This window comes from Bacteroides sp. AM44-19, from assembly GCF_003603395.1.
Lineage (GTDB): Bacteria > Bacteroidota > Bacteroidia > Bacteroidales > Bacteroidaceae > Bacteroides > Bacteroides uniformis.
In genome coordinates this window covers 57,672-115,342 of record NZ_QTNB01000010.1, presented here as the reverse complement: position 1 = coordinate 115,342, position 57,671 = coordinate 57,672, and the positions used below count along the sequence as shown (strand labels likewise).

38 protein-coding genes and 2 tRNA genes (2 of these 40 cut by a window edge) are annotated in these 57,671 nt (G+C 47.5%); 26 read left to right on the top strand and 14 right to left on the bottom strand.

Features of this window, described 5'->3' with window-relative positions:
• The 6 genes from DW947_RS14810 to DW947_RS14785 form a co-directional block, all read left to right on the top strand.
• A protein-coding gene (locus DW947_RS14810; RefSeq protein WP_117963063.1) for a rhamnulokinase crosses the window boundary here: on the top strand, positions 1–1,325 show its 3' portion. It extends 148 nt beyond the left edge of the window; only the last 1,325 of its 1,473 coding nucleotides appear in the window; the start codon falls outside the window, past its left edge; the stop codon is at positions 1,323–1,325.
• A 41-nt stretch (positions 1,326–1,366) separates the two neighbouring features.
• Positions 1,367–2,620: an L-rhamnose isomerase gene (locus DW947_RS14805; RefSeq protein ID WP_005834780.1), complete on the top strand. Its 1,254-nt coding sequence runs from the start codon at positions 1,367–1,369 to the stop codon at positions 2,618–2,620.
• 22 nt (positions 2,621–2,642) lie between these two features.
• On the top strand, positions 2,643–3,653 hold the full coding sequence (locus DW947_RS14800; protein ID WP_016274087.1) for an L-rhamnose/proton symporter RhaT: 1,011 nt from the start codon (positions 2,643–2,645) through the stop codon (positions 3,651–3,653).
• Positions 3,654–3,700: 47 nt separating this feature from the next.
• Entirely contained in the window at positions 3,701–4,510 is an 810-nt protein-coding gene (rhaD, locus tag DW947_RS14795; RefSeq protein WP_117963065.1) for a rhamnulose-1-phosphate aldolase, read from the top strand.
• Positions 4,511–4,535: 25 nt separating this feature from the next.
• Positions 4,536–5,690: a lactaldehyde reductase gene (gene fucO / locus DW947_RS14790; RefSeq protein WP_008662885.1), complete on the top strand. Its 1,155-nt coding sequence runs from the start codon at positions 4,536–4,538 to the stop codon at positions 5,688–5,690.
• Positions 5,691–5,812: 122 nt separating this feature from the next.
• Complete coding sequence (locus DW947_RS14785) at positions 5,813–6,730, top strand: AraC family transcriptional regulator (RefSeq protein ID WP_005834782.1); 918 nt, start codon at positions 5,813–5,815, stop codon at positions 6,728–6,730.
• Between the two features lie 41 nt (positions 6,731–6,771).
• On the opposite strand, the gene DW947_RS14780 is transcribed toward DW947_RS14785, so the two are convergent.
• The 3 genes from DW947_RS14780 to DW947_RS14770 all read right to left on the bottom strand — a co-directional run bounded on the left by DW947_RS14780 (position 6,772) and on the right by DW947_RS14770 (position 8,071).
• Positions 6,772–6,844: transfer RNA gene (locus DW947_RS14780), tRNA-Pro, on the bottom strand.
• 15 nt (positions 6,845–6,859) lie between these two features.
• Positions 6,860–6,932, bottom strand: a tRNA-Phe gene (locus tag DW947_RS14775).
• Positions 6,933–7,069: 137 nt separating this feature from the next.
• Entirely contained in the window at positions 7,070–8,071 is a 1,002-nt protein-coding gene (locus DW947_RS14770) for a malate dehydrogenase (protein WP_117963073.1), read from the bottom strand.
• Between the two features lie 193 nt (positions 8,072–8,264).
• On the opposite strand from DW947_RS14770, the gene DW947_RS14765 reads away from it, so the two are divergent.
• From DW947_RS14765 to DW947_RS14755, 3 genes are all read left to right on the top strand, one after another.
• Complete coding sequence (locus DW947_RS14765) at positions 8,265–9,101, top strand: S1 RNA-binding domain-containing protein (protein ID WP_005834783.1); 837 nt, start codon at positions 8,265–8,267, stop codon at positions 9,099–9,101.
• Positions 9,102–9,201: 100 nt separating this feature from the next.
• Complete coding sequence (locus DW947_RS14760; protein ID WP_117963075.1) at positions 9,202–9,894, top strand: DUF4476 domain-containing protein; 693 nt, start codon at positions 9,202–9,204, stop codon at positions 9,892–9,894.
• 14 nt (positions 9,895–9,908) lie between these two features.
• Positions 9,909–10,826 carry a hypothetical protein gene (locus tag DW947_RS14755; protein ID WP_005834784.1) on the top strand — a complete coding sequence of 306 codons (918 nt, stop codon included), beginning with the start codon at positions 9,909–9,911 and terminating at the stop codon, positions 10,824–10,826.
• A gap of 84 nt (positions 10,827–10,910) precedes the next feature.
• Here DW947_RS14755 and DW947_RS14750 read toward each other — a convergent pair whose 3' ends face one another.
• The 5 genes from DW947_RS14750 to DW947_RS14730 all read right to left on the bottom strand — a co-directional run bounded on the left by DW947_RS14750 (position 10,911) and on the right by DW947_RS14730 (position 16,729).
• Positions 10,911–12,239, bottom strand: a complete 1,329-nt coding sequence (locus DW947_RS14750) for a TolC family protein (protein ID WP_117963077.1) — start codon at positions 12,237–12,239, stop codon at positions 10,911–10,913.
• A gap of 30 nt (positions 12,240–12,269) precedes the next feature.
• A complete protein-coding gene (locus DW947_RS14745; protein WP_005834785.1) occupies positions 12,270–13,373 on the bottom strand; it encodes an efflux RND transporter periplasmic adaptor subunit in 1,104 nt (367 codons plus the stop codon).
• 78 nt (positions 13,374–13,451) lie between these two features.
• Positions 13,452–14,693: an ABC transporter permease gene (locus tag DW947_RS14740; protein ID WP_005825074.1), complete on the bottom strand. Its 1,242-nt coding sequence runs from the start codon at positions 14,691–14,693 to the stop codon at positions 13,452–13,454.
• A 5-nt stretch (positions 14,694–14,698) separates the two neighbouring features.
• Positions 14,699–15,958: an ABC transporter permease gene (locus DW947_RS14735; RefSeq protein ID WP_005825072.1), complete on the bottom strand. Its 1,260-nt coding sequence runs from the start codon at positions 15,956–15,958 to the stop codon at positions 14,699–14,701.
• A gap of 54 nt (positions 15,959–16,012) precedes the next feature.
• Positions 16,013–16,729: an ABC transporter ATP-binding protein gene (locus tag DW947_RS14730; protein WP_005825069.1), complete on the bottom strand. Its 717-nt coding sequence runs from the start codon at positions 16,727–16,729 to the stop codon at positions 16,013–16,015.
• A 176-nt stretch (positions 16,730–16,905) separates the two neighbouring features.
• On the opposite strand from DW947_RS14730, the gene DW947_RS14725 reads away from it, so the two are divergent.
• Positions 16,906–17,886, top strand: a complete 981-nt coding sequence (locus DW947_RS14725; RefSeq protein WP_005825067.1) for an ROK family protein — start codon at positions 16,906–16,908, stop codon at positions 17,884–17,886.
• 760 nt (positions 17,887–18,646) lie between these two features.
• Here DW947_RS14725 and rplS read toward each other — a convergent pair.
• Positions 18,647–19,000: a 50S ribosomal protein L19 gene (gene rplS, locus DW947_RS14720; RefSeq protein WP_004292313.1), complete on the bottom strand. Its 354-nt coding sequence runs from the start codon at positions 18,998–19,000 to the stop codon at positions 18,647–18,649.
• A 259-nt stretch (positions 19,001–19,259) separates the two neighbouring features.
• On the opposite strand from rplS, the gene DW947_RS14715 reads away from it, so the two are divergent.
• The 4 genes from DW947_RS14715 to DW947_RS14700 are packed head-to-tail and all read left to right on the top strand — an operon-like array spanning position 19,260 to position 27,051.
• Positions 19,260–20,030 (top strand): 5'-nucleotidase C-terminal domain-containing protein, encoded by a 771-nt coding sequence (locus DW947_RS14715; RefSeq protein ID WP_016273980.1) that lies wholly within the window; start codon positions 19,260–19,262, stop codon positions 20,028–20,030.
• A 22-nt stretch (positions 20,031–20,052) separates the two neighbouring features.
• Positions 20,053–20,970 (top strand): bifunctional metallophosphatase/5'-nucleotidase, encoded by a 918-nt coding sequence (locus DW947_RS14710; RefSeq protein WP_057281336.1) that lies wholly within the window; start codon positions 20,053–20,055, stop codon positions 20,968–20,970.
• Position 20,971: 1 nt separating this feature from the next.
• Complete coding sequence (locus DW947_RS14705) at positions 20,972–23,986, top strand: glycoside hydrolase family 3 N-terminal domain-containing protein (RefSeq protein ID WP_117963078.1); 3,015 nt, start codon at positions 20,972–20,974, stop codon at positions 23,984–23,986.
• 20 nt (positions 23,987–24,006) lie between these two features.
• On the top strand, positions 24,007–27,051 hold the full coding sequence (locus DW947_RS14700; protein WP_117963080.1) for a glycoside hydrolase family 3 N-terminal domain-containing protein: 3,045 nt from the start codon (positions 24,007–24,009) through the stop codon (positions 27,049–27,051).
• A gap of 107 nt (positions 27,052–27,158) precedes the next feature.
• Here the strand turns inward: DW947_RS14700 and DW947_RS14695 are convergent, their stop codons facing one another.
• From DW947_RS14695 to DW947_RS14675, 5 genes are all read right to left on the bottom strand, one after another.
• The gene (locus tag DW947_RS14695; protein WP_005834794.1) at positions 27,159–27,788 is read right to left on the bottom strand and encodes an outer membrane beta-barrel protein; all 630 of its coding nucleotides are present in this window, start codon (positions 27,786–27,788) and stop codon (positions 27,159–27,161) included.
• Positions 27,789–27,911: 123 nt separating this feature from the next.
• Positions 27,912–28,550: a DUF4136 domain-containing protein gene (locus DW947_RS14690; protein WP_005834796.1), complete on the bottom strand. Its 639-nt coding sequence runs from the start codon at positions 28,548–28,550 to the stop codon at positions 27,912–27,914.
• Positions 28,551–28,741: 191 nt separating this feature from the next.
• On the bottom strand, positions 28,742–30,757 hold the full coding sequence (locus DW947_RS14685) for a glycoside hydrolase family 97 protein (RefSeq protein WP_117963082.1): 2,016 nt from the start codon (positions 30,755–30,757) through the stop codon (positions 28,742–28,744).
• Between the two features lie 6 nt (positions 30,758–30,763).
• Complete coding sequence (locus DW947_RS14680; RefSeq protein WP_005825039.1) at positions 30,764–31,768, bottom strand: aldo/keto reductase; 1,005 nt, start codon at positions 31,766–31,768, stop codon at positions 30,764–30,766.
• Positions 31,769–31,786: 18 nt separating this feature from the next.
• On the bottom strand, positions 31,787–34,273 hold the full coding sequence (locus tag DW947_RS14675) for a GH36-type glycosyl hydrolase domain-containing protein (RefSeq protein WP_119958549.1): 2,487 nt from the start codon (positions 34,271–34,273) through the stop codon (positions 31,787–31,789).
• A gap of 222 nt (positions 34,274–34,495) precedes the next feature.
• On the opposite strand from DW947_RS14675, the gene galA reads away from it, so the two are divergent.
• From galA to DW947_RS14615, 12 genes are all read left to right on the top strand, one after another.
• Entirely contained in the window at positions 34,496–36,940 is a 2,445-nt protein-coding gene (gene galA, locus DW947_RS14670) for a beta-galactosidase GalA (protein ID WP_119958547.1), read from the top strand.
• A gap of 293 nt (positions 36,941–37,233) precedes the next feature.
• The gene (locus tag DW947_RS14665) at positions 37,234–38,121 is read left to right on the top strand and encodes a helix-turn-helix domain-containing protein (RefSeq protein ID WP_057256135.1); all 888 of its coding nucleotides are present in this window, start codon (positions 37,234–37,236) and stop codon (positions 38,119–38,121) included.
• A gap of 72 nt (positions 38,122–38,193) precedes the next feature.
• Entirely contained in the window at positions 38,194–39,477 is a 1,284-nt protein-coding gene (locus DW947_RS14660) for an acetylxylan esterase (RefSeq protein WP_117866553.1), read from the top strand.
• 91 nt (positions 39,478–39,568) lie between these two features.
• Positions 39,569–40,861: a glycoside hydrolase 5 family protein gene (locus DW947_RS14655; RefSeq protein WP_057258816.1), complete on the top strand. Its 1,293-nt coding sequence runs from the start codon at positions 39,569–39,571 to the stop codon at positions 40,859–40,861.
• Positions 40,862–40,973: 112 nt separating this feature from the next.
• On the top strand, positions 40,974–41,945 hold the full coding sequence (locus DW947_RS14650; RefSeq protein ID WP_035449719.1) for a glycoside hydrolase family 5 protein: 972 nt from the start codon (positions 40,974–40,976) through the stop codon (positions 41,943–41,945).
• A gap of 234 nt (positions 41,946–42,179) precedes the next feature.
• Positions 42,180–45,446, top strand: coding sequence for a SusC/RagA family TonB-linked outer membrane protein (locus DW947_RS14645; protein ID WP_057258814.1), 3,267 nt, complete (start codon positions 42,180–42,182; stop codon positions 45,444–45,446).
• 20 nt (positions 45,447–45,466) lie between these two features.
• Positions 45,467–47,188 (top strand): RagB/SusD family nutrient uptake outer membrane protein, encoded by a 1,722-nt coding sequence (locus tag DW947_RS14640; protein WP_005825019.1) that lies wholly within the window; start codon positions 45,467–45,469, stop codon positions 47,186–47,188.
• 16 nt (positions 47,189–47,204) lie between these two features.
• Positions 47,205–48,506: a glycan-binding surface protein gene (locus tag DW947_RS14635; RefSeq protein WP_165859472.1), complete on the top strand. Its 1,302-nt coding sequence runs from the start codon at positions 47,205–47,207 to the stop codon at positions 48,504–48,506.
• A gap of 21 nt (positions 48,507–48,527) precedes the next feature.
• Entirely contained in the window at positions 48,528–50,513 is a 1,986-nt protein-coding gene (locus tag DW947_RS14630) for a hypothetical protein (RefSeq protein ID WP_005834817.1), read from the top strand.
• A gap of 67 nt (positions 50,514–50,580) precedes the next feature.
• Positions 50,581–52,278, top strand: a complete 1,698-nt coding sequence (locus DW947_RS14625; protein ID WP_117963088.1) for a glycosyl hydrolase — start codon at positions 50,581–50,583, stop codon at positions 52,276–52,278.
• A gap of 405 nt (positions 52,279–52,683) precedes the next feature.
• On the top strand, positions 52,684–55,932 hold the full coding sequence (locus DW947_RS14620) for a SusC/RagA family TonB-linked outer membrane protein (RefSeq protein ID WP_005825009.1): 3,249 nt from the start codon (positions 52,684–52,686) through the stop codon (positions 55,930–55,932).
• A 12-nt stretch (positions 55,933–55,944) separates the two neighbouring features.
• Positions 55,945–57,671, top strand: partial view of a RagB/SusD family nutrient uptake outer membrane protein gene (locus DW947_RS14615; protein WP_005825008.1) — the 5' portion only. It continues 43 nt past the right edge of the window; 1,727 of the gene's 1,770 nt are visible here — the first part of the coding sequence; its start codon is at positions 55,945–55,947; the stop codon falls past the right edge of the window.

The following is a 57,671-nucleotide window of genomic DNA, read 5'->3' as shown; positions in this document are numbered from 1 at the left end:
TTTATGAACTTTACCGTCATATTATTGAAGGGCTAAGGATTGCCGCCCGTAAAGGTGTAGAAATAACTTCCATCGGTATCGACACTTGGGGAGTAGATTTTGTCTGTGTAGGTAAGGATGGGGGATTTCTTCGCCAGCCGTATTCCTATCGTGACCCTCATACGGTGGGTGCTCCGGAAGCGTTCTTCACACGTATACCTCGTAGCCATGTGTATGGATGGACGGGGATTCAGGTGATGAATTTCAACTCCTTGTTCCAACTTGATACATTACGCCGTAATCATGACAGTGCATTGGCAGCTGCAGATAAATTGCTGTTTATGCCTGATGCTTTGAGCTATATGTTGACCGGTCAGATGGTAACGGAGTATACTATTGCCAGTACGGCACAGTTGGTAAATGCCAATACCCGCAGGCTGGAGGATGCCTTGCTGCTGGAGATTGGACTGACACAAGCTCATTTCGGGCGTTTTGTCTATTCTGGTGAAAAAATAGGGGGCTTGACGGAGGAAGTACAACGAATAACCGGACTTGGCGCTGTCCCCGTGATAGCTGTTGCCGGGCATGATACGGCTTCTGCTGTTGCTGCCGTACCTGCCATGGACCGTAATTTTGCTTATCTAAGTAGTGGTACTTGGTCTCTGATGGGAGTGGAGACGGATGCTCCAGTCATTACTGCTGAAACAGAATCCTTGAATTTTACGAATGAAGGCGGTGTGGAAGGAACCATTCGTTTGTTAAAAAATATTTGTGGTATGTGGCTGCTTGAACGTTGCCGTACCGAATGGGGGGAAATCCCTTATTCCGAACTCATCGTTGAGGCTGGTACTTGTGAACCATTCCGTAGTCTAATTAATCCGGATGATGCTTTGTTTACCAATCCGGCGAATATGGAGCAAGCCATCAAGACCTATTGTTCCGATTATCGTCAGCCTATTCCCATGACACATGGACAGATAGTACGCTGTATCTTTGAGAGTCTTGCTTTGAGATACCGTCAGGTGCTGGATAGCCTGCGAAATCTTTCACCACGTCCGGTGGAGGCTTTACATGTTATCGGTGGCGGTAGCCGTAACGAACTGCTTAACCAGTGGACAGCCAATGCTGTCGGTATTCCCGTGATTGCCGGACCTTCCGAAGCTACTGCTATCGGTAACGTTATGGTTCAGGCATTGGCTGCCGGAGCAGCTAGAAACATTGCTTCCATGAGACAGCTCATCAACCGTTCCATACCATTAAAGACTTTCTATCCGCAGGATATGGAGGATTGGAATACCGCTTACCTGCACTTCAAGCAATTGACGATGACTAATTATAATGGATAATGATTACCAATAACTTATAACTCATAATCAAATCACGTATCATGAAAGAAGAATTGATAAACAAAGCGTATGAAATTGCTAAAGAGCGTTACGCAGCTCTCGGATTGGATGTAGAAAAAGTAATGGAGCAACTTCAGAAAGTGTCTATCTCCATGCATTGTTGGCAGGCCGATGATGTTCAGGGATTCGAATCTGCCGGCTCATTGACCGGTGGTATCCAGACAACAGGAAACTATCCCGGTAAAGCCCGTAATATGGAAGAACTGCGTTCCGATATTTTGAAAGCTGCTTCTTATATCCCCGGTAAGCACCGTTTGAATTTGCATGAGATTTACGGTGACTTTGGCGGTACCTTCGTAGATCGCGATCAGGTAGAGGTGAAACATTTCGAAAGCTGGATGCAATGGGCAGCCGAGAATGGTATAAAATTGGATTTTAATTCCACTTCTTTCTCTCATCCGAAGAGCGGTAATCTTTCTCTGGCTCATCCGGACCAAGGTATCCGTGACTTTTGGGTCGAACATACTAAACGTTGTCGTGCCATTGCCGAAGAAATGGGGCGCCGCCAGGGAGATCCCTGCATCATGAATCTTTGGGTGCATGATGGTAGCAAGGATATCACTGTAAACCGTATGAAGTATCGTGTGCTTTTCAAAGATTCTCTCGACCGTATTTTTGCTACGGAATACAAGCATATGAAGGACTGCCTTGAATCGAAGGTGTTTGGCATAGGTTTAGAGAGTTATACAGTAGGCTCCAATGAATTCTGTATGGGCTATAGTGTACAGCATCAGAAACTTATTACCATTGATACCGGGCACTTCCATCCTACGGAAAGTGCTGCAGACAAGGTGTCTTCCATGTTGCTCTTTGTCCCTGAGCTGATGCTCCACGTAAGCCGTCCGGTACGTTGGGATTCTGACCATGTAACTATCATGGATGACCCCACTCTTGAACTTTTCCAAGAAATTGTCCGTTGCGATGCACTGGACCGTGTACACATTGGTCTTGATTATTTTGATGCTTCCATCAACCGTATCGGTGCTTATGTAATCGGTACCCGTGCGGCGCAGAAATGCATGTTGCGTGCGTTACTAGAACCATTGGCAAAGCTTCGCGAATATGAGGCCACCGGTCAAGGTTTCCAGCGCCTTGCTCTGCTCGAAGAGGCTAAGGCTTTGCCTTGGAACGCTGTTTGGGACATGTTCTGTCTGAAAAACAATGTTCCGGTAGGTGAGGAGTTCATCGCTGAAATAGAGAAGTATGAAGTTAATGTAACCTCTAAAAGAGGATAGGAAACCCTTGTAACTGACAGAAATGGAAATAATATTAGGGTTATTGATTATTGCCATCGGAGCATTCTGCCAATCCAGTTGCTATGTACCCATTAACCGCATCAAGGAGTGGAGCTGGGAGTCGTATTGGATTGTACAAGGTGTTTTCGCTTGGCTGGTTTTTCCGTTCTTGGGCGCGTTGCTGGCAGTACCTGCCGACAATTCGCTGTTCGAGATTTATGCAAACAATCCTGCGGATACGCTTTGGACTATGTTCTTCGGAGCTTTATGGGGAGTGGGGGGACTGACGTTTGGTTTGTCTATGCGCTATTTGGGCGTAGCTCTTGGGCAGTCTATCGCTTTGGGTACTTGTGCCGGATTGGGAACGATATTGACTCCGGTATTTACTGGTAAGGCAGGAGATTTGACAACATCGGTTATTGTTGGTGTAGTGGTCACGTTGGTAGGTATTGGCATTATCGGTCTGGCCGGTAGCATGAAGTCTGCCAGCCTGAGCGAAGAAGAGAAGAAGAAGGCCGTAAAGGATTTCAATTTTACTAAAGGTATTATTGTAGCCCTTCTTGCCGGATTTATGAGTGCGTGTTTCAGTATAGGATTGGGTTTTGGAGAGAAACTCTGTTTTGCTGAAAGTGCGGATATATTCAAGACACTGCCTGCTACATTGATGGTGACACTGGGTGGTTTCATTACGAATGCCGTCTATTGTTTCTATCAAAATTCCAGGAACAAAAGTTGGGGCGATTATGGCAAGAAATCCCTTTATGTAAACAATGTCTTGTTTTGTGCTTTGGCCGGTGTGTTGTGGTACAGCCAGTTCTTTGGTCTTAGCTTGGGTAAGGGATTCCTTGCTGCCTCTCCGGTATTGCTCACATTCTCGTGGTGCATCCTGATGTCGTTGAACGTAACGTTCTCCAATGTTTGGGGTATCCTTTTGAAGGAATGGAAAGGGTGTACACCCAAGACAATTACAGTGCTTGTCATAGGCTTGGCAGTCTTGATAATTTCTTCTTTCCTGCCACAGTTGCTGGGGTAAGTTTAAATACCTATCTTTGAATATAAAACTAAAATATATCTGCATATATGAAATCAATTCTAGAAAATCGTCCGGCGCTGGCTGCGGAAGTTAATAAGGTGGCTGAGGTGGCTGGTTATCTCTGGCAGAAAGGTTGGGCAGAACGTAATGGGGGCAATATTACGGTCAACATCACTGAGTTTGTAGACGATGAAATCAAGGCTATGTCCGCCATTAGTGAGGTGAAATCAATCGGTGCTACTTTACCTTATTTGAAAGACTGCTATTTTTATTGCAAAGGCACCAACAAGCGTATGCGCGATTTGGCCCGTTGGCCGATGGAGAACGGTTCGGTCATCCGCATTTTGGATGACTGTGCCAGCTATGTCATTATAGCCGACCAGTCTGTACAGCCTACATCGGAACTTCCTTCCCATCTTAGTGTACACAACAATCTGATAGCGAAAGGTTCTCCCTATAAAGCTTCGGTGCATACGCATCCTATTGAGCTGGTAGCCATGACTCACAACAAGAAGTTTCTGGAAAAAGATGTAGCTTCGAACCTGCTTTGGAGTATGATACCGGAAACAAAGGCTTTCTGTCCCCGCGGTTTGGGCATCATCCCTTATCAACTTCCCAGTTCGGTAGAATTGGCTGAGGCTACCATCCGCGAACTGGATGACTATGATGTAGTGATGTGGGAGAAACATGGTGTGTTTGCTGTGGATGTGGATGTGATGGCTGCTTTCGACCAGGTGGATGTACTCAATAAATCCGCCCTTATTTATATCGCTGCCAAAAATATGGGTTTTGAACCGGATGGTATGAGCCAGCTTCAAATGAAGGAAATGTCCGTAGCGTTTAATTTGCCCAAATAATTGTTTTAACAGATAGTGTGTAATTATGTATAGAATGATATTGAATGAGACCTCTTATTTCGGTGCCGGCTGTCGCGAAACGATTGCCGTGGAGGCTGCCCGCAGAGGTTTCAAAAAGGCTTTCTTTGTAACGGACAGAGATTTGATCCGTTTCAAGGTGGCTGATAAAGTGATTGAAGTTTTCGAGAAGAACAGTATACCTTATGAGCTCTTCAGTGATGTGAAGGCCAATCCTACCATTACCAATGTACAGAATGGTGTGGCTGCTTTCAAGGCATCCGGTGCCGATTTTATCGTGGCTTTGGGTGGCGGCTCTTCCATTGATACGGCAAAAGGTATTGGTATTGTTGTGAATAATCCGGATTTTGCAGATGTGAAGTCTCTGGAAGGTGTGGCGGATACTCGTCAAAAGGCTGTCCCTACTTTTGCTTTACCTACTACGGCGGGAACTGCTGCTGAGGTGACCATCAATTATGTTATCATTGACGAAGAGGTCAAAAAAAAGATGGTTTGTGTAGACCCTAATGATATTCCGGCAGTAGCTATTGTTGACCCGGAGCTGATGTATTCCATGCCGAAAGGATTGACTGCTGCAACCGGTATGGATGCACTGACTCATGCCATAGAAAGCTATATAACGCCGGGTGCATGGGCTATGTCGGATATGTTCGAACTGAAAGCCATTGAAATGATTGCTGTCCATTTGAAAGCTGCCGTAGACAATGGCAGCGATCCGGTTGCCCGCGAGGCCATGTCTCAAGCGCAATACATTGCCGGTATGGGGTTCAGCAATGTCGGTCTGGGCATCGTTCATTCCATGGCCCATCCTTTGGGTGCCCATTATGACACTCCGCATGGGGTGGCCAACGCATTGCTTCTTCCTTACGTAATGGAGTATAATGCAGCGTCCCCGGCTGCTCCTAAATATGTCCATATTGCGAAGGCGATGGGAGTCAATACGGAAGGTATGAGCGTGGAAGAAGGTATATGTGCTGCTATTGCTGCTGTCCGGAAATTGTCTTTAAGTATTGGCATTCCACAGCGGTTGCGTGAAATCAATGTTAGGGAAGAGGATTTGCATCAATTGGCTATCGATGCTTTCAATGATGTCTGCACCGGTGGCAATCCGAGACCTACATCTGTGGAAGATATAGAAGCTCTGTATCATAAAGCTTTTTAAGGCAAGCGCTATTTTAGGTTACATGTCTATTCCCGTCCGTGATGAATAATATTCGCTGCGGACGGGATTTTTCATAAATAATCTCTATTTTTGTTCCGGAGCTATTATGGAAGGCACGTGTTATGACTAAAAATTATAATGATTTAGGAGTAGAGTTTAAGTACCTTATTGTAAATGACATGGACCAAAAATATGGTCTTTGGGTAAATACTGTGGGCTTTCAGTCTATCCAGCCTAATTCTCCTTATCCGTTGAAAGATCATCCTACCGGTTATTTTTTCAATGCGCAGAAAGGACGGATTCTACGCGAGTACCAGTTGGTCTATATCACTAAAGGGAGGGGGGTGTTCTCCTCGGAGACCACGCCAGAGAAGCAAGTGTGCAAAGGACGACTGATGGTGCTGTTTCCTGGTCAGTGGCATACATATTATCCTTATGTGCAGACGGGTTGGAATGAATATTATATTGGTTTCGAGGGAGCTGTGATTGATGATATGGTGAAAGGTGGTTTTCTATCGAAAGAGAATCAAGTGTTGGAGGTGGGGTTGAATGAAGAGCTCGTTTCACTTTTCTCTCGCGCTTTGGAAATTGCGGAAGCTGATAAGATTTCTTCCCAGCAATATCTTGCCGGAATTGTGCTACATATGATAGGGATGATATTGTCCATCTCTAAAAACAAGATTTTCGAAGTGGGTGATGTCGATCAGAAAATAGAGCAGGCTAAAATCATCATGAACGAGAATGTATTCAAGGATGTTGACCCGGAAGAACTGGCAATGAAGTTGAATATCAGTTATTCTTGGTTTCGCAAAGTATTTAAGGATTATACCGGCTATGCTCCTGCAAAATATTTCCAAGAGCTAAAGTTGCGTAAGGCTAAGCAATTGCTGGTGGGTACTTCTTTATCGGTGAAAGAAATCTCTTTTATGCTCGACTATAAGTCTACCGAGCATTTCTTCTCCTCGTTTAAGAAACGTACGGGGTTCACTCCATTGGAGTATCGCTCTTATGGTCGGGAAACCGGAGGAGAGGAGGTATAAAACAAAAAAAGACTTAACTTCTAAAAGTTAAGTCTTTTCTGTCGGAATGAGGCGACTCGAACGCCCGACCCCTACGTCCCGAACGTAGTGCGCTACCAACTGCGCTACATTCCGATTGCTTTTGAAAAGTGGTGCCACCAGGAATCGAACCGGGGACACAAGGATTTTCAGTCCTTTGCTCTACCAACTGAGCTATGGCACCTTTTTCGTTTGCGGGTGCAAAGATAAAGAGTTTTTTTTATACCGCAAGGCTTTTTGAGGAAAAATATCTAAAAAAGGTGCCTCTTGCTCTATGGAGCGAGGCACCTTACTTCTAAAAATCATTTGCTATCGAAGACATCAGTCGATATTCGGATTGATGCTGTGCCAGTCTTTGATGGCAGGCAGTACACCCATTTCTATCACCTCGTCACGAAGTGTGCAGAGATGGGCATAGCTTTCTTTCAGTTTGGCTTCTTCTTCGGGCGTGCCGTTCAGTTCCTTATAGTGTACACCGTCTTTGGTAATTTCAGTTTCCATTGCCATCATGATGTGGTCGAAGCCGTGGCTGTGTACATATGTACCGGCAGGCCAGCGGAACGGTTTGCCACCCATAGCTGCAGCTATCATTTCGATGGAGACGTATGCCGGGCTCTGGAAGGAAGAACGTCCACGGAGGGCGATGATGTTGGCACCGCCTTTGGTTACCTTAGTCTGGATTTCGATCCACTGTTCTTTAGTCAAGGCGGGGGTACCGATGATATCAAGTAACGGTTTACCGTCCACCTTGGCGGTAGAGGCATATACAGCCATCTGTTCACCATGACCGCCGTAGGTACGGCAATTTTCGATTTTGTCGGGGGCAATGCCGAAGTGCTTGGAAAGTTCACTGCGCAGGCGGGTGCTGTCGAGGGCAGCCAGTGTGGTCACTTGTGAAGGTTTCAGGCCGGAATACAATAGGGTAATCAGACCGGTGATGTCGGCAGGGTTGAAAATGACAACCACGTGCTTCACATCCGGACAGTAGGCTTTTACATTCTTACCGAATTCTTCGGCAATAGCGGCATTGCCTTTCAAAAGGTCTTCGCGGGTCATGCCGGCCTTGCGGGCGGCACCGCCTGATGATACCACATACTTGGCACCGGTCAGCGCTTCTTTGATATCGGAGGTAAATGTGATGTTCATTCCTTCGAATCCGCAGTGGAACAGCTCTTCGGCCACACCTTCCAGTCCGGGAGCATAAGGGTCGTACAGACATAGGTTGGGAGTGAGATGCATCATGATTGCAGTCTGTGCCATGTTTGAACCGATCATGCCGGCTGCGCCGACGATTGTCAATTTGTCATTTGTCAGAAATTCCATAATCTTTTTTATTTAAAGGTGAGTAATATCTTTTCTTGCTGATTGTCACGATACAAAGATAACCCTTTTTGAAGAGAGTTGTTCATAGAAAAAAGTTATCTTTTAGAGCAAAAAGTTATTTCTTCTTTCCGAACTGCTGTATTGTACCTAAATTACTTATCTTTGTTGGGAAAATGAAGATAAGTAAGAAACTATGAGCATTGAGTTAGGAAAGTACAATACGCTGGAAGTGGTGAAGGAGGTAGCCTTCGGCATGTATCTGGACGGTGGCGAAGAAGGTGAAATTCTGCTTCCGTCGCGTTATGTCCCCCAAGACTGTAAGGTGGGAGACAAACTGAACGTTTTTATATATCTTGATAACGAAGAACGTCTGGTAGCCACTACTCTGACACCGTTAGTGCAGGTCGGGCAGTTTGCCTGCTTGGAGGTGGCGTGGATAAACCAGTATGGTGCTTTCCTTAACTGGGGATTGATGAAGGATCTTTTCGTCCCCTTCCGCGAACAGAAAATGAAGATGCAGGTGGGAAAGAAGTATGTGGTTCATGCCCATTTGGATGATGAAAGCTATCGTATCGTGGCATCGGCCAAGGTAGACCGTTATCTTTCCAAAGAGAAGGCCGCCTATGAGTCGGGGCAGGAGGTGGATATCCTGATTTGGCAGAAGACGGATTTGGGATTCAAGGCGATCATCAACGATGAATATAGCGGCTTGCTATATGAGAGCGAGATATTTCAGCCACTGCACACGGGCATGAGGATGAAAGCCTATGTGAAGCAGGTACGTGAAGACGGCAAGATAGACCTGCTGCTTCAAAAACCGGGGCAGGCTAAAGTAGAAGATTTCTCAGCTACGTTGCTGGACTATATCCGTGAACAGGGCGGACGGATAGCTTTGAATGACAAGAGTCCGGCAGAAGAAATCTATGCAACTTTCGGTGTCAGCAAGAAAACCTTCAAAAAGGCTGTGGGAGATTTGTACAAAAAACATCTGGTTGTATTGGAGGAAGATGGAATCAGGATTAGGAATTAGTCCCAGTCATTAGGAATTTCCCTACTTGTAAATAGAGACAATCATTAGGGAGGGGAATTTCCTCTCCCTATTTTTGTCGTACAATAAAAAAAGAAAAGTCATGATACGTCATTTGATATTAAGTGTTTGTCTAGTTCTGGTAGCGTTTCCCGCAATAAAAGCGGCGCCCATAGACGGAATCCGTATAGAAAGTCCATATCGTAGAGTGGTGGTACTGGTCGACGGACAGCAGGTTTGCCTGCCTACTTTCAGTTGTTTTGTAGCCAATCTGCGTGGTAGTTGTCGGGTAGAGGTTTATGAAGCGCCATCCCGTGGGGAGAATTCCCGAAGAGGAAAACTCCTATATGATGAACGTGTGCATTGCTCCATCAATGAAGTGGAAGATATTTTCATTCCAGAGGACAAAAGACCTGGTGGAAACTGGGGTACTTCTAATCATCACAAGCCTGGCAGACCCGGTGACAGACCGTTAGGAGGCGAGCTGCATGAACCGGTGATGTCACCATCTGCCTTCGAACAGTTTATGGGGCTGATGGAAAAACAGAGTTTCGATTCAGACCGTAAGGAAGTGCTCGACCATGCCTTGCTGACCTCTTGGTTCACTACTGACCAGTGTATCCGTCTGATGGATTTTTATCGTTTCGACAGTGAAAAGAAACAGTTGATGAAGAAGATTTATCCTAAAATAGCCGATAAACCGAATTTCTATTATGCGATAGACAAGCTGACCTTCTCGTCGGACAAGAACGAGATAAATGCCTTCATCAAACAATATCATGAGAAGAATAACTAAAAAAAGGAGGGATTATGAAACGGATTATATTTATATTTCTTGCCGCTATGATGAGTACAGCTGTTTGTAGTGCGGCAATGAGCAACAGCAAAGTGCGTAAAGAGACCCGTTTTCTTACGGACAAGATGGCCTATGAATTGAACCTGAGTACAGAACAGTATAATGACGTGTACGAAATAAACTATGATTTCATTTCCGGTATACGTTATCTGATGGATGACGTTCTTCGGGGGGAGGAATGGGCATTGAATCGCTATTACGATTATCTGGATGTGCGCAATGACGACCTTCGATGGGTGCTGAATAACCGGCAGTACGGCCGTTTCATGCAGGCCGCCTATTTTTACCGTCCGGTTTATGTAAGTGGTGGTCGTTGGTCTTTTAGGGTTTACATCACTTACACCAACCATAATCATTTCTATTTCCCGCGGCCGTATCATTACCGTACATATTGCGGTGGGCATTATCGTACGCACTATCACAACAGCTATTATCGCGGTCGTTACCATCATCCGCACTATACCGGTTCGTGGAGTATTCGGAATGATAAGTCGTACCACACCAGCCGCCGTTCAGATTTCGGTTCGGTGAACATCCGCCCTAATTCGCATAAGCGTCCGGCAGGCAGGGATGATGTATATACCACGCGACGTAGCAACGGTAGTAATAATCGCATTAGCACAGGTACACGTAACAGCAGTACGCGACGTAGTAGTGTGGATAGTGGCAGAAAGTCGAGTAAAGAGAAAATAGAAACCACAAGAACTAAAAATAATGATAAGAGCCCCAGCCGTAGCAGGGTAAAGACGGCAAGCAAGGAAAGAAGAAATGCTTCCGGCGTACGGAGTTCCGAAAGCCGTCGCAGCAGCTCTTCAAGCACTACCCGCAGTTCTACCGGCAGTAGCTCTTCCCGCTCTTCGGAAAGGAGATAGAAGAACAAAAAACTCCCCTCTTGTCAGCCTGGAGGCAGGGAGAGGGGAGAATCAAACACAACAACTAAAATTATACTTCTTTTTTTATTCAATCGGTTCTCCCTTATAGAAATCCAGAATCTTGGTACGGAACAGATAGTCATACTTGGCTTGCAATTCGTCTGATTGGGATTTCATAAGGTTCTGTTTTGCTTCATTGTATTCTACGGCATTTGCTTTTCCGTTCTCATACTTTTCGCTCATCAGCTTGAAAGACTCTTCGCTGGCAACGGTGGCTGTATGGCTACTGGTATATTTGCTTTCGGCAGCAGCGGCGTTGTACCATGCTTGTTGGATTTCCTTATAAAGTGTCTTCTTGGCATTATCCAATTGCAAGGCATAGTTTTCACGTTGCAGGCGTGCCGTGCGTACCCGGTTACGGGTAGAGAGACGGTTGAAAATAGGTACGCTGAGGTTGAATCCTACATATTTGTTGAAGTTATCGTTCATCTGCTGGCTGAAAGTACGGTCGATGGTAGAATAGTAATTCGTACCGAGACTACCGTTCAGGCTCAGTTGCGGGTAGTAGTTGCTCTGGGCGATGCGGATGCTGTGCTTGCTACCCTCCAGACGGAACTGTGCAGCCTGGATGGAGGCTTTACTTACCATAGCTGTTTGGAATATTTCATCTGGAGGAGTGAGAGGAACCAGATTCAGATTGACTGCCGGAGATTCCAGATTGAACCCTTCTGGTGTTTCCAGTTCGATAAGCTGGCTAAGGTCGAGCAGGGCTAACTTATAGTTGTTGTTTGTCTGCACTACATTCATCTCGTCTTGTGCCACACGTGCTTTGGCTTCTGCCAGTTCTGCCGGAGAGGCTTTTCCCAAGTCGGCAAGCCGGCTGATGCGGACATATTGCTCTTTGCTCAATTGCACTTGTCCCAACGCCACCTGGTGGAGCTCTTCATTGAACAGCACCTGAAGGTAGGCCGAAGCTATATTGATGGCAATGTCTTCCTTGGCTTTGTCCAGGTCGGCAATGGCAGCTTTGAGGTTTAGTTTGGCCAATGCATACTGGTGGGGAATTTCCAGACCGGTAAAGATAGGTATGCTGGTATTGACAGACATATTAGTGCCGTGGCTGCTGGTGTTGACGTATACAGTGGAATAGTCTCCCGTATCCTCATTTTTGATGGCTGTTTGCGTACGTCCCCAGTTCCAGCTCTGGCCGGCACTGGCATTCAGGTTCGGCAGTCGTGCCCATTTGGCTGTATTTACTTCGACAGCACTCTGTTCGGCAACGTTGGCTGTCTGGCGGATACTGATGTTATGCTCGATGGCATAGTCTATGCATTGGCGTAAAGACCATCGTTCCTGCGCCTGCACTGAGATACTGCCGAATATTGCGAGGTATAAGAATATCTTTTTATTCATATCGTATATCTTTTTAAGCTATTCCGTTTGTTAATCCTTTTTCTCTGCACCGCGAATCTTATCCTGGGCACTGATACCGCTTTTGATGGCAATCTTTATGCCGTCACTCATGCCGACCTGGATGGGGCGGCGTTCGAACTTCTGTACCGGTACGCTGTCCGTCATTACGTATACAAAGGTGCTGTCACCATTGAATTCAATGGTACTTTCCGGTACGGCAAGCGTTTTCTGGGCACGGTCCAATACGATTTCTGCGTTGGCAGAATAGCCGGAACGTATCTGTACGCTGTCCGGTGCGGCAATGGCAGCTTTGATTTCAAACTGGTTGGCACCGTTTTCTTCCACACCTTTCGGGGATATGTATTCCAGCGTGGCGTCGAACGAAAGATTCTGCAGGGCACCGATGGTCAGTTTCACCGGCATGCCTTCGTGCACACGGCCCACTTCCGTTTCGTCAATGTTGCCGCGGAAAATCAAATCGTTCATGTTGGCAACGGTAGCGATGGTGGTTCCGTCATTGAAAGTGTTACTCATGATAACCGAGTTACCGACTTTGATGGGTACATCCAGAATCAGACCGGTAATGGTGGAACGGATCAGGGTACTACTGAAAGAGGCGCTGTTCTTGGTGATGCCTTCCTTTACAATTTCCAGGTTATCTTTTGCTGTCTGCAGTTCCTCGCGTGCCTGCTTCACGCTTACTTCCCCTTTTTCGTACTCTTCAGCGCTGATAAGCTTGTCGTTGTACAGTTTCTGGGTACGGGCGAAATCCGTTTCGGCTTGGGCAGCGTTGATTTCCGCCAATCGTACGCGGCTTTCGGCAGAGTTCAATTGTCCCAGTTCGGGTATCACCTTTACTTTGGCAAGCACTTCCCCTTGCTTCACACTTTGTCCTGCTTCCTTGTATACTTCGGCAATGATACCGGAAATCTGCGGCTTGATAAGGACTTCATCTCTCGGTTCCACTTTGCCGGTGGCTACGGTAGTCTTTTCAAGGTCTGTCACTTCCGGAACTATCGTTTCGTATACTGTTACTTTAGGTTGGGACTTCTGGTACAGAAAAACGAATGTCCAAATGAATAAGGCAGCAATTACTACCAATAATGCGATTTTCAGAAACTTCTTTGTTTTCATCTTATATTTACGATTTAATTATTTACGATTGATATAGCCATTATTTCATGGCTTACGGTTAGTGGTCTCTCTATAAGTTTATTCATCCCTGATGGCTTCAATTGGCTTGATTGCCATGGCGCGATAGGCAGGTGCCAGTCCGGCAAGCACTCCTAATGCGATGAGGAGGATGCAGGTTCCGATAGCCAGTCCGAATGAAACCTGGTAGTGGGTTTTGATAACTCCAGGGTCATTGGCGGCCTTTTCAAGTATTTGCAGTACAAATACGGCAAAAGAAATACCTGCCATACCCGCTATAGTGGTCAGCACCATGCTTTCCGAAAGAATTTGTTGCAGAATGTCTTTAGGACGGGCACCTATGGCACGGCGTATGCCTATTTCCGTTGTGCGCTCCTTGACGGTTACCATCATGATATTCGATACGCCGATAGCTCCGGCAAACAGCGTCCCCAAACCTACCATCCAGATTAGAAAGCGCACTCCAATCATCAGGTTGTCCATCATGGAGAACATAGCTTCCGCATTCAGAAGCATGACGGCTTGTTTGTCATCGGGAGCAATGTAGTGCGCCGCTTTTACAAGACGTTCCACTTCGGGCTGCACGTCTTTCACTTTTACTCCCGGTTTCATGATGAAACATACTACATGCAGTTTCTTTCCGAGGTTGTAGGTCTGTTGCATGGTGGAAAAAGGCAATGTAATGGCTTCAGAGGCCTGCCCTTGTATATTGACATTGCCTTCGGATGAACACATTCCGATAACCCGGTAATAGATACCATTTACCCGGACATATTTGCCGCAGGGGTCTTCACCGGGTTTGAAGAGGCTTTCATAAACACGTTTGCCGATTACACACACTTTACGCGACTCTTTAATGTCGACATCATTGATGAAACGTCCATAGGTCATCTCTTGATGTTCTATCTGTTCATATTCGGGATACAAGCCTTTCACACTACAGTCGTACTTGTTGTCTCCGTAGACAGCCACTTGTCCCCATAAGGCAATGGAAGGCGTGGCAAGCGCCACACCGTCCACATTGCGTACACGGTCTACATCTTCCATCTCCAAATCCCACCATCGTCCTTTGCGAAAACCTTTATAAGCCTCGCTTGTCTTTTGTGCAGCGATAAAGCCCGAGTTGGTTGCAAATCCTTCGAACTGGGATTTTAGTTCTTCCTGCATGCCCTGGCCGCCACCGATAAGCGCCACCAGCATAAAGATACCCCAGAATACGCCGAACGCCGTAAGCAGGCTTCTCGTTTTGTTCCTTGTTATTGTGATGAGGATTTCCTCACACGTATCTATGTCTATTCTCATAATCTTTAATCTGCTCTAAGTGCTTCAATAGGACTGATACTTACCGCTTTCTTAGCCGGGAAGAACCCAGCCAACGTACCCGCTATGATAAGGGTCAGGGTAGCTTGGATAGCAATACTGAGGTCTACGGTGGGATCGGAGAACATGGTCTGCTGGAACATGCCGGCATCCATCGTCTGGCTACCGAAAGCAGAGTTCATCCATTCCGTCACCCCGATGCCTGCCACCATACCGATATAACCGAATAGCGTAGTGATAGTCACGCTTTCCACAATAATCAGCCAAAGGATGGAGAAAGGTTTTGCTCCCAATGCCTTACGGATACCAAATTCCCGGGTACGTTCTTTCACGGTAATCAGCATTATGTTCGACACGCCGACAATCCCACTCAACAGTGTGAAGATACCGATAACCCAGATTGCAGTCCGGAGGATACCCATTGCATTCTGTGTCTGCAGATAGTTGGTGAAACGATTCCATATCCATATGGCGCTCTCATCTGTGGGGTCAAAGCGGTGATTGGTGGCAATAGCCTTGCGGTATTCTTTTTCAAAGGCTTCGTTACTTTCTATGCTGTGCAGGTTCTTGGTTGTAAAGATGATGTTATTCAGCTTGTCTCCTTTATTATAGATGGTCTGCAAGGTGGAGAAGGGGATATACGCTTCGTTTGCCTCGCGGTCTCCCTGGTCATTGTAGAGGCCTACTACTTGATAGGCCACTCCACTGGCATTGACAAATTGTCCGATGGGTTCAGTATGCGTTTTTCCGAAAAGGATATCTGCAGATTTCTTATGGAGGATGATGACTTTACGTCGGTCTTTCAGGTCGTTGTAGTTGATGAAACGTCCGTCCGCTGTTTTCACGGTTTCCACTTCGGTGTAGTTGGGATATACGCCCAGCAGAGAGATATTGATATATTCTTGTCCGAAGCTGACGTTTACATTACTTTGACGCACGGTGGCACCGGCACTGATGACATTTTCAGTGAATTGCTTCTCCGTGTCATCCATGTCCCGGTTGTCCAGTTGGACGCGGCGTCCTTCTTTCAGACCGTCGTATGACTTGGTGGTCCAGCCGGGGAAGATGCGGATAGAGTTCAAGGCACGCTCCGACGCATTTTGCTCGAAGGCATGTATGATACCGTTTCCGGCTCCGAGCAGCACGATGAGCATGAAGATTCCCCATGCCACGGCAAAGCCCGTCAGGAATGTACGCAGTTTGTTGCGTTTGATGGTTCCGTATATTTCTTGCCAAAGGTCTATCATTGATAATTAAAAATTAAGAATTAAAAATTAAAGGGGGAGGGGGCTCTTCCTTTATTATTTCATGAATCCGTCTTTTCCGAACGGGCTTGCATCGTGGTTCAGATTCGTCTCGATGCTACCTATGATACCGTCTTTGATATGGATAATCTTGTCCGTCTGGTTGGCAACACCGCTTTCGTGGGTCACGACTACGATGGTCATGCCCGTATCGTGCAGTTCCTTTAGAATCTGCATCACCTCTACGGAAGTCTTACTGTCGAGCGCGCCGGTAGGTTCATCGGCAAGGATAATCTGCGGTTGGGTAATGAGGGCACGGGCGATGGCTACACGTTGTTTCTGTCCACCGGACATCTCATTTGGCATGTGGTGTGCCCACTCTTTCAGCCCCAGGCGGTCCAGATATTCCAGTGCCAGCGCATTACGTTTGCGGCGGCTCACTCCTTGATAAAAGAGAGGAAGCGCCACATTCTCCACTGCATTCTTGAAGGAAATGAGATTGAAGGACTGGAAGATGAAACCAATCATACGGTTGCGGTACTCGGCTGCCTTCGTTTCGCTGAGGTTCTTGATGAGGGTACCGTTCAGATAATATTCCCCCGTGTCGTAACTATCCAGAATACCCAGTATATTGAGTAAAGTGGACTTTCCCGAACCCGATGAGCCCATGATGGAAACAAATTCGCCTTTCTGAATGTCGAGGTTGATACCTTTGAGCACATGCAGCGGTGCTCCGTTGTTGTAGGTCTTGTTAATGTCTTTTAGTTGTATCACTGTTTTCCCTGTTTATTGCTTTACTCTTATTAATTTTCACTATTAGACGCAGCAATGCTACGAAAAGTTGCAAAAGTTGCAAACTTTTTTAAAAAAAGATTTTGCAGTGTCGTTTTTCTTTGTGATTTTTGTAACCATGAATGTGATTAACTAACCCTTTAAACAAAAGTAATATCATGAATTCAAACATGGAAAAGCCCTATGTAGTGGGCATTGACATAGGCGGAACAAACACCGTCTTTGGTATTGTAGACGCACGCGGAACTATTATTGCAAGCAGTTCCATCAAAACCGGAGCTTATGAGGACGTCAATGATTACGTAGACGAAGTTTGCAAGAATCTGTTGCCGCTCATTATTGCCAACGGTGGAGTAGACAAGATAAAAGGTATCGGTATCGGTGCTCCTAACGGAAACTATTACAGCGGTACTATTGAGTTTGCCCCGAACCTTCCCTGGAAGGGTGTAATTCCTTTGGCTGCCATGTTTGAAGAGCGCTTGGGTATCCCTACCGCTTTGACAAACGACGCCAATGCTGCCGGTATCGGTGAAATGACTTACGGTGCGGCTCGTGGTATGAAAGACTTTATCATGATAACTCTTGGCACCGGTGTAGGTAGCGGTATCGTTATTAACGGTCAGATGGTATATGGCCATGACGGTTTTGCCGGAGAGTTGGGACATACTATTATCCGTCGTGAAAACGGACGTCTCTGCGGATGCGGACGTCACGGCTGTCTGGAAACTTATTGTTCGGCTACGGGTGTGGCGCGTTCTGCACGTGAGTTCTTGACCAAGAGTACCGAACCGAGTTTGTTGCGCGACATTCCGGCAGAAAACATTACTTCCAAGGATGTGTATGATGCAGCGGTGAAGGGTGACAAGATTGCTCAAGACATCTTTGAGTTTACCGGAACTATCTTGGGTGAGGCTTTGGCCGATTTCATCGCTTTCTCCAGCCCGGAAGCTATCGTACTGTTCGGCGGTCTGGCAAAGGCGGGCGACTATATCTTCAAGCCTATCCAGAAAGCCATCGACGACAATGTATTGAATATCTACAAAGGTAAGACCAAGTTGCTGGCTTCCGAGTTGAAGGACTCTGATGCTGCAGTGCTGGGTGCCAGTGCGTTGGGCTGGGAGCTGAGAGATATCAAGTAATCAATATTAGGGAAACTGATAAAGGAGGGGATATGTCAAAACTCCCCTTCTATCGAAATCACCCTCGCTACACCTATCTGTGGCGAGGGTGATTTTTAGTTTATGAGAGTTTCGACACACCTTTTTTTCTTTAGTGGCACATATTCCTCAGCAATAAAGTTATGCACAAGTTGCTTCCACACTTCCACCCATTCTCTGTATCCCTTTGTTCATCGGGGTTGCGGATGCTGTGGAAGCAACTTGAAAAGGTGGAAGCACAAGTTGCTTCCACCTTAAATTTACGCCAAATAATCTATTAATATCTTGTAGTACAATAAATTAATAGGATATGGAGCAATTTGCCAATATCGTGTAAACAAGCTATTGGTTTCCTGCAAACACGGTATTAACTTCGTAAAAGCCCGTGCGATAATAGGTGGAAGTCAGGCTTTTGGTATGGATAAGATAGGTATTCAGTATAGGCAAGCTATGCATATGAGAGCTGTTTAACGGCCGTGAGGCGTTCGCCTAACGGCCATAAAGCACCTTGTTGACGGTCGTTAGCAGAGCGCCTCACGGCCGTTGGGCGCTGATAAACTAACATATCAGCAAGAAGAAAGGCTTATGTGAAAGGAAAGGAGCGCAGGCTTTCAGTGTTTGGAATGAGGTCGTAGTAGTGGATAGAGTATTGCATGGTGTGTATGCATATTGTGTATATCACTAAAAAAGGGAAACCGACATTGTCAGTTTCCCTTTTTTATTTCGAAATAGGAGTCTGGAATTAACCGTTAACTCTTTTTTCTTTGATTCTTGCTTTCTTACCGGTAAGAGCGCGCAGGTAGTACAGTTTAGCGCGACGAACTTTACCCACTTTGTTCACTTCGATGCTGTCGATAGCCGGTGATTCAATCGGGAAAATACGTTCTACGCCTATGGTTCCTGACATCTTACGTACTGTAAAACGCTTCTTGTCTCCATGTCCGGCAATCTTGATAACAACACCACGGTACAGCTGTACACGTTCCTTGTTACCCTCGACAATACGATATGCTACTGTTACAGTGTCACCTGCCTTGAAGCTCGGGTGCTGTTTTCCGGTAGCAAATGCTTCTTCTGCAATTTTAATTAAATCCATTGTTTTTATTATTAAATTGTTTCATCGTTACAACGCAACATACCAGGCTTCTCTCTTGGTGTCCTGACAGCGATTGCGCGAAAGCGGTGCAAAGGAACGAATTATTTGCCAGATACACAAGTGCTTCAAGCTTTTTTTCGCCAGTTGGGATGATTTTTGAGTGTTTCATTCTGCTAAACGCAAGTCTAAATAATCGGTTAATTGTGTGGCTCAGTCGCAAAAGAAAAGTATATTTGTAGCAATTTAAAACTAAATGAATATGAAGAAACAAACTTTCAGTCTCCTTGCGGGGGCAGTGTTGGCGGTTGCGCTTCTATTGGTTTCCTGCCATTCTTCCTACGAAGTAACCAAGGTAGAGGGAGGCAGAATTCCCATGAACTCTGTCTGGGATGCCGAGCCGGATGCCGAAGCCGTGGCTCTGCTGGCGCCTTACAAGGCCCGGATGGACAGCGTTATGTATCATGTGGTGGGAACCGCAGAAATGTCGATGGACAGATTCCGGCCCGAAAGCCTTTTATCCAATCTGATTGCAGATGTACTGCGTGAGGCTGCGGTGGAAGTGCTGGGCAAACCGGCCGATATGGGGCTAATCAATATCGGTGGAATCCGGAACTCCCTGACGGAAGGAGACATCACTACCGAAAACATCTATGAGATATTGCCTTTTGAGAATTCGCTCTGTGTGCTGACGATGAAAGGCTCTGCCATGAAGCACTTGTTTGAAAACATTGCGGTGAGACTTGGTGAAGGGGTGAGTGGTATACAGTTGGAAATCAGCAAGGATGGCAAGCTGCTCCAGGCTTCCATTGCCGGCAAGCCGGTGGAGGATGACCGTGACTATACGGTTGCCACGATTGATTATCTGGCTGATGGAAACGATGGAATGACGGCTTTCCTGCAGGCGGATAAAAGGGAGTGCCCGGATGGGGCTACACTGCGCGGTCTGTTCATGAAGTATGTGGAGAAGCAGACGGCAGCCGGCAAGAAGGTGACTTCGCGCATGGAGGGAAGAGTGGTCGTTAAAGAGTAAGCATTAAAAAAACAGAAGTTCTATGAAACATATATATTCCTTGGCAGCCCTGCTGCTTTTCATGCTCCCCGCATCGGCACAACAAGAGGAGCGTGTCATTACTGAAGAACCCCTTTGCCTGGTGTCCACCGATTCTGTATCGTCCGGCCAATCCGGAAAACAACTGTTTATCCTGCATACCAGCGATATGCACAGCCGTATAGAACCCATCAGTGCCGAGGCTGCCGACGAGTATGCCGGGATGGGCGGTGTGGTGCGCCGTGCCGGTTTTGTAAAGCAGTTTCGCGGCAAGCATCCGGATATGCTGCTGCTGGATTGCGGAGACATCTCGCAAGGCACCCCTTATTACAACTTTTTCAAAGGCGAGCTGGAGGTCAAGATGATGAATCTCATGGGTTATGATGCCATGACGATAGGTAATCATGAATTTGATTTCGGACTTGAGAATATGGCGGAATTGTTCCGTATGGCGGATTTTCCCGTGGTCTGTTCCAATTATGACGTGACGGGTACGGTACTCGAAGGGCTGGTGAAGCCTTATATCACCTTGGTGCGCGAAGGGGTGAAAATCGGAATCTTCGGCCTGGCCCCCAAGATGGAAGGGCTGGTGCAGGCGGATAAATGCGTAGGCATTGTCTACAACGACCCGATAAAGGTGGCCCAGGAAATGACAGACCTTCTCAGGGAGAAGGAGAATTGCGAGGTTGTGATTTGCATGTCTCATTTGGGTATCCGCAGTGCAAATCCCGAAGGCGCTTCCGACGAGAACCTGGTAGGCAAGACGCGTGGCATTGATGTCATTTTGGGAGGACATTCGCATACTTTTATGGAAAAGCCTGCCGTTTATCTGAATGCGGACGGCAAGAGCGTTCCCGTGCTGCACACCGGAAAGAGTGGCATCTACGTAGGAGAAATGGTACTTACTTTAACTGAAAAATAGCATGATGAAAAGACTCACCCTCCTTTTATGGGTTGCAGGATTGTTTATATTGGGATTATCTTCACTTCACGCCCAGACGGGAGGCCCGTTTCTTCCTTCGGCTGCAGACAGCCGGTGCCGGCAATGGGTGGACTCCGTGTTGTCAGGTCTGAATGTACACGAAAAAGTGGGGCAGCTCATCGTTGCCACCATTCCGGCCAGAGCAGACAAGGCCACGAAAAAGCAGATGCGCGAGCTGGTAAAGAAATACAAGGTCGGTGGCTTGCTGTTTTCCGAAGGTACTCCGGAAGAGCAGGCTATCTTGACCAATATGGCCCGGAAGGATGCCAAGATTCCCGTTATGGTTACTTTCGATGGAGAGTGGGGACTGTCAATGAGGCTGAAAGGCGCTCCGGACTATCCCCGCAATGCCGCCTTGGGATGTATCGAGGACAATGGCCTGATTGAAGAATATGGACGTGAGGTGGCCCGCCAGTTCCGCGAATTGGGGGTACACGTCAATTTTGCACCCGATGCGGATGTCAATACGAATCCGCTGAACCCGGTGATACACGTACGCTCCTTTGGCGAGAACCCGCAGCGGGTGGCGGAAAAGGTGGTGGCATACAGCCGTGGGCTCGAAAGCGGGGGCATACTTTCCGTTTGCAAGCATTTCCCCGGGCATGGCGACACGGATGTGGATTCTCATAAGGCGCTTCCTGCCTTGCACTACGACCGTGCACGCCTGGACAGTGTGGAACTTTATCCCTTCAAGGAAATGGTACGTGCCGGATTGGGGGGTGTCATGGTAGGCCATCTGCAAGTGCAGGCGCTGGACCCGGACGGGGTGACTCCTTCTTCCTTGTCGCGGAATGTGGTGACCGGGCTGTTGAAGGATGAACTCGGCTTTAAGGGGCTGGTGTTTACTGATGCCTTGGACATGAAGGGTGTGTCTGCCATTCCGCAGGTAACTACCAAAGCGCTGCTGGCGGGAAATGATATGGTGCTGGTACAGTTCAATACGAAGAATGCGGTGCAGGAGCTGGTAGATGCAGTGGAGTCGGGACAACTGAGTAAGGACGAACTTGATGCCAAGTGCCGCAAGGTATTGATGTACAAGTATATGCTTGGTTTGAGAAACCGCCAGCCGCAACTTCGGGTCAGCGGAATGAGCTATCGCATCAATACGGAGGAAGCGCAGGCGTTGGCTGCCAAGTTGCGCTGTTCGGCAGTGACTGTATTGAACAATTATTTCGATGTCCTTCCGCTGGCACCGGTGGAAGGTGATATTGCCGTGCTCAGCATCGGAGAGAAGGAGGCGGATGCTCCCTTTGTGGAAGCTATGAAAAAGAATGCAGGCATCAGCCATTTCCACTTGCCTTGGAATGCCGATGAGGCTCTCTGGCAGGAAGTGCAGGGGCAGTTGGCTGCTTTCCGTCGCGTGGTTATCAGCATCACCGGTTCGGCTTATGTCAGCGACCGTGATGTGGCCTTTCTGGAAGGCTTGAACCTGCGTGCTCCGCTGGTCTATACTTTTTTTACCTCTTACCGTACATTGCAACCTCTGATGCCCGCACTTGCCAAATCCAGCGCTGTGGTGCTGGCACATTCGGCAGAGACGGATTTGCAGCAATACGTGGCTGATGTTCTTTTTGCCAAAAAGCCGGCCAGTGGCAGAATGTCGATGAGTATCGGTAAACTGTTTCCGGCGGGAACGGGCTGTATGATTGAGCCGGGCATGAAACCGGGGAAGACTGTTCCGGAAGATTACGGCATGAAATCGTATGTGCTGCAAAGTATCGATGCCGTTGCCCGGAAGGGACTGGAAGCGGGAGCTTATCCCGGTTGCCGCGTGCTGGTGTGGAAAGACGGACTGCCGGTATATGACAAAGGCTTCGGAACCCACTCTGATAAGGATACCACTACTGTCCGTTCTTCGGACCTTTTTGATTTGGCTTCGCTGACCAAGACTACGGCTACGTTGCTTGCCGTCATGAAACTGTATGATGAGGGCAAGATAAAACTGGATGACAAGGTTTCCGCTTATCTGCCCTTCTTGCGCAATGGCAACAAGCGGAACATTACCATCCGCGAACTTTTGTTCCACGAATCGGGGCTTCCTCCCTATATCCGCTTCTACCTGGACATCATAGACCCGAATTCGGTACACGGTCCGTACTCCCAGAGTTGGGTGGACGAGTGGCATCGTACGCAGGTAAGCGAGCATAGCTATTATTGTTCCGATTTTAAGTTCCGGAAAGGGATGGTGTCCGACAAGAATACACCGGCCTATACTCTGCACATGGCAGATGGCATGTGGCTGAACAAGAGTTTCAAGAATTCTATCCTTCAGCGAATAGCCAAGTGCGAGTTGGACGGCAAACGTTATGTTTACAGCGACCTTGGCTTCGTGCTGTTGCAGCAGGTAGTGGAGAAGGTGACGGAGCTGCCGATGGATTTGTACCTTGCCCGTGAGTTCTATGCCCCGATGGGATTGCAACGTACTATGTTTCTGCCTTTGACGAAGTTCACCAAAGCGGAAATCATGCCCACGGCATCCAATGACTTCCTGCGTCGCCAGGATATATGCGGATATGTGCATGACGAGACTGCTGCCTGCATGGGTGGGGTGTCCGGTAATGCAGGACTTTTCTCTACGGCCGAAGAGGTGGCAAAGGTTTATCAAATGTTGCTGAACGGCGGTGAATTCAATGGCAAGCGTTTCTTGAGTGAGGCAACCTGCCGTTTGTTTACGACGGAGAAATCCGCCATCAGCCGTCGCGGTCTGGGATTCGACAAGCCGGATGTATCCATTGTGAAGCGCAGCCCTTGTGCTCCTTCCGCTCCGGAAGCGGTATATGGACATACCGGATTTACCGGTACTTGTGCTTGGGTGGACCCGGAAAACAAGACGGTGTATGTATTCCTCAGCAACCGCTTGTGCCCCAATGTATGGAACACGAAACTGGGTGACATGAATATAAGAAGAGATATCCAGGAATTGATTTATAAAAGTATTATTCCGCAAATCCCCTAAAAACAATCTATCTATAAGGAATGAAGAGAATATACCTGCTTGCCTATATCACTATATTGTGTTGTCTTTGTCCGCTTCTGAAAGCGCAGCTTGGCCCGATGCCGTTTACTCCGGTGCCGCCGAACGACCCTTCGCTTGTACGTCTCTTGAACAGTGACGTGCGGTGCAGGCAGTGGGTGGATTCCGTCATGCAGCGTCTGACTCTGAAAGAACGCATCGGACAACTGTTCATCTATACGATTGCCCCCCAGCAGGACAAGGCCAACAAGGAACTGCTGCGTAAGGTGGTGGAGGACTATAAGGTAGGCGGTCTGTTATTTTCCGGCGGATTGATGCAGAACCAGGTGATGTTGACCAATGAGGCGCAGCGGATGGCGGAAGTTCCGCTGATGATTACCTTTGACGGTGAATGGGGACTGGCTATGCGCCTCCGCGGTACTCCGAACTTTCCGCGAAACATGGTGCTGGGCTGCATACAGAACGATACACTGATTTATGAATATGGGCGCGAAGTGGCCCGCCAATGCCGTGAACTGGGGGTGCAAGTGAATTTTGCTCCTGTAGCGGATGTGAATATCAATCCCAAGAATCCGGTTATCAATACCCGTTCCTTCGGTGAAAGTCCGTTCAATGTGGCGAACAAGGTTGTTGCCTACTCCAAAGGGTTGGAGGATGGTGGTGTACTTTCTGTCAGCAAGCACTTTCCGGGGCATGGGGATACGGATGTTGATTCTCATAAGGCGTTGCCCGTGCTGCCTTTTACCCGTGCCCGTCTGGACAGTATAGAGCTTTATCCTTTCAGAAAAGCCATTCGTGCCGGATTGGGAGGAATGATGGTGGGGCACTTGGAGGTGCCTACCATAGAGCCGCAAAAGGGGCTCCCGTCTTCGCTTTCGCGTAAGGTAGTTTCCGGTCTGTTGGTGAATGACCTCGGCTTTCAGGGGCTTGTCTTTACAGATGCCCTTGCCATGAAAGGGGTATCGGGCAATGAAAGCATCTGTTTGCAGGCGCTGAAAGCCGGCAATGATTTGCTGCTTGTCCCCCGGCGTATTAAGGAAGAAGTGGAGGCTGTGCTTGCCGCTGTGAAAAAAGGGGAGCTGACAGAGAAAGAGATAGAGACGAAATGCCGTAAAGTACTGAAATATAAATATGCCCTTGGGTTGGAAAAGAAACCCCATGTACAGCTTTCAGGTTTGGGGACCCGCATCAATACTCCGAAAACGCGTGATTTGATGCGCCGGCTGAACTTGGCGGCCATCACTGTGCTGGATAACCGGGACGAGGTACTTCCGCTGGACCCTTCCATCGGTGAAGTTGCCGTGCTCAATGTGGGAGAAGCGCAGGAAATCCAGCCGTTCCTCAAGGAACTGTCGCAGTATACCCGTCCTGTGGAGTTCCGTTTGGGCAAGAATCTGCCGGAGGCTGACGGGAACCGTTTGAGAAATGCGCTGGCCAAGTACAAACGTATTCTGGTCTGTGTCACCGAACACCGTTTGACGCCCTATCAGAATTTCTTTGCAAAGTTCGCTCCTGACGTACCGGTGGTTTATCTGTTCTTTATTCCTGGCAAGCAGGTATTGCAGATAAAACAAGGGGACGCTGCTGCTGAAGCGGTGATTTTGGCACACTCCTCCAACGAGGAGGTACAGCGGCAGGTTGCCCGGATTGTTTATGGCAGCGCTTGTTCAGAGGGACGCTTGTCTGCCAGTATCGGTAGTCGGTTTGCTGCCGGTGCGGGAGTGACGCTGACTCCTCAAAGCGCCCCCCGCTTTGTACCCGAAGAGCATGGTATGAATTCCCGTCTGCTGGCTGAAATAGACAAGATAGCTGAAGAAGGCATTCGTGAAGGGGCTTACCCCGGCTGCCAGGTGGTGGTGCTGAAGGATGGCAGGGAGATGTATAATAAAGCTTTCGGTACCCACGTCTGGAACGAGGCCGGAAGCAAGGCGCTTCCCGTAAAGAAGACGGATGTATACGACATCGCTTCGCTGACAAAGACCACAGCCACGCTGCTTGCTGTGATGAAGTTGTACGATGGCGGACGCCTCAATCTTACAGACCGGGTGTCGGATTATCTGCCTTTCCTACAGGATACGGACAAGAAGAATATTACGGTACGCGAACTGCTGATGCATGAATCCGGTCTACCTTCTACCTTGCTATTCTATCAGGAAGCGATTGATGAAGAGAGCTACACCGGCACTTTGTTCAAGGCACGTCCCGATGCCCGGCATTCCGCACGCATCGGACGGCAGACTTGGGCGAACCCTAAGTTCCGCTTCCGTCAGGGACTGACGTCGAAGGTGCAGACACCGGAATATACGATGCAAGTGTCCGACAGCCTTTGGCTGAACCGTTCCTTCAAGCAAGAGTACTTGCAGAAGATTGTGGATACTCCGCTTAGAGATAAACGTTACCGTTATAGTTGTGTGGGCTTTATCTTGTTGCAGCAGTTGGTCGAGGCGCGCACCGGCATGTCTATGGACGAATATCTGGCCAAGGAATTCTATACTCCGATGGGATTGGAGCGTACGGGGTATCTTCCTCTGCGCTTCTTGAAGAAGGAAGATATTGTACCTTCATCAACAGATCCTTTCTTGCGTAAGACTACCTTGCAAGGATTTGTACATGATGAATCTGCAGCTTTTCAGGGCGGCGTTTCCGGTAATGCCGGGCTGTTCTCCACTGCCGGAGAAGTGGCAAAAGTCTATCAGATGTTGCTGAATGGGGGTGAACTGGACGGTAAGCGCTATTTGAGCAAGGAGACCTGCAGGGTATTTACTACCACCGTCTCAAGGATAAGCCGCCGGGGGCTGGGATTTGATAAGCCCGACCGGCGTAATCCCCAGAAGAGTCCCTGCGCAGAGTCTGCCCCTGCTTCTGTCTACGGTCATACCGGTTTCACGGGTACTTGCGCCTGGACAGACCCGAAGAACGGCTTGGTTTATGTCTTTTTGAGCAACCGCACCTATCCGGATGTGTGGAATAACAAGTTGATGAGGCTGGATATAAGGACGAGGATTCAGGAAGCTGTATATAAGGCGATGCTGGGAGGAAAAAAATAACTGGTAGAATTAAAAAGAGCCTCCCTTGCTCACGCAGGAAAGGCTCTTTTCTTCTTCAATTTTGAAACAATTAAATTCTATCTGTTAAGCTTTAAGTGTGTGTCTTATCAGAACGCAATACCTACGCGCAGACCGAAATTGCTCAAACCGTCTACGCTGTACGTAAAGAGGTCACCTTTGTTCGTACCGTAGCTGTAATAGGCTGCGAAATGCAAGCCCGGTCCATAAGCCCAAGGATACACATTGAAACCAATTTCAGGAGATACATAGAAACCCCATGTATCCTTGTTGGCTTCGAATACGTTGAAGGTTGACTTCAACTGTGCATATTCAGCACCCAGTTTTACACCGGCATACGGCTGGAATGCACCTCCACGGTTCCATACATAGCGGGAGGCCAGACCGAAAGGCAACTGGAATGCAGTGTGCTGCTGGTCGGTATTCAGACTGCCGCCTTCGCCTACGGGAAGTGTCTGGCGACCGAAATACTCATGGTTGCTATGGTAGTTCAAGAAAGCTCCCAATGCAAAATTGTCTGTCAGGAAGTAACCGCCTTCAAAATTCATACCCCAGCCGCTTGATTTGTCGGCGAAGTTGTTGCTGAGGGGAAAGTTATATTGCCAGTCGATATTGGCATAACCGTTATCGGTCATCTGTGCCTTCGTCGGTAGGGCGAAGACGAGAGCAAGAGCGGCAACCGCAAATACTCTCAAGGAAAGATATTTTATTGTTTTCATACTTTGTTCTTGTTTTTTGGTTCAATGGCAACTTCCCAGTCCGGAAAGGATGCTGCCGTATTATTCTTGTTACCTTAATATTGGGTAACCCGTCATTTGTCACTTATAGCTCGTAGCTTGTCACTACTTGTTAGTCAGGTAAGTTGATTGAGTGAAAGCTTGGTTCACACCTTGCACGGCAAGTTTGGTATTGACAGAAGTAGAACCACTCAGCAAGCCGCTCATATAGCTGGTCCACAGAACAGGAAGTTTCTCGCTCTGGCCTTGCGGCGCCTCCAGATTCAACAATTCGCTGATAAAGGAACCGGTGCTGTAGGAATAGTTCACGGCATAGGGATAATACCATCCGCCCCAGTTGCCCCAGTAAGGAGCATCCCAGTAGCCTGGATAGTTCCACCACCATTCGGGACGTCCGTAGTCGGTGAAGTAATAGGTACTTCTGACATAGCTTACCTGCAAGCCAAGGTCGGCTTCTTCCCGGTCATCCACACGGATGTAGCCGCGGCTGTTCATGTTAGCAACATAAGCGCTGAGAATTTCCTGGGCATTCTCATCTTTCCAGTATTCGGCGTTTTCCTTATCACCGATGACCAGAATGCTGTCCGGCAAGTAATAAGTTTCGAAGGTTTTGAAATCCGCCTTCTTGTCATAGTTGGTATAAACCAGATAATTATTGTCCAGCTTATCCATGTCAGGGTCTTTTTCGCAAGATGCAAGCGTCACTGCAAAGACCGCTAATAATAGGGGAATAAATTTCTTCATACTTTTATAATTGTTTAGGTTTAATATAAATTCCTGCCCTATGGTACCTTAGGCTTTTGTGAGAAAAAACAAGATAGGATATAAAAGGTTCACGTAGAGGTATGTTAAAAGTGATAAAGGAATAGGGTGACAGCACTTTTAACGTAACTGTCACCCTATTGCACTTATCATGTCATTACTTTATCACCCTATCATCTTTTCCATATCCGTGCTGTCCATCCTCCTCCGGGTGCCATGTGTATGTTCAGCTTGTCCCCCGAGGTCACGGTGCGTACTTCTTTCTTGTAGTCGGTTGCTTCCCGGTCGGCATTGATGCCGTCGGAAAAGATTTCGGCTTCGTAACTTCCTTCTCCGAGGAAGGAAAGGTCGATGGTACAGTCGCGTGGTGTCCAGTCGGTCATAGAGGCGACGTACCAGACGTCTCCCTTGCGGCGTGCCAGTGTAAGGTATTCACCTACTTCACCGTCCAGTGCCACGGTCTCGTCGAAAACGGTAGGCACTTTGGCAATGAAATCCGTGCATTCCTGCTCCTTCATATATTTGCTGGGGCTGTCGGCAAGCATTTGCAGCGGGGCTTCGAAGAGGGTGTACATCGCCATCTGGTGGACGCGCGTACCCTGGCTCATCGGATGGTCGTTGACGGCACGGAAGGTTTCGCGGGTTGCGTTCATTGTGGCTCCCGGTGTGTAGTCCATCGGACCTATAAGCATACGCAGGTAGGGAGCAGTCACGTCATAGCGCGGGAAGTTATGGAGGGGGGCTCCGTTCACTATCGGTTCCCATTTGGCGTTCTCCAGTCCCTTTACACCTTCAAAGTTCAGGACGTTGGGATAGGTGCGCTGTATACCGTATGGCTTGAGTCCATGCAGGTCTAATACCAGGCGGTGCTCGGCGGCGCAGGCTACAATGCGTTCTACGGACTGTACCAGTGGCTGGTCGTCACGGTCGAAGAAGTCTATCTTGAAGCCTTTGATACCCATCTGTGCATAGTGGCTGAATGCGGTTTCTGTATCTTTGGCAGAGTTTCGCCAGCTTGCCCAGAGAATGATGCCGACGCCCTTCTGGTTTCCGTAGGCTACCAGTTCCTTTAAATCGATATCCGGATTCAGGTCTTTCAATAAGGATTCGTTTCCGCTCCAGCCGTCATCGATGATGATATATTCCAGGTTGTTGTCGGCGGCAAAGTCGATGAATGCCTTATAAGTCGGGGTGTTCATGCCGGCTTTGAAGTCTACGCCAGTCAAGTTGCAGGTGTTCCACCAGTCCCAAGCCACTTTGCCGGGTTTAATCCAGGAAATGTCTTTGATGCGGCAGGCGGGGGCAAGACGCTGTGCCATGTCGTTGTCGGCAAGCTGCGTGTCCTTTTCGGTGACGAGCACCACACGCCAGGGGAGCTCCTGCTTGGCACAACGGGCGATGTAGTCTGCACGTTTTGTCGGTATCAGGTTCAGCCGGTTGTGTCCGCCGATTATTTCCTCCAGCGGATAGGGGGCAAATGCTGCCTGCAGTCCTTGACGTGTCTGGGGATTTGCAGTGAGGAACATGCCGGGATAGTTTTCCAATCCGGCTTCCATGATAACGGCTTTCTTTCCTCCGTCCAGGCAAACCATCAGTGGGGTGATGGAGAGTGAGTCGGTGTGCATTTTGGACAACGGGGCTTCGTCGTAGTAAGACTCGAAGGAGAAGCAATAGCGCTCACCGTTGCGGTTGTCGTTTATGTAAGGTACAAATGCCTGGTAATCCTTGTCGAAATTGAAGTCCGCTGTTTCGTTGAGGACGATAAACGGCTTGTTCTGTTCGGAAATGAAGCGATAGGCAGCGCCGTCATCGTATGCGCGGAACTGTACACTGTAGCCTCCGCGGCATTTCAGTGTCAGCTGGTTGTAGACATCCTCCACACTTGCCTTTTTGTAGAGGGGAGTGGGGAAGGAGGACTCCACAGACTTGCGTTCTGCACGGATTACTTTTACATTTTTACCGAAAGTTATTGCTTTCTTGGCTGATTTTTCATCTCTGCCTTGCAGGGCGATGGCAGAGGGTTGCAGCACCGTGGTTCCGTCGTGTGCTATCTGCCAGGTGAGGGCTTCTCCGGCATCTACCGTAACGGATAGTTTTCCGTTGGGTGATGCAAGTTGGTATTGCTGTGCACGGACCGTGCCCAAGCAAAGGAATAATAAACAAAAGGTTTGAATAAGGAGGCTTTTCATGTTGATTTATTTTTGAATGATTTTCTTTATCTTCTCCAGTTCCTCGGCAGAGAAGTCTGTATTTTCAGTCGCTTTCAGGTTATCTGCCAGTTGGGCAACGGAGCTCGCTCCGATGATGACGCTTGTCACCAGGTCGTCCTTCAACAGCCAGGCAAGTGACATCTCGGCAAGGGTTTGCCCGCGTGAGGCAGCAACTTCGTTGAGTGCCTTGATTTTTTGCAGCGTCTCGTCGGTCAGTGCTTCTTTCTTCAGGAAAGCCCCCTTTGCCATGCGCGAATCTTCGGGAATACCATTTAGGTAGCGGTTGGTCAGCAGGCCCTGCGCCAGCGGGGAGAAGGCGATGAAGCCGGTTCCGTTCCCTTTGGCTTGCTGCAGGATACCTTCTTCTTCCGGTTCGCGGTTGAAGAGATTGTATCTGCCTTGATAGAGCAGGCAGTGTACATCCCGTTCTTCCAGGTATTTGTAGGCAAACTCGGCCGCCTCTTTGGGATATTTGGAGATTCCTACATAGAGTGCTTTGCCTTGCCGTACGATATCAACCAGTGCTTGCAGGGTCTCTTCAAGCGGAGTATCCGGGTCGTAGCGGTGGGAGTAGAAGATGTCCACATACTCCAGGTTCATCCGTTTCAGACTTTGGTTGAGGCTGCTCATCAGGTACTTGCGTGAGCCCCACTCCCCGTAGGGGCCGGGCCACATGTCGTGTCCGGCCTTGGTGGAGATGAATAGTTCGTCCCGATAGGGCATGAAGGATTTCTTCATAATCATTCCGAAAGTCTCTTCGGCGGAACCGTAGGAAGGACCGTAATTGTTGGCGAGGTCGAAATGCGTGATTCCACGGTCGAAGGCATAGTGCGCCATGGCCTGGGAATTGGCAAATGTGTTCACGTCGCCGAAGTTGTGCCACAATCCGAGTGATATTTCCGGCAGCAGGATGCCGCTTTGCCCGCAACGGCGGAATTTCATGCCGTTGTCATAGCGTTCGGGCGCTGGAGAATAAATAGGGTTTATCATGATATTGTATTTTGTGGGTTATCCCATTATTACTTCTACTGTATGCGTGCCCGGCAGATGGTTCACCACATTGCCTTCTATCGGCTGGCCGTCTACTGTGACGGACTTGATGCCTTTGCACACACCATCGGGATTCTTCACGGTAATATGATATTCTGCCCCGCGGAACCTACGCTTCACGTTGAAGCCTTTCCAGCCTGCCGGGATACAAGGATTGATTTCCAGACCTTCATACGAAGGCTTGATGCCGAGTATGAATTGCGTGATGGCATACCACATCCAGGCAGCCGTTCCAGTCAGCCAGCTGTTCTTGCCTTCACCGGGGCGGGCGGCGTCCTTGCCGGCCACCATCTGGCAGCATACGTAAGGTTCTACTTTATGCAGGGCACTGTGCTCTTCGGTGTACGACGGGCATATCTTGCGGAAATACTCCCAGGAACGGTCACCCCGTCCCAGTACGGTTTCTCCGATGATGACCCACGGGTTGTTGTGGCAGAAGATACCCGCATTTTCCTTGTAGCCGGCGGGATAGGTGGAGATTTCTCCATACTCCACAACATAGCGGGTGAAGGGTGGATTGTTGAGTACAATACCGTGTTCGCAGTCCAGGCGTTCCTTTACGGAGTCCAGTGCTTTTTCTACCATGCCTTCTTCCAGTCCGATGCCTGCCATGGTGCACCAGCCTTGCGATTCGATGAAGATTTGTCCTTCTTCGTTCTCTTTGGAACCTACCTTGTGGCCGAAGTAATCGTAGGCGCGCAAGTACCAGTCACCGTCCCAGCCATGTTTTTTCACGGCTTCCACCATGTTCTCTATATAGGTTTGCGCTCTGTTTGCTTCGTCGTCTTTACCCAGGTGGCGGCATAGTTCCACATAGTCGCGTCCGCATACCACGAACAAGCCGGCAATCATCAGCGATTCTGCTTGGCTGCCTTCCGTCTGGTTTTCCGTGGTCTGGAAGGATTCATTCGGGTCCCAGGAGAAGCAGTTCAGGTTCAGGCAGTCGTTCCAGTCGGCACGGCCGATGAGGGGCAACATGTGGGGGCCGAGGTTCTCGATGACGTGGTTGAAGGAGACGCGCAGGTGCTCGAACAGAGACACTTCCGAACCTTCTTTGTTGTCGAAGGGGACGGGCTCATCCAGGATACTGAAGTCTCCCGATTCCTTGATGTATGCCACCGTACCGAAGATAAGCCACATGGGGTCATCGTTGAAGCCGCCGCCGATGTCGTTGTTGCCGCGTTTGGTCAGCGGTTGGTATTGGTGGTAGCATCCTCCGTCGGGGAATTGGGTAGAAGCTATGTCGATGATTCGTTCGCGGGCTCGTTCCGGTATCTGATGCACGAAGCCCACGAGGTCCTGGTTGGAGTCGCGGAAACCCATTCCACGACCGATGCCGCTCTCGAAGAAAGAGGCGGAACGGGACATGTTGAAGGTAATCATGCACTGATACTGGTTCCAGATGTTCACCATGCGGTCCAACTTTTCTTCGTCGGTCTTCACGACGTAGATGTCCAGCAGGCGGTCCCAGTAGGCTTTCAGCTCGGCAAAGGCGGCATCTACTTTGGCGGTAGTGTCGAAGGCCGAAATCATCGCCTTAGCCTTTACCTTATTTATAATAGGTGAAGAGGGTACACTCTGCTTGAACGCTTCATGCAGAGATTCTTCACGTTCCTCGAACTTTGCCTCCTGCTTGTTTTCCACATAGCCCAGCAGGAAGATGAAGTCGCGGCTTTCGCCGGGTTGCAGTTCTACTTCCAGATAGTGCGAGGCGATGGGACTCCAACCGTGGGCAATGCTGTTGCCCGGTCTGCCTTCTACTACCCGTTCCGGGTCGGCAAACTCGTTGTAGAGTCCCACGAATGTTTCGCGGTCGGTATCGAAACCGTCTACGGGTGTATTGACACTGTAGAAGGCGTAGTGATTGCGGCGTTCCTTGTATTCCGTCTTGTGGTAGATGACAGACCCGTCCACTTCCACCTCTCCCGTGGAGAAGTTACGCTGGAAGTTCTCCATGTCCGTAGCGGCATTCCACAAGCACCATTCGGCAAAGGAGAATAGTTTGAGTTTTCTCACTTTGGCAGAAGTATTCCGCAAGGTCAGCTTCTGCACCTCTCCCCAGGTCTTCAGTGGGACGAAGAAGAGCAGGCTGGCTTCGATGCCGTCTTTGGATCCGGTGATGCGGGTATAGCTCATGCCGTGGCGACACTCGTAACTGTCGAGTGCAGTCTTGCAGGGCTTCCAGGTGGGAGACCATACGTTGCCGCCTTCATTGATGTAGAAGTAGCGTCCCCCGTTGTCCATCGGCACGTTGTTGTAGCGGTAGCGGGTGATGCGGCGGAACTTGGCGTCCTTGTAGAAGGAATAGCCTCCGGCAGTATTGGAGATGAGTGAGAAGAAGTCTTCATTGCCCAGGTAGTTAATCCATGGCCAAGGTGTCTTGGGGTCGGTAATGACGTATTCGCGGTTGTCGTCATCGAAATATCCGAATCTTTTGTCTTGCATATTATTTCTTGTATTTAGTTTGATACATTCTTCGTTGGTTGTGCCATCCGGCCATTTTCCCGGAAGCACGCTTCAAATTTAAAAACTTTTCTCCTATCACCCTTGTTTGCCCGGTGTGTTTTTTCCCCTCGGAAACATGAAGTACTGGAAAAAGATACAAAAGTATCACTGTACGAGTCTATTTCGCTCTATCTTTGTAAACACATTTTATGATTAACCGATATGAAACACTTATTCGCATTTTTGTTCCTTCTTGGAATTACCTTTTCTCTTTCTGCCCAATCTGTCCGCGAACGTATTTTGCTGGATGATGGCTGGCAGTTTGCTTCTGGCAATGCTTCCTCACCGGAGAAAGACTTCGGCTGCGGAACGGAGTACTTCAACTATCTGACTAAAGCAGCCTCTATCCATAATGAGGGTCCTTACTCCCCTAAGTTCAATCCGGAGAAGTGGGGTGTGGACTGGAAGACGGTCAACCTTCCGCATGACTGGGTGGTTGATTTGCCTTATGCCAAAGAGGCGAGCCACAGTCATGGCTATAAAGCCGTCGGCTATAAATTCCCCGAAAACTCTGTGGGATGGTACCGAAAGACCATCACCGTGCCACAAGAGGACCTCGGCAAACATCTTTATCTTCAGTTCGACGGTATCTTCCGTGATGCCCGTATCTGGATAAACGGTTTCTACCTGGGACACGAACCGAGCGGCTATGCCACGCAGGTGTATGACATTACGGAATACTTGAATTACGGAGAAGAGAATCTTATCTGCGTCCGTGCGGATGCCACGCTCGAGGAGGGCTGGTTTTACGAGGGTGCGGGCATCTACCGCCATGTATGGCTGAACAAGACGGCGCCGTTACATGTAGCTCCTTTCGGAACCTTTGTGCACAGCACGCTGGCCGCACCTTTTGACAAGGCCAAGCTGACGATAGAGACCACTGTTGAAAACTCCGGTCTGCAAACGGAGGATTACCGCCTCTGCCATATCCTCCGGGATGCCGACGGCAAGGAAGTGGCACGCTGCGAAACGGCCGGTCAGCCGGTACTGCCGAAAGACCGCCAGCTCACCGTCGGTGAAATAGCGCTGGACAAACCTCATCTTTGGAGTGTGGATACACCTTATCTATATACACTGCTTACGGAAGTCTATCAGCATGGCAAGCTGGTGGATGCTTATACCACTACTACGGGTATTCGTGACATCCGCTTCGATGCCGACAAGGGCTTCCTCTTGAACGGACAGCCTCTGAAACTGAAAGGTGTGAACATGCACCAAGACCACCCCGGAGTAGGTGCCGGCATTCCCGATGCCCTGCAAGTGTACCGACTGAAGGAACTGAAGAAGTTCGGCTGCAATGCCTACCGTTCTTCCCATAACCCGATGACTCCCGAAATGCTCGATGCCTGCGACAGCCTCGGCATCCTTGTGATAGAAGAAAACCGTCTGACGGGTGTCAACGAGGAACATACTCGCCTGCTGAAACGCATGATAGACCGCGACCGCAACCATCCGTGCATCATCCTTTGGAGCGTAGGCAACGAGGAGTGGGGCATCGAGTGGAAAGAAAGCGGTACACGCATTGCTGCCACGATGCGCGAATATTGCCACCGTTTCGACCCTACGCGCCTCATGACCGTTGCTTCGAGCAGTGGCCCTGCCATCTTGATTCCCGCAGACGTGGCTGGTTATAACTACATCCTTCAGAACCCTGTGGAGCAGCACCGCAAGGATTATCCCGGCCGCCGTGCGCTCGGTTCGGAAGAGACCACGGGCTGTGGTACGCGCGGCATCTACTTCGATGCCCACGACAAAGGCCACATGGTGGCGCACAACCGCAAGCCGAACGGACCTGACAGCCTGCTGAACTGCATCGAGCGTGGCTGGAAATTCTATGACGAACGTCCCTATTTGGCGGGTCTTTTCTATTGGACGGGTTTCGACTACCGCGGCGAGCCCAACCCCATGAAGTTCCCGGCTACGGGCTCACAATTCGGCATTCTGGACTACTGTGGCTTCCCCAAGGACGAAGCCTGGTATCTGAAGTCCTGGTGGACGAATGAGCCGGTGCTGCACATCCTTCCTCACTGGAATCTGCAAGGTCACGAAGGTGATAGCATCGACATTTGGGTATACAGCAACTGCGATGAAGTGGAATTGACTGTGAACGGCAAGAAACTGGATCGCAAACCGATGCCCCGAAACGGCCATCTTTCCTGGAAAGCCGTTTTCCAGCCCGGTGCAGTGAAGGCTGTAGGCTATAAGAACGGCAAAAAAATATTGGCCCGTACTGTGGAGACTACCGGTGCTCCTGCCCGTATCTCCCTGACGGCAGACCGTCCCGTCATTCAGGCAGACAATCGGGATGTGGCAGTGTGTAATATTGAGTTGCAGGACAAGAAGAAACGTTTTGTCCCCACTGCCTGCAACGACTTGACGATAACCGTCTCCGGTCCGGTACGCATCCTTGGGGTGGGGAATGGAGACCCCGCTTATCGGGCTACGGAACGTCCGGCCGACGCTGATGCCCGCACCTATCAGGTAAAGGCATTCAACGGACTTGCACAGGTGCTGTTGCAAAGTACCGGCGAAGCGGGAGAAGCCACACTGACGGTCGTTTCGGAAAACCTGCCGGAAACTTCCTGCGTCTTGAAGCTGCAGAAGTAAGCGGCTTATCATTCATATCATCCGGCGAAGCGGAGACCTTTCTTTTGTCTATGGGGCAAGAGAGGGATCTCTGCTTCTTTCTTCCTCAAACTATAGTGTGTAAGTGTACGAGATGCGCATCTCATACATCCTTACATTAGAGCCTGAGACGGAAGTTTTGCTTTTCCGGGCGGGACTTTCCCGGGTATCTGCTCATATATAACAATTATTACCTCTAAATGTAACAAATGGTACTGTTGTGGGATTAAAAAGAATGAGTATATTTGTGGCATGATATTTTTTAACCAATGCCTATGGAAAACCAGAACTATATCATGAGGGAGATAACCCCTCTGTCGGAACGCGACTGTTTCTATATTGCCGATCGTCACAAAACAGAATTTACCTACCCCATCCATTGTCACGCAGAGTATGAACTGAACTTCACGGAACATGCTTCCGGCGTACGTCGTGTGGTGGGCGATTCTGCCGAGATTATCGGTGATTATGACCTGGTGCTGATAACCGGTAAGGAGTTGGAGCATGTATGGGAGCAACATGAATGTACCTCCGGGGATATTCGGGAGATTACCATCCAGTTCTCTCCCGACTTGTTCTTCGGGAACGTTGTCAACAAGAACCAGTTCGACAGTATCCGCCGGATGCTGGAGCGTGCACAGTGCGGACTTAGTTTCCCCATGCAGGCCATCATGAAGGTGTACAACTGGCTGGATAAGCTGGCTTCCGAGGAGCAGGGCTTTTATGCCGTGATGAACTTTCTCCGTATCCTTTACGAACTTTCCCTCTATGACAATGCCCGGGTGTTGTCCAGTTCTTCGTTTGCCAAGATAGAGACTTTCTCTGACAGCCGCCGGGTACAGAAGGTGCAGAAATACATTTCCACCCATTATCAGGAGGATATCCGGTTGGCTTCATTGGCCGATATGGTGGGCATGACCCCGGTCTCTTTCAGCCGTTTCTTTCGCCTGCGCACCGGCAAGACGCTTTCCGACTACATTATTGATATCCGTCTGGGCTTTGCCACGCGTATGTTGGTAGATTCCACGCGTACTATTGCAGAGGTGTGCTATGACTGCGGCTTCAACAATCTGTCCAATTTCAATCGTATGTTCAAGCGGAAGAAGGGATGCTCGCCGAAGGAATTCCGTGAGAATTATCGGAAAAAGAAGCTGGTGATATGATAAAAAAGTATTGGTATTCTTCATTGGAAGTGCCTATTTTTGCACCGATGATTAATACTAATATCTGATATCATGAAAAGAGTTTTTTCCTTATTTTTATGTCTGCTGTGTGTATGTGCTGTGACGGCGCAGATACGTGGCAATGAAATCCGTGTAGTCGTTTCACCCGACCATAGCGATTGGGTGTATCGTCTGAATGAGAAGTGTACGTTTACCGTCCGGGTGCTGAAGGCACAGAACCTCTTGCCCGATGTCAAGATTGACTATGAACTGGGGCCCGAGATGTATCCTACTGAAGTAAAGAAAGACATGGTGCTGAAAGATGGTACCTTGAAGTTGCAAGGCACGATGAAGACTGCAGGCTTCTTGCGTTGCAAGGTCAAGGCGCATGTGGACGGCCGGACTTATGAAGGGCTGGCTACATCGGCCTATGCTCCTGAGCAGCTGCAACCCGTGACGAAACTTCCTGCCGATTTTCAGGATTATTGGGCCAAGACCTTGGAAGAGGCGCGCAAGACTCCGTTGAATCCCCTTATGACGCTGCTTCCCGAACGCTGTACGGAAACGGATAATGTATATCAGGTCAGCTTCCAGACAAAAGCCTGGGGAGGACGTTTTTACGGTATTCTCAGTATTCCCAAGAAAGAAGGGAAGTATCCGGCTTTGCTGCGTGTGCCCGGTGCGGGTGTCCGCCCTTATGCGGGAGATACGTATACGGCTCCTGGAAAGGTAATTATATTGGAGGTGGGTATCCACGGCATTCCCGTCACGATGCAGCAGTCTGTATATGATGCGCTGGCAGGTGGGGCGCTGAGCAATTATTGGATGTTCGGCCGCGACAATCGGGATGCTTCTTACTATAACCGTGTGGTGGTAGGCGCTTTGCGTGCTGTGGATTTTATCTGTTCGCTGCCGCAGTACAACGGGAAAGCGCTGGGCGTTACGGGCTCCAGCCAGGGCGGTGCCTTGTCTGTGATTACGGCGGCTCTTGATTCACGCGTTACTTTTCTGGCGGCTGTTCATCCTGCCTTATGCGACCACGAAGCATTCTTCAAGAAGCGTGCTTGCGGCTGGCCCCATTATTTCTATTATTACGGTGCTCCCGATGAAAAGCAGCTTGAAACGGTACGCTATTATGATACGGCAAACTTTGCCCGCCTGCTGAATGTGCCCGGTTGGTTCAGTTGGGGGTATAACGATGAGGTCTGTCCTCCCACTTCCATGTATGCAGCCTACAATGTGATTGCTTCTCCGAAGGAATTGCATCCTTATCTGGAAACCGGGCATTATTGGTATCAGGAACAGTGGGATGAATGGCTGGACTGGATACGGAGACAACTTAATGTGCCAATGTGATTAATCACATTGGCATATTAATCTGATAATATAGTATCATTTTTTATGATATGATCCGCGTATCTTTGTGTATCGCTTAAAAACTGATAATATGAAGAAACTATTCCTTTTACTGACAGTACTTTTATTCCTTTTGGGAGCATGTGCCCCTAAGCCTGCGGAGCATTCGTTTATTAAGGTCAATGCCGATGGACAGTTCGTTCGCGACGGAAAACCCTATTATTTTGTAGGTGCCAATTTCTGGTACGGTGCCATTCTTGGTTCCGAAGGTGAAGGCGGCAATCGTGAACGGTTGCATAAGGAGCTGGACTTTCTGAAAAGTATTGGCATCAACAACCTGCGCGTATTGGTGGGTGCTGACGGTGAAAATGGCATAAAGACGCGGGTAGAGCCCTCTTTACAAGTGGCACCGGGCGTCTATAATGATACTATTTTAGCCGGATTGGATTATTTTATGAATGAACTGCGTGAACGTGATATGACAGCTGTCCTCTATTTGAACAATTCCTGGGAATGGAGCGGTGGCTATTCCGTTTACCTGCAATGGTCCGGACACGGTGATGCCGTGGTACCTGCCGTAGACGGATGGCCCGCCTATATGGAGTATGTCAAGCAGTTCCCCCAATCGGACAGCGCGAAGGCCTTGTTTGCCAATCATGTCAATTATATTGTTTCACGCACCAATAGGTATAATCAGATAAAATATGTGGATGACCCCACTATTATGTCTTGGCAGATTGGTAACGAGCCTCGCGCTTTCTCTGACGAGAACAAGGAACCGTTTGCCCGCTGGATGGCCGATGTGGCTGCACAAATCAAGTCACTTGACCCGAACCACATGGTGTCTTCCGGCAGTGAGGGCTCGTGGGGATGCGAAATGGATATGAATCTTTTCGAGAAGATTCATGCCGACCCCAACATCAATTATCTGAATATCCACATCTGGCCTTACAACTGGAGTTGGGTGAAGGCGGACAGCCTGAAGGAACTTCTTCCGTGTGCCAAGGAAAATACTAAGAAGTATATAGATGACCACATGGTCATTGCCCAGAAGTACAGCAAGCCGATCGTTTTGGAGGAATTCGGTTTTCCCCGTGACGGTTTCAGCTTCTCCAAAGAGGCACCGACCACTGCCCGCGATGAATATTACCGTTATGTATTCGACCTTATCCGCCAGGACCGTGAGAGCGGCGGACTCTTTGCCGGATGCAACTTCTGGGCATGGGGTGGTTTTGCCGGACAAAATCCCGACCATGTATTCTGGGAAAAGGGAGATGACTATACCGGTGACCCGGCTCAAGAACAACAAGGACTGAACTCTGTCTTTGCCACAGACAGCACTATTGAAATAATTAAAGCGGAAAACCGGAAGCTGCAAAATTGAACCTATCCGTGCTTTTCCGTGTAATCCCTGCCTGAAAATTAGAATGTAAGCGTGTACAAAGCGTTTGTACCGTTATATAAGAAAGATTATTACTCTAAATACTAAGTATGATATGAAAAGCATATGGAAAGTTATGTTGGCGGTTTGTTGCCTAGGTATGACCATTGGTTGTGGAACAAACCCGTCGAAGAATGAAAATGTAAAGGAAACGCTACCGGCATTGGTGGTCAATGGTACGCAGTTGATGAATACCGAAGGAGACACGGTGGTATTGCACGGTGTCAGCTATGGCTGGCATCAGTTCTGGCCCCGTTTCTACAATGCCTCTTCGGTTGCTTATCTGGTCAATGACTGGGGCGCACAAGTGCTTCGGGCCTCTATGGGAGTGGATTTGGATAGCGCCTGCTATGTGAACAAGCCCGAGTTCGGTATTGAGTGTGTTACGAAAGTGGTGGATGCTGCTATCGAGAACGGCGTTTACGTCATCATCGACTGGCATAGCCACAATCTGCGGCAGGAAGAAGCAAAGGAGTTCTTCACTCAAATGGCTACCCGTTACAAAGGGGTTCCTAATGTCATCTATGAGGTTTTCAACGAACCGGTGGAAGACAGTTGGGAGCAGGTGAAGTCATACTCTGTGGAGGTTATCAAGACGATTCGTGCCATAGAACCGGATGCCGTTATCCTCGTTGGTTGTCCGCATTGGGACCAGGACATCCATTTGGCAGCGGACGATCCTATTACCGGATATAGCAATATAATGTATACACTCCACTTTTATGCCAACACTCACGGACAGTGGCTGCGCGACCGCGCCGACTATGCTTTGGGCAAGGGCTTGCCGATTTTCGTTTCCGAATGTGCCGGTATGGAGGCAAGTGGGGACGGCCCCATCAGTAAAGAAGAGTGGGGGAATTGGCTGGACTGGATGCAGCGGCATTCCATCAGCTGGGTGGCCTGGTCTTTGTCTGACAAGGATGAGACTTGCTCCATGTTCTATCCGTCGGCTTCTTCCGAGGGAAACTGGAAAGATGCAGATATGAAGGAATGGGGAAGAATGGTACGGGACGAACTGAAGAAATGACCCTTTCGGGAAAAAGCAATATGATTTAACCATTAATAATTTAAGAAAAAAAGAATTGTGCCTATGGGAAAAAAGGAAAAACGGAACTATGAAGACATGGACTGTTTGGAAGTAAACCTAAATGTCAAGGCTGTGATAGTATATCAGGGCTTTTTGACTCAGTCTCATTTTTGTTAACTAAAAAAATCTTCTTTTGGGAGGTTTTGTGTTTGTTTTAAATCTAAGAAATACAGTATGAATTTGAATTTTAGAAAGACAGCGCTGCTTGCGGGGATATGCTCGGTGTTCAGTCTGGGTTATGCTCCTCAGCTTTTCGCAGTATCATCGACGGATACCGTTGAGGCAGTGCAGCAAACAAAGAAAATTACGGGTGTCGTCAGTGATGCTATGGGCCCTATTATCGGTGCCAATGTATTGGAAAAAGGTACAACGAATGGTGTAATTACCGACATTGACGGTAACTTTGCCTTGAATGTGAAACCAGGAGCTACCATTGTAGTCTCCTTTATAGGCTATGTCAGCCAGGAAATAAAGATAACGAACCAGACAACAGTGAACATCACGCTGAAGGAAGACTCCGAGATGTTGGACGAAGTGGTGGTTGTGGGGTACGGTACGATGAAGAAAAGCGACCTTTCCGGTGCTTCCGTTTCCATGAGTGAAGACAAGATTAAGGGTTCTATTATCACCAATCTCGACCAGTCCCTTCAAGGGCGTGCTGCCGGTGTGACGGCAGTCAGCACTTCCGGTGCTCCGGGTTCTTCCTCCTCTATCCGCGTACGTGGTCAGGCCACTATCAATGCTAATGCCGAGCCGTTGTATGTAATTGACGGTGTGATTGTACAGAGTCAGGGACAAAGCGGTTCATCTTATGGTTTGGGCGATGCACTGGGTAATGGCTCGGTTTCCACCATTTCTCCGCTTTCCACCATCAACCCTGCTGATATCGTCAGTATGGAAATTCTGAAAGATGCTTCGGCAACCGCCATTTACGGTGCGCAAGGTTCCAATGGTGTGGTTTTGATTACGACCAAACGTGGTAAGGCGGGTGAGGCTAAGTTTACTTATGACGGTATGTTTGCCGTTCAACGCCAGACAAAGCGTCTGGATATGATGAATCTGCGTGAGTATGCCACTTATTATAATGATTTGGCAAACATGGGTGAAATCTCTGACCCTAGTAATTATTATGCCGATCCTTCTCTGCTGGGAGTAGGTACAAACTGGCAGGACGCCATCTTCCAGACTGCTTTGCAGCATCAGCACCAGATTTCGGCACAAGGTGGTACAGAGAAGATACAATACTACGTATCAGCTTCCTATATGGATCAGGACGGTACCATCATCGGTTCAAACTTTAACCGTTACAGCTTCCGTGCCAACTTGGATGCCCAACTGAAGAAGTGGTTGAAACTCGGTTTGACCGCCACCTATACAGCAACGGGTGATGACCTGAAACTGGCAGACAGTGATGAAGGTTTGATTAACTACTCGTTGACCACTCTTCCTGATATACCTATCTATAATCTGGATGGCAGCTATGCCACCGTTGTTCGCGAAGGCTACACGAATCCTAACCCGATTGCCCTTGCCATGATGGATGACATTCTGCTGGACCGTCAGAAACTGACGGGTAATATTTTCTTTGAGGTTACTCCGATTAAAAATCTGGTATGGCATGCCGAATTGGGTTATGACATCAGTTCCAGCAAAGGTGAGCGCTACAAGCCGATGGTTGATTTGGGTGGATGGGTACGTTCCAGTAATGAAAGCAATATCCAGAAAAACAGCAGTACATTCTGGCAATTGAAGAACTATGTGACCTATTCCGGAAACATAGGCGACAAGCATCATTATACAGCCATGGTGGGCCAGGAGTGCTGGGAGTCCAGCTATGACTTCACGAGTGTGTTCAATAGCGGTCTGCCTTCGGATGAAGTGCACAATCCTGCCTTGGGTACGGGAACCCCGACTATCAATGCAGGTTTTGGAAGCTCGTCTATGGCATCTTTCTTTACACGTCTGACTTATAACTATGCCGACCGTTATTTGGGTACTTATACCTATCGTTATGACGGCTCTTCAAACTTCGGTCCCGAGAACCGTTGGGCAGGCTTCCATTCATTGGCTACTTCCTGGCGCTTTTCCAACGAAACGTTCTTTGAACCGTTGAAGAAGGTCATCAGTAACGGTAAGTTGCGTCTGGGATGGGGACAAACTGGTAATGCCAACATCGGTGGTTATGCTTGGGGTACATCCATGAGTCGTATGCCTTCCGGTCTGGGTATGGGGTATCGCCCCTCCAATATACCGAATACTTCCATCAAATGGGAGTCCCAGGAGCAATGGAACGTCGGTGTGGATTTGGGATTCCTGCACGACCGTATCAACCTGACGGTAGAGTGGTACAAGAAAACTTCCAGTGATATGTTGATGCCGTTGCAGTTGCCTTCTTATATGGGTACTTCCGGTAATGCCTCTTCTGCATTGGCTGCTCCGAAAGGTAACTATGGTGACATAGAGAATACCGGTTTTGAAATCTCTCTGAACACACATCCTATTACGGGTAAGTTTGAATGGGATTCTGACTTCCAGATTTCTTTCAACAAGAACAAACTGAAAGGATTGGCTGGTACAGCCAATGCGCAGATTGTGGGTTACGGACAGTGGACCGATGTAGTCAGTGTATCCAGTGTAGGCGAATCACTTTATAACTTCTATGGATTTGTTTGTGATGGTGTTTACAAGGACCTGGAGGACCTTCAGACTTCTCCGAAACCTGCCAAGTACCCGGCAAACGGTGTATTCGACCGTACCAATACCGTATGGGTGGGTGATGTGAAATATAAGGATATCAGTGGTCCTGACGATGTGCCCGATGGCGTTATTGACGACTATGACAAGACCAATATCGGTTCTCCGATGCCTAAGTTTACTTTTGGCTGGACCAATACTTTCCGTTACAAGAACTTCGACTTGTCCGTTTTCATCAACGGTTCCTATGGCAACAAGGTGTACAACTACCTTTCCATGAAGCTGACACATATGAACTCTCCCTGGACTAACCAGCTGAATGCTGTAAACGGACGTGCACAGCTTGTTCCTATCAATCCGAACAAGGTCTACGAAGATGGAACGATGTGGTATAATGATGTGTCTAACGTCATGGTGGCAAACCCGGGAGCTTCCATTCCACGCGCCACTATCAATGACCCGAATGACAACGACCGTATCAGTGACCGTTATATTGAAGATGGTTCTTATATCCGTCTGAAGAACATCTCTTTGGGATATACTTTCCCGAAAAAGACGATTGATAAACTGGGACTGAGCAACTTGCGTATCTATGCCAATATCCAGAACCTGCTGACCATTACCGGTTATGACGGCTATGACCCTGAAATTGGTGCCAGCACTTCAAGCGTCAATGTCTATGGTTTGGACAACGGACGTTATCCGTCTCCTACAGTTTATTCATTCGGCTTGAATGTTTCATTCTAACACTTTAAATTGAAGAAAACATGAAAATCAGATATATTAAATATTGGGCGTTTGCAGCTGTACTCGGTATGGGAACAGTTTCATGCGAGGATTTCCTGAACCGTCCTACCGAAGACAATTATAACGAATCGAACTTCTATCAGAATGACGAACAATGTGTGCAGGGGGTTAATTATCTTTATAACTCACCTTGGTATGACTTTCAGCGCGGTTTTATTAAAGTCGGTGAAATCTTGTCTGGAAACGTATACGAGGGAAACAGCCCTTACTTGAATTTTACGGTGAATGGTACGGATGAAAACCTTGTGAACATGTCCTATTCTCTATGGGCAGTGATTGGCCATGCCAATACTGTATATACTCGTTTGAAGACGGCAAATGCGTCAGAAGCAGTGAAAAATCAGTGTATGGGCGAGTGTCTGGCATGGAAAGCCATGGCTTACTTCTATTTGGTACGTAGTTTTGGCGCAGTACCCATTATCCATGATAATACGGACGAATTGAATTCCGGTAATTATAACTCCAAATTCAAAGTGGAGGCAGCAGATGTGTACGAATATATCATTATGACTCTGGAGAAAGCTATGGAGTTGCTTCCGGCCAGAGGTGAAACGGGACGTATTGACCGCTATTGTGCCGAAGGTCTTTTGGCTAAGGTGTATCTAACTAAGAGTGGCCTTTCCGGTACCCGCAATGCGGATGATTTGGCGAAAGCGGCAGAATATTCCAAGGATGTAATTAATAATTCCGGCCGTAACTTGCTGGCTAACTATTCCGATGTTTTCCGTTTGGCAAACAACAAGAATGAAGAGTGTCTCTTCTCCTGGCACTGGTCGGCAGGACGTGACCCCTGGACACAGCAGAATACGTTGCAGTCGGACTTGGCAATGGTGGGATTCGATGAATTTGGTGATTGCTGGGGCGGCTATGCAGGTCCGTCGGTTGATTTGCAGGATGCATTTGGAATTTCCGCTTTGGAAAGTCCTGAGACGCGTTCGGATACGGATACCCGTCGTAAGGCTACTATGATGATGGCAGGTGATGTATACGATTATTTCTGGCAGGACAAGGGCGGATTTGATTATCTGCGGTTTATTTATGATGCCGAATATGGGAAGGGAGGACCTAATGGCGATTACCAGTCTCCTACCGGTGCCAATCACGTGAAGCATCTCTATGGTAACAATAATGACCATGTATTGGGCTTGGGCGTATCGGCTGGTAATATGTACAGCGGCCTGGCAACCCATATCCTGCGCCTGTCCGATATCTATCTGGTATATGCCGAGGCGAAAATGGGACTGGCTACCTCTACTACAGACCAGAGTGCACTGGATGCTTTCAATGCAGTACGTGGCCGTGCCATTCCGGGAGTTACTCCGAAAACCTCCATTACTTGGGAGGACGTCTGGAAGGAACGCCGGCTGGAACTGGCTTGCGAAGGCGACCGTTGGTATGATTATGTACGTTTGGCATATTATGATTCCCAGCGTGCTATCAATGAGCTGAAGGCACAGCGCCGTGATGTTTATTATAGTCTGGGTACTACTTATAAGGCTTATTATGAAAACGGCAGTTGGACGGTGAATCCGGACGAGACCCGTTACAATCCGGATGCAAAGGCGCCGAATGTGACAGTCTCCAGCTTTACATTGCCGTTCCCGACAGAAGACGTGGTGTTCAATCCTAATTTGATGAAAGACCCGGTACACGTAGATGTACGTTCTGAATTCAGTTATTAATTTAATGCTTGAAAAGATGAAAAATAATAGATATACGAATTGGTTCTTCGCGGCAGCTGTTGTCGCAGCAGGCTTTTCCATGGCAGCTTGTGAGGATGAACCGGATAAATATGAAGTGGCAGGAGGAAAGCCTACCTTGAAATATGTTCGTGTCCCTGATCCGGCAGCGGCAGACTCTTTGCTGACGGGGGCTTATATGGCGAATACGATTTGTCTGGTCGGTGAGAATCTGCGGAGTGTTTACGAGCTCTATTTCAATGACCAGAAGGCGATACTTAATACCAGTTACATCACTGACCATACACTTATGGTAGATGTTCCGAAAGAGATTCCTTCGGTAGTGACTGATAAGATTTATATGGTGACCAAAGCAAAGGATACCATAGATTATGATTTCAAGGTGTTGGTTCCGGCTCCTACCGTGAACTCCATTTCTTGTGAGTTTGCAAAGCCGGGTAGTGAGGTGACACTGATTGGTGACTATTTCATTGATGACCCGAATGTGCCGCTGACCATTACGATGGCCGGTAATGTGGAAGTGACTAATATTACGAACATAACCAAGACTGCGGTCAGCTTTATTCTTCCGGACAATGCTCCTGCAGGCTATATCAACGTGAAGTCCATTTATGGTACCGGACGTTCCAAGTTCCGCTATTATGATACACGTAACATTCTCTTTGACTGGGACGGTTCTCATGGCGGTATGGCTATTGCCCACGGTTGGCGTGATGGTAGCAAGGTGTTGAGAGAAGCCGATGAAAACAGTATTGACGGTGCTTATATCTGTCTCACCGGAGCACTTGACGGTGCTATCGGAGCTACTTGGGCAGAAGATGAGTTCTCGTTCAACTATTGGCCGGAACCGTCTGCCGGTTATCCCGAACTTTCTGCACGTCCTGAGTTTGCAGAACTGCTCGAGGAGTATGGCGTCAATGGCTTGCAACTGAAATTCGAGGTGAATATTCCTTCTTCCAATCCGTGGCAGTCTTGCGCTCTACAAGTGATGTTTACGGGTAATGATGTGGTGACTTATGCGACGGGAACTAATGCTTATTTTAGTGATACGAATGTGCCGCGCGGTTTGTGGTTGCCTTGGAAGAATACGGGTTCGTATGATACGGGTGGTAAATGGACAACCGTTTCCATGAATCTGTCCGAGTTCAACAAGACGCATGAAGGTAATAAGTGTGATAGAACTTTTGACAAGACTATGCTGACCGGATTGACATTCTTTGTCTGGGCAGGTGGTGTGGAAGGTAAGGATTGCAATCCGGTGATTATGATTGACAACATCCGTGTGGTACCTATTGAATAACCTTTTAAATAGAATACTGATATGAATAAAACATATAAATTTCCGGCACTGTGGATGATGTGCCTGATGCTCTTCAGTTGCTTGACGTTTACGGCCTGCGACAATGGGGATGATGAAGATACCAACCAATATAAAGGGGGAATCAGTCTGAATGTATTCGGACCGAGTCCCGTATCCCGCGGCGGTGTACTCCGTTTCCTAGGCAGTGGCATGGATAAAGTGACTGCGGTCGCTATTCCCGGTTGCGACGATATAACAGACATCGAAGTAGTCAGTGATACGGAAATCCGTGTCACTGTACCTCAGACAGCCCAGCCGGGGTTGGTTGTCTTGAAGACTCCGAAAGGGGATATTACAACAAAAACCGAGTTGACATTTACGGAGCCGATTGCTTTGGAGGCTTTTGCACCGGCAGAAGTAAAGCCTGGTAGTGAATTGACCATTACTGGTGAATATTTGAATTTGATTAAAGAAGTGATATTTGCTGACGAGGTAACAGTGCCTGCTGATGAGTTTGTCAGTCAAAGCCGTCAGGAGATTAAAGTTATTGTTCCTGATTCTGCTCAGACCGGTAAGTTCATCTTGTCTGATGGAGCTGAAATCCCCAATTGGATTTATTCTGAAGGGGAACTGGAGGTTACTTTGCCATCGGTAGAGGCTCCACTCGACCTGGTAGATAAGAAGCCGGGGGATGTCATTCGAGTTTCTGGTGAAAACTTTGATTTGGTGAAGAAAGTGCAGATGCCGAATGGGGATGAAGTTGAATTTACGATGACTGCCTCTTCCGAAGGAGATGAACTTACTTTTACATTGCCGGATAATGTCTCGGACGGAGAAATTACGGTACTTCCTGCTTCGGATGTAAAAGTTGTGGTTGCTACTGTTGTAGTAGCTACGCCTTCGAACGTAGTGGCTGTTCCTGCTGTGAACTTGCGTGGTGGAGATATGATTACCTTGAAAGGTACCAATATGGATTTGGTGACTGATGTAACGTTCCCTGGTGTAGAAGAAGCAGTAGGATTGGAATCACAAAACTCGACTGAAATAAAGGTCTTGATGCCGGCTGCGGCTATTAGTGGTGATTTGCAATTGAATACAAATAGTGGAAAAGCAACTGCCGTATCTATTGCAACGGCAAAGCCGGAAAACATTTCTTATAGTGCGGCGACAGTCCCGGCAGGAGAGGCTTTGACTGTCAAAGGAGTAAATATGGATGTAGTTTCGGCTGTTGTATTCAGTGGTAATGTGGAGGTTACCGTATCCGATGCCACTGCTACTGCCATTTCTTTGACTGTACCTACAACTGCCGAAACTGGGGCCTTACTTTTGAAAATGGCCAATGGTGAATTTGTGGAAGCACCGTCTCTGACAATAGAGAAACCGGTATGCGCCTATTTGCCGGCATTGCCTGACAAATTGGTTCGGGGACGAATTGTGGAACTTGAGATTGTTAATGCTGATAAACTGACAAATGTATTGCTGAATGAGGCTTCAGTCCAGTATATCAATGATGCGGCTAAAGGGGTATTGATGTTGAATGTACCGGCTGAACTGAATGGAACTTATAGCCTGAAACTGATTTCTTCAAATGGTGAAATTGCTTATGATGTTCTTGTGGTTGCTAATGAAGAAACAGTTTGGGCTGGTCCGCTCGATATTAGTTGGGGTGATGGAGGACGTGTGTTGGTACCGGCTGTATCTTTTGCCAAGGTAACGGCAGGCACTGTCATGAAAGTCTATTTCGATCAGAAAGACCAGACTTGGGCACAGGCTCAGTTTAACTATGGCGATTGGAGTGGCATAGCTTTCTCTTTGTTTGATACGACTATGGTACCGACAGACATTTACGGCTGGAGTTTCGAGAGCCGTGTGATGGAGTTGACGTTGACTCAGGAGATACTTGATAATATTCAAGCTAAACAAGGAGATTGTGAAGACCAGACAAATGTAGGTATCATTATTCAGGGCAGTGATTTGACGTTTACAAAAATAACGATTGTAAATTGATGAATTGTGGCTTGAAGAATGTGACTATGGATGCCCTGATTAAGAATGAAATAAAATCATAATTAAGATGAAGAAACTGAATATAAAATGGATGCTTTCGTTGATAGCAGCTTTTACTTTTGCCTCCTGCGATACTGATGTCGATCATGATATCCCAGCAGTGGATGCACCGGTATTGGTGTCTACTACTCCTGAAAGTGGAGCAGCCAAAGTGAAAACGGGAGAAATCACTATTGAGGTGAAATATGACAAGAATATATTCTTTGCAACAGACAATCTGAGCGAAATCAAGTTTACCGGTGGTGAACTGATAAGTGCCGATGTACTTGGCGCAAGCAATATACTGACTGTAAAAGTGAATGTTCCCGGGAGAGAGACGGCTTGTTCTCTCTCTATCCCCGAGGGAATAGTAACCGGACCGAACCAGATGCCTGCTCCGGCTGTATCGGTTCAGTTCTCTACTGTCGCTTTGGACAAGGCACTGGTTGCCGCTAGTTCGGCCAAAGCTGTGAAACTGTACAATTATCTATTGGATAACTTCGAGACGAAGACACTTTCAGCTATGATGGCCAATGTTGCCTGGAATACGGAAATGTCCGAAAAGGTGTATGGATGGACTGGAAAATATCCGGCTATCAACTGTTTCGACTATGTTCATCTGCCGGCATCTGTAGCTGGAGCAGACTGGATTAATTACGGTGACATTACTCCTGTTAAGGATTGGTCTGACAAAGGTGGCATCGTAGCTGCCATGTGGCATTGGAATGTACCCAAGAAAGCTGTAGGCGAAGCTTCTTCTACCCAAATATGGGAAGGAGAGACAGTAATGCCGGGTGATTGGAGTGGAAATGTACAGATGACGGATGATGCTGCAAAAGCTGTCTTTGCTGATGCACAAGTGGGTCAGGTGATACGCGTGGCTGTGAAGGATGTGGCAGCGGGTGCACAAGGTTCGTTCAAAAACAGTGGTTGGAGCGAGATTGCTTCAGGAACTGATTATTTTGACATATTCGGGGACTATACATTGGTGATTACCGAAGATGTTTTGAAATCCCTGCAAGAAGGTGGTCTCATCATTGGTGGACATGATTATACAGCAGTTGCTGTTTATCTTGAAAATAACGGTACAGCTCTCGACCCGAATAAGGATTATGCCTTTTATAAGGCAGATACGGAGTTTGATGCTACCAATGCCACAGTGGAAGGCACTTGGGAAAACAAGGTGTTTACCGAAGATTTGAAAAATGCTGCCGCTTACTTGAAGCTATTGAGAGATGCGGATATTCCGGTATTGTGGCGTCCATTCCACGAGGCAGCCGGTGGCTGGTTCTGGTGGGGTAAGGATGCTGCCAGCTTTAAATCTCTGTGGATTGCTATGTTCAATTACTTCAAGACTGAAGGATTGGATAATCTTATCTGGGTTTGGACTACCGAGGGCAATGATGCCGATTGGTATCCGGGAGATCAATATGTAGACATCGTGGGACGTGATGTTTATAATAAGGAAACTGCAGATTGTGTTTCAGAATATACTTCCATTGCCGAAAATTATGGAAACAAGATTGTTTCGCTGAGTGAATGTGGTACGGTCGGACTTATTTCCGAACAATGGGCATCTGGTGCACGTTGGAGTTGGTTCATGCCGTGGTATGACGGGACAAATGAGGATGGTAGCCCGGTAGTCCATGCTGATGAAGCATGGTGGAAGGATGCTATGAGCCAGGAATTTGTTGTTTCCCGTGAAGAGCTTCCTTCTATGGAATAGCAATTTTTAATAATAAAATAGAAAGGGTTGTCTCTGGTTAGTATCGGGGCAACCCTTTCTGTCTTTTATAGCTTTTAGTTGTTGGTTATAGAATTCATGCTTTATACTTTTTAGGAAAAATAGTAATGGATGTTAAATGAGTGTCGTTATTTGATAAAATAGTATTATAAGGTTTGCTGCTAAAAGTCTACTTTTGTCAAGCCTAATTAAAATTTGATAATAATCATATAATGTTTAACCGCTAATGAAATGAAAAATGCCTATGAGAAAGGAGTGATATGTATACCAACCACTTTATAGAATAAGGTATATTTAATTTTTCCTCAAAAAGAGAAGTTTAACCTTATATTAAACGGTAGATGCCGCCAGGCAATACCAATTCATTAATCTAAGAAAAATACAAGTATGAATTTAAATTTCAGAAGAACCGCGCTGCTCGTGGGTATCTGTTCGGCTGTCAGCCTGACTTATACTCCGCAACTTTTCGCCGCATCGGTCGATGCAATAGATGCTGTGCAGCAAGCAAAAAAAATCACAGGTACTGTAACAGATGCAATGGGACCGGTCATCGGTGCCAATGTATTGGAGAAAGGAACCACAAATGGTGTCATTACCGACATTGACGGTAATTTCACATTGAATGTTCAGCCGGGAGCAACGATTGTTGTGTCTTTTATCGGTTATCAGCCGCAAGAAATAGTGGTAGGTAACCAGACTAGTTTCAAGATTCAGCTAAAGGAAGATACGGAATTGTTGGATGAAGTAGTCGTAGTGGGTTACGGTGTACAGAAGAAGAAACTGGTGACAGGTGCTACGGTTGAGGTAAAAGGCGAAGACATCGCAAAATTAAATACTACGCAGGCATTGGGCGCTTTACAAAGCCAGTCTCCGGGTGTAAATATTCAGGCCGTTTCCGGTCAGCCGGGTGATGGGTTTAAAATTAATATTCGTGGTGCTGGTACTAACGGAAATACAGCTCCAGTTTACGTTATTGATGGTGTAGCCGGTGGCGATATTAACGCCTTGAATCCTGCCGATATTGAACGTATTGACGTGTTGAAAGATGCTGCATCTTGTGCAATTTACGGTTCGAGCGGTGCCAACGGTGTTATCCTTATTACTACGAAGCAGGGTAAGGTAGGAAAGGTTTCTGTATCTTATGATGGAAACATAGGTTGGGCAAATATATATAAGATGCCTGATATGTTGAATGCCAAAGAATATATGGCGGTAATGGATCAAGTGGCCTATAATAATGGAGGCCAACCGTATGATTGGTCAAAATTCGTAGATGCTGATTTGCTGACTGCTTATCAGAATGGTACCAATCCTGGTACAGATTGGGTAAAAGAATTCCGGAATAAAAATGCTGTGGTTACTAATCATGCGTTGAATGTAACAGGTGGTTCTGAATTCTCCAAATTTTCGACAGGTATAGGCTATCAGTATCAGGATGGTGCATTCGGTGGTCCGGTGAAGACTGACTATCGTCGTTTTACTTTCCGCATTAATTCTGAGCATGTGATATATCGTAAGGGAGATGTGGATGTGATAAAGTTTGGTGAGAATATATATTATCAGCACAAACAGAATCAAGGTGTGCAGTTAGGTAATCAATATTCGAATGACCTTTCTAATGCTTTGCGTGCTATTCCTCTGATTCCTGTATATAATGAAAATGGTGATTTCTTCATGTATGATGATTTGAAGAATTTTGGAACGAGTGCTAATGGTATACTTGATTATACTGCATATGCTTCTAATCCGATGGCTCACATGGTATATAATCAGGCTGGGAATAATAAGAATAAGAATTTTAATCTGAACACAGCGGCATATCTGGAAGTACAACCACTTAAGAATCTTATTTATAAAGGTCAGGTTAGTTACAAACAATGGTCAAGTTCATGGCGTTCATATCTTCCCGTTTACCAAATTAATAATCAGGGAGATAGCCGTGATAAAGACCAAACGATAAATAACGTGTCTTTGGGTTGGAACTGGAGTTTGACTAATACGTTGAGTTATCGGTTTGATATTACAGACTTACATCATTTTGATGTTTTGGCTGGTACAGAGTATTCTAAATCAAGACCAACTTATGGCGAATCAGTAGAGGCAACCGGTTATAATAGTGCTTTTGGTGACTTTACACATGCTTATTTGCATAATACAGAACGTAAAGCTACTGCTACAGTAAATGGTTATCCCTCGGATTATGGTTCTAAGATGTCTTATTTTGGACGTTTGAATTATGACTTTAAGGAAACTTATATGTTTTCTGCTATCATTCGTGCCGATGGCTCGTCTAAGTTTGCGAAAGGCAATCAATGGGGATATTTCCCATCATTCTCTGCTGGTTGGGTTATTTCAAACGAGGCTTTTATGAAGAATACTGCTTCTTGGCTTGGTTTCTTGAAAGTCCGTGCTGGTTGGGGACAGAATGGTAATGACAATATCCCTAATTCAAATTGGCGTGCCGGTTACGAGTTTGGCGATTATGGTCTTTATACATTTGGCTCGGATAAGAATGGAGGTACAACCGGAGCTTACCCGAATCGTTTGGCTAACCCCGATTTGACATGGGAAACTTCAGAACAGACCAATATCGGTATTGATGCCCGTTTCTTGGATAACCGTCTGAGTTTTACCATGGACTGGTATAGCAAGCAGACGAAAGACTTGTTAGTGGAAGTGGGTACCAATGCGGCTTCCGGTTTCGCTACTCAATATCAAAATGCTGGTACGGTAAAGAATACTGGCCTTGAACTTTCAATGGGCTGGAGAGATCAGATTGGTAAGGAGTTCAAGTATGGGGTGAATGTCAATATGGCCTATAATAAGAATGAAGTAACGGAGGTTAATAACGCCAATCATTTTATTGAAGGCGGTAATGATTTGTTGGCTCAAAGTACGGGTCGGTTTGTCCGTATGGAAGAAGGACATCCTATTGGCTATTTTTATGGTTATAAGACGGATGGTGTCATTCAGAACCAGAATGACTTGCAGGCATATCTTGACCAGAATTGTAAAGGAAATGCGGCAAACTCTAAGCAAGGTGCAAGTATTAAACCGGGTGATTTGAAGTTTGTGGATGTTGATGGAAATGGGGTGATTAATGATGACGATAAGACTGATTTGGGTAATCCTCATCCTGACGTGACAATGGGTCTTACGTTAAGTGCGGAATATAAAGGATTTGATTTCTCTGTAACAACCTATGGCGCTTTTGGTGCACAGGTAGCTCGCTCTTGGCGAAAGTTCTCAGATGGACAGTATGAAAACTATACGACAGAAGTTTACGATTACTGGCATGGCGAAGGAACCTCAAACAGATATCCGCTGCTTGCGCCGGGAAATAGTGGACAGAATTTCCAGGCCATTTCAGATATTTATATTGATGATGCCGACTATGTTCGCATTCAAAATCTGACTATAGGATACGATTTCAAGAGAATTTGGAAGAACTGTCCGTTCCAGCAACTTCGTGTGTATGCTGCTGCACAGAATCTATTTACTTTTACCGGTTATAAAGGGATGGATCCGGAGAATGGTAGAGCCCTCAATGACAAAGAACCGTGGGTAACCGGTGTTGATGTAGGTAACTATCCTCAACCTCGTACTTATATGGTAGGTGTTAATGTTAAATTCTAAAATTGATACACGATGAAAAAAATAGCATATTTAATAGGTGCAGCTTTGATGATAGCAGGAATGTTTGCTTCTTGTAGCTTGGACTCGATGAGTCTGACGGAAAAAGATACGACCAATTTTCCTAAAACGGCTGAAGATGCCAATCAGGCTTTAGCTGCCATATATCAGAACCTGAATAATGTCAATGCTTTTCCACAGCAGTCTTTCTTGTATAATTCTCTGCTGGCTTGCGATGATATGTTGGGTGGTGGTGGTCCCAATGATAAGTTGATGCAATCTTTGGACCTTATTTGTAATACGGGTACAAATGCTACGCAGGACTACTGGGTGGCTCGCTATCAAGGAATCAACCGTGCCAATACGTTGTTGGAGGCTCTTGCTGGTATTGAAATGGATCCGGAAGTAAGAGCGCAGGCTGAGGGCGAAGCCAAGTTCCTTCGTGCTTTTTATTACTACGAGTTGGCTTCCATGTATGGGCGCGTACCTTTGGTGATTACTGCTTTGTTGCCCGAAGATACTACTCCTCCGACTGCCGCTGTTATCTGGGGGCAGATTCTGCAGGATCTTCGCGATGCGGCTGCAAATATGCCGGCTGTTCGCAAGTCGGATGGGCATGTTGATAAATATACGGCTGAAGCTATGTTAGGACGTGCTTGGTTGTATTATACTGGTATGTATGGCAATGGTGAAACTCTGAACGATTTGGTTAGTACGAACTATAGTCCGTTGACTTCAGTTGATTTGCCTGATGGGACAACTTTGACCAAGCAGGATGTGGTTGGGTATATTGATGATTGTGTGAATAATTCTGGTTATAGTCTTGTTCCTGAGTTTCGTAATTTGTGGGCATATACCAATAAATGTACGGTAGAAGATTTTCCGTTTACTGCCGGTCAGGGATTGAAGTGGGTAGAAGATGATGCAGCGGTAAATCCCGAATCCATGTTTGCCATTAAATATAATAAACTTGCATCTTGGAGCACTACTATCGGTTATGGTAACGGTTATGCTCTGCATTTTGGTGTACGTGGCAATGATCAGGCCAATTCTTTCCCCTTCGGACAAGGATGGGGTGCCGGTCCTGTAGCTCCCAATTTTTATAATGATTGGAGTGTGGCAGAACAAGATGATGCCCGTCGTCCGGCCTCCGTATTCAAGACGGAGGATATGCCGAGTTATAATAAAGGTGGTGGTGACGGCTTTATCCAAGAAACGGATTATTATCAGATGAAAATAGGTTCTATCATGGCTTATAGTACGGATGCGGCTGGAAATAAAACGATTGAGCCGGTATTTGAGAAGATAATGTATGGTGCCGACGGCTGGATTAATGATAATCTGATGCAAACCGGTTCTATTCATGATTTGGTTTTGATTCGTTTTGCGGATGTATTGTTGATGCAGTCTGAATTGAAGGAAGATGTTTCCGGTATAAACAGAGTGCGTAGTCGTGCCGGACTTGAACCTATTGGTACATATTCGTTGGCTGCATTGCAGAATGAACGCCGTTGGGAATTATGTTTTGAAGGTACTCGCTGGAACGATATTCGCCGTTGGCATATTGCTGCCGATGCCCTTGAAAGACAGACGGGAGCAAAGGTTTATACAAATGGGGCTGAAAGCCGTAATGTGGCGCAGAACGGTGGTTATGCCGCACGTTATAAGGCTACGGCAGGTTTCCAGAAGATTCCCGAAAACCAAGTCCTCCTGAATGAAGGAAAGGTAGAACAAAATGAGGG

Coding starts and splice junctions, on each gene's coding strand:
- DW947_RS14650 (WP_035449719.1), top strand. CDS start 40,974: ATGAAAAGCATATGGAAAGTTATGTTGGCGGTTTGTTGCCTAGGTATG.
- DW947_RS14660 (WP_117866553.1), top strand. CDS start 38,194: ATGAAAAGAGTTTTTTCCTTATTTTTATGTCTGCTGTGTGTATGTGCT.
- rhaD (WP_117963065.1), top strand. CDS start 3,701: ATGAAATCAATTCTAGAAAATCGTCCGGCGCTGGCTGCGGAAGTTAAT.
- DW947_RS14630 (WP_005834817.1), top strand. CDS start 48,528: ATGAATAAAACATATAAATTTCCGGCACTGTGGATGATGTGCCTGATG.
- DW947_RS14740 (WP_005825074.1), bottom strand. CDS start 14,693: ATGAGAATAGACATAGATACGTGTGAGGAAATCCTCATCACAATAACA.
- DW947_RS14635 (WP_165859472.1), top strand. CDS start 47,205: ATGAAAAATAATAGATATACGAATTGGTTCTTCGCGGCAGCTGTTGTC.
- DW947_RS14675 (WP_119958549.1), bottom strand. CDS start 34,273: ATGCAAGACAAAAGATTCGGATATTTCGATGACGACAACCGCGAATAC.
- DW947_RS14680 (WP_005825039.1), bottom strand. CDS start 31,768: ATGATAAACCCTATTTATTCTCCAGCGCCCGAACGCTATGACAACGGC.
- DW947_RS14705 (WP_117963078.1), top strand. CDS start 20,972: ATGATGAAAAGACTCACCCTCCTTTTATGGGTTGCAGGATTGTTTATA.
- DW947_RS14715 (WP_016273980.1), top strand. CDS start 19,260: ATGAAGAAACAAACTTTCAGTCTCCTTGCGGGGGCAGTGTTGGCGGTT.
- DW947_RS14645 (WP_057258814.1), top strand. CDS start 42,180: ATGAATTTGAATTTTAGAAAGACAGCGCTGCTTGCGGGGATATGCTCG.
- DW947_RS14745 (WP_005834785.1), bottom strand. CDS start 13,373: ATGAAAACAAAGAAGTTTCTGAAAATCGCATTATTGGTAGTAATTGCT.
- DW947_RS14805 (WP_005834780.1), top strand. CDS start 1,367: ATGAAAGAAGAATTGATAAACAAAGCGTATGAAATTGCTAAAGAGCGT.
- DW947_RS14620 (WP_005825009.1), top strand. CDS start 52,684: ATGAATTTAAATTTCAGAAGAACCGCGCTGCTCGTGGGTATCTGTTCG.
- fucO (WP_008662885.1), top strand. CDS start 4,536: ATGTATAGAATGATATTGAATGAGACCTCTTATTTCGGTGCCGGCTGT.
- DW947_RS14785 (WP_005834782.1), top strand. CDS start 5,813: ATGACTAAAAATTATAATGATTTAGGAGTAGAGTTTAAGTACCTTATT.
- DW947_RS14800 (WP_016274087.1), top strand. CDS start 2,643: ATGGAAATAATATTAGGGTTATTGATTATTGCCATCGGAGCATTCTGC.
- rplS (WP_004292313.1), bottom strand. CDS start 19,000: ATGGATTTAATTAAAATTGCAGAAGAAGCATTTGCTACCGGAAAACAG.
- DW947_RS14760 (WP_117963075.1), top strand. CDS start 9,202: ATGATACGTCATTTGATATTAAGTGTTTGTCTAGTTCTGGTAGCGTTT.
- DW947_RS14700 (WP_117963080.1), top strand. CDS start 24,007: ATGAAGAGAATATACCTGCTTGCCTATATCACTATATTGTGTTGTCTT.
- DW947_RS14685 (WP_117963082.1), bottom strand. CDS start 30,757: ATGAAAAGCCTCCTTATTCAAACCTTTTGTTTATTATTCCTTTGCTTG.
- DW947_RS14765 (WP_005834783.1), top strand. CDS start 8,265: ATGAGCATTGAGTTAGGAAAGTACAATACGCTGGAAGTGGTGAAGGAG.
- DW947_RS14735 (WP_005825072.1), bottom strand. CDS start 15,958: ATGATAGACCTTTGGCAAGAAATATACGGAACCATCAAACGCAACAAA.
- DW947_RS14695 (WP_005834794.1), bottom strand. CDS start 27,788: ATGAAAACAATAAAATATCTTTCCTTGAGAGTATTTGCGGTTGCCGCT.
- DW947_RS14655 (WP_057258816.1), top strand. CDS start 39,569: ATGAAGAAACTATTCCTTTTACTGACAGTACTTTTATTCCTTTTGGGA.
- DW947_RS14755 (WP_005834784.1), top strand. CDS start 9,909: ATGAAACGGATTATATTTATATTTCTTGCCGCTATGATGAGTACAGCT.
- DW947_RS14770 (WP_117963073.1), bottom strand. CDS start 8,071: ATGGAATTTCTGACAAATGACAAATTGACAATCGTCGGCGCAGCCGGC.
- DW947_RS14640 (WP_005825019.1), top strand. CDS start 45,467: ATGAAAATCAGATATATTAAATATTGGGCGTTTGCAGCTGTACTCGGT.
- DW947_RS14690 (WP_005834796.1), bottom strand. CDS start 28,550: ATGAAGAAATTTATTCCCCTATTATTAGCGGTCTTTGCAGTGACGCTT.
- DW947_RS14710 (WP_057281336.1), top strand. CDS start 20,053: ATGAAACATATATATTCCTTGGCAGCCCTGCTGCTTTTCATGCTCCCC.
- DW947_RS14750 (WP_117963077.1), bottom strand. CDS start 12,239: ATGAATAAAAAGATATTCTTATACCTCGCAATATTCGGCAGTATCTCA.
- galA (WP_119958547.1), top strand. CDS start 34,496: ATGAAACACTTATTCGCATTTTTGTTCCTTCTTGGAATTACCTTTTCT.
- DW947_RS14725 (WP_005825067.1), top strand. CDS start 16,906: ATGAATTCAAACATGGAAAAGCCCTATGTAGTGGGCATTGACATAGGC.
- DW947_RS14665 (WP_057256135.1), top strand. CDS start 37,234: ATGGAAAACCAGAACTATATCATGAGGGAGATAACCCCTCTGTCGGAA.
- DW947_RS14625 (WP_117963088.1), top strand. CDS start 50,581: ATGAAGAAACTGAATATAAAATGGATGCTTTCGTTGATAGCAGCTTTT.